The organism is Bradyrhizobium murdochi (genome assembly GCF_000472965.1).
In the GTDB taxonomy this organism is placed as follows: domain Bacteria; phylum Pseudomonadota; class Alphaproteobacteria; order Rhizobiales; family Xanthobacteraceae; genus Bradyrhizobium; species Bradyrhizobium murdochi.
The window spans coordinates 113894-171255 of record NZ_AXAU01000015.1; the positions used below are offsets into that span (position 1 = coordinate 113894).

Consider the following 57362-nt stretch of genomic DNA (forward strand, 5'->3'; position numbering starts at 1 on the left):
ATTAACGGCTTGCGTCGCACGGCTAAAAGGCCCCGCCCGAGTGGGTCGGGCGGGGCTCGGTGGCGAGAACCTCAGTCGCCGTTCTTCCGCGGCCGCGACCAGAGCAGAGTATGACCTTCGTCTTCATCCTCGAACAGGTTCGCGTAGATCGGCGCGTTGAACGAAGGATCATCGAGCTTGAGCGAAAGGTAGTCGCGGCCCTCCTCTGACCGCTTCGACCAGGCTGCCCCGATCTCGGCCCGGCCGACATAGACGCGATGGCTGGGCGCGTTCTCGTTGGTGCGATTGGGCTCGGCGACGATGCGGACGCCCTTCGCTTGCACGCTCAGCGTGACGATCTCGCCCTGAAAATCGTTGCCGACCTTCTTAAAGGAACCGATGTTAGCCATGTCACTTCTCCTTGAGTTTTCGAGCCCGCGACCACCGCGGCCTCGATGGTGATCGAGAGGCCGAATGACGATCGGCGACGCACCCGCTCGCGGGCCGGAGCGTAGCGGAGGACGCTAGCCGGAAGACTTTCTTGGCTCGCGAGGAATGGGCGTCAGCCCAGGGGAAGAAAGTCTTAACGGCGGCGTTGCGGCTCAGACGATCGAGGCGGAGCCGGTCTTCGGCCAGATCAAGCCATCAAGAGGCAAGGTGCGTCCGTGCGCTGAACAGCCTTAAGGAGACGAGGCGGCGGACGTCGGCCGTCCTGTACAAGAGGTCGAGAGGTTCAGGCGAAGAAAGGAAACAACGTGCGGGAAAAGTCGGGCGTCGGCCGCCCCGAAACAGCCGTTAGAGAACGCCCGCCCCGACACTAACAGAGTTGCCGATGATTGGCATAATGGCTGTGTAGTGCTCTGAGGAGACCGCCTCTCCCTGCGATGCCGATCATTGGCGATCTCGACGCGCCTAATGTTGAGGAGAACCCTGGGCGCCGAGCCGAAGGGCTATAGCCGTCTTGGCCGCGAGAACTGGTTGACGTTCGGTTCGCCCTACCCTGACTGACTGAAGCGGGGCAAGCTCGGCCAAGACAGTCATGCGCGCCCGCCCCGTGTCACCGATGAAGATCGAACCGATGCAGCCAAAGATCTCGTGTGCCAGAGCGGGGATGGCACCCCAACATACGATATCCGAGAATCACATAATAACGGCAACGGCGGCCGAAATGGCAAAGACTGCCGCGATGGTTGCGCGCAAGACAAATGACCGCGCGGTGGCAAAGGTGATCTGACCGATGAGGAGCATCATCGCGGCGGGAGCAATGCCGACGAGCAACGCGCCGATGGCGCCCGCACTATGAAATACCATCACGCCGGCAGTGAAACTAACCAGGAATGAAAGGGAGTCTACAGCGAGAGCAAAGATGTGAGCAGAATAGACCGATGCGAAGTATTGAGGAAGTCCGAGAGCAATTCGCGCCTTCCACGATCACCTGGACGCGAGGTTACTCAAGCCGGAACTAGTTAGAAGTGCGGCTCACTGTCTAACCACATTCGAGGTCGCGAATGTGCTCGGGGGCGCAATTGCGTCGGTTACGACGCCTGCCCTATGCAGGGAGATTTCGAAATCGGCATGGACGGCGCTCACGCGCCGCCATCCCCAAACTTCCAGACCGGGATACCGAGTCGTTTCGCCTTGTCGGCGAGATTGCTCTGGATGCCAGTGCCGGGGAAGACCATGACGCCGATCGGCAAGATCTCAAGCATCGCGTCATTGCGCTTGAACGGTGCGGCCTTTGCGTGCTTGGTCCAGTCGGGCTTGAAAGCAATCTGGGGCACCTTGCGATTGGTCGCCCATTTGGCGGCTATCAGTTCGGCGCCTTTCGGCGAGCCGCCATGCAGCAGCACCATGTCAGGATGCTTAGCGTGGACCTTGTCAAGTCGATCCCAGACCAGATGATGGTCATTGAAGTCGAGGCCACCGGTTAGGGCAATTTTAGGGCCGGCCGGCAGCAACAGTTCGGTCTCCGCCCGGTGTTTGGCGGCGATGAAATCCCTGGAGTCGATCATCGCCGCAGTAAGCTTGCGATGATTGACCAGCGATCCAGAGCGAGGACGCCAGTGCGAGCCGGTATGGACCTGGAAGCGCTCGATGGATTGATCGCGGAAGAGCTCCATGCAGTTGCGACGTTCGACCAGCGTGATGCCTTCGGCCGTGAGCCGCTCGAGTTCGACCGATCTGATTTCCGAGCCGTCCTGCTCACGCTGGCTCTTCCGCTGCGCTTGCTCGTTGGCGTCGAGCTCGCGCTCGATGCGCTCTGTTGCACGGTGGAACAGGTTGACCGTCGACCAGAGCAGGTCATCGATATCCGGCTCGAGGCGAGTGTCGCTTAGGGTTGCGACGAGGGCGTCGAAGATATCGGCGACCGCACCCGCGATCATCTTGCCTTCGGGAAGCGGCCTCGGGTCTGGCTCGTCGTTCAAAGGACGGTAGCCAAAGAGCTGAAGTTCGCTAATGACGTGATCAATCGGGGATGAGCCGTGCGTTGCTTCGAAATCTAGGTCGTTGCGATCGGATGTCATGGTCGAGGTCCTTTGCCCGGATCGGCCGCGCCCATCGCGGCCTTCGTGGCGATCACCTGACAGCGGGCGGAACGGACCAGAACCCGAAGCGAAGCGAAGGGCCGCAGCGACAGCGGAGGATGGCGAAGTCCGGCTATTTTGTTTCGCGATGCAAAGGCGCGTGGCCGGGCCCCCGCAAAGCTTTCTTCGCGGGGTGAACACCGCCGGCGGAAAATAGCCGGGCGCAGCCATTGCCGGTCCGGTCCGAATGCTGTCCGATCGCCCTCTAGAAGGCCAGGGCGCGGCCTCTCCTCGGCACTATGGGCCTCCCATCGACCTCCCGTGACGATGTCGCTGGTTACGCCGGCTCTTATCCCTTCTCCGCCATAACCAAGAAGCGGGTAACGTCCTGCGGCGCGAGTTGAATGCGCATGGCCGCTCGAAGATCGTGAATGCCGAATGTGCGGAGATCGTCATTAAAATCTCCCAACCGAGGAGACAAAGCGGTCGCCACGATACCAGCAGCCTCCGAGCGCTGCCTGAGGGCCGCCGTCGCCGCGTCTCCCGCCGCATCCGCATCCCGGACGATGTAGAGGCGACGCAGCGTCGGCGGTAGCAGCATGGCAGCTAGGTGATTGGCCGATAGTGCGGCGGCCATTGGCAAGGTAGGCAGTGCGTAGCGCAGCGACAGGATGGTTTCGATCCCTTCGCCCGCGACAAGCACATCATCCGCCGTACCGAAACGAACTGCGTTGCCGAGCAGATCGCCCATTGCCCTTCGTGGTGTGTCGATCGGCGCCTTGCCGAGCCGGATCGGGTCAAAACCCTCAGGATTAAGCCAGGTCCGGTGCGCGCCTGTTATCCGGCCGCCGAGATCGGTGACGCGGGCAATCATTGCAGGCCAAATCTCGGTCCGCGCGTCCTCATCCGGCCGATAGTAGCAGCGTGGGTGGAAGCGCAGGCTCGCTCCGTAGTGCAGCCCGAAAATGGCGCGTCCGCGCAAATATGCCTCCACGAGGGTCCCCTCGATCGGCCGAGATATCGCGAACAGCCGCCGCGACGCTTCCGGTGATCCTGCCTTTACTGTAGCGCGGACGGGCTTCGTTCGGAGATCCGGGTGCGGCCGAGGCAGCTTAAGGAAGCGCGTTGCTTCGTCCACGACATCGCGGAATTCTATGAAGCCGCAGGTTTCGCGGATGATGTCGAGGAGATCACCATGTTCGCCCGTGGCGGCGTCGGTCCATTTGCCCGCAGGTCCCTTCTGTGATTTCTGTAACCGCACGAACATCGAGCGACCTGGCGTGTTGCGGACGTCGCCGACCAGCCAGTAGCGCCCCACGCGCCGACCATTGGAGAGATAGTGGTGGCACACCGCCTCGGTCTCGCGCGCGAGGCGGTGTGCCAGTTCGGAAGCATCGAACGGCATCAGGCGGCCTCGCAGTGGGCAGGCTCTTCCGCCGGGCTCAAGGCGAGATCAGGCAAGAACGCGAGCAGATAATCCGCGACTTTGCTGGCCTGCGAAGCTGCGCGGACGATTGCGCGATTGTCTTCGCGGAGCACCTCAAGCCACGAACCGATGTAGTCCGCATGCCGCACGGTCGGCACGATGCCGAGCGAAGCACAGCAGAATGCAGCGGATATCTCCGCGACGATTTCCTCGAAGGCGTATTTCTTGGTGCCGTAATTTCCGGTTAGATCCCGGTTGAGCCGTGAGGAATGGCCGGTGGCATGAGCCAACTCGTGCAGAGCCGTGCGGTGCCAATTGATCGGCTCAAAGTAGGCAGCCGGAAATGGCACCTGAACGTAGTCCTCAGAAGGACAATAGAAGGCTCGGTTACCGCCGATTCGAAGATCGATGCCGCTGGCCCTAATCAGCGCTTCGACTTGCGGCTCGATCATGTGAGGTAACGGGAGAGGCGCCATAGTCGACACCTCGGCTGGCAGCCCGTCACATTGGTCGGTATTGAAGACCGTAAAACGTTTCAGAAAGGGAATCGCTTGGGCGTCGTCGGCCGCCTCAATCGCCCGCTTCCTCTCCTCTTCGGGCACGAAGCGGTCAGCATAGACGACGGTCGTTCCTCGCTCTCCTTTGCGGACGTGGCCACCCAGCGACAATGCCTGCCGGAAGGTGAGCCAGCTCTGGCCGGAGAAGCCCCGCTCGACCACAGCGCCCCAGAGGATCAGGATGTTAATGCCGCTATATCGCCGATGTGTTGCTCCATTGTGAGGCATGGCAAGCGGCGCCTTCGCCGCGGCCGTTCCCCACGGTTGCACCCAGGGCACACACCCCGCCTCTAGCTCGGCAATGAGTCTATTCGTGATCTCGTCATAAAGATTGGTCCGGCTGGGGCTGCTCTGCGAAACTTGGTTGTGCCTGGACATCGCGGTTCTCCGCGACGGGCACCGCGAGCCTCTCTCGCGGCTACAAACCCGTCACGGCAATCCAGGCCGCCACTCTTGGCTCTCTGGAGATCTCCACGTCTCGGCCATCTGGGTGCGTCTCGACCGCGAATGCGATCCAGAGTCCCATCCTTCTCAAAGCCCAGGTCGTGGAAACCGGTGTGGCCTCCGTCCATGCCCGGCGAGTGGCTTACTCGATAAGGGGACGAAGCTTATGTTGCTGACATCGAAATCGTGCGCGAGTATCGCGGCGTTCTGACTCTAAGTGCGAATTTTCGATCCGATCAAAATGCGTCGCATGGGCGCACGTCGGTCACGCGCGGGCGTTGCCCGATTGCGGGCGCAGGGTCAAGTTCTTGTGGCTCTCAGCGCGCGAGACCATAGACCTCAGCACCATGGACGGGCGACCTCAGTTAGTTTGCTATAAGCGCGGCATGGATCGTGAAAACCTCTTACAGCAGTCGGCGGTAGCCCACCGCAGGTCGCCCAGGACGCCGCGCGCATTGCCAAAAAAGGAAGTGCCTTCAACCTGGACTAAGTCCGTGGGGCAAGGTCCGGATGCAGCAGCCCCTCGATCATTGTCCGCTTTCTGACAGCGACACACAACCTGTGAGATTCAAAACACCGTGCGCCGTTTGCGCATCGCGAACTGTTTCAAAGCACAATCAGGCGCTTAATGCGCGCGAGAAGCGCTGGCACGGCCGTTGCTCTATCTCACCGTAGGGCAATAGGCCAATGAACATGAACGGCACGACAGGATCTTGGATTTACGGAGAAAAGCGCTGATGCCGAGGAAAGAACAGACCAAGGTCAAAGAAGTTCGCGACAGTTCGATGCAGGGCCGTTTTGGGAGCATATCACAGGACGCGATAGTTGCGGCTAGAACGGCCAGGTAAGACATGACGGCCAATGCCGTTGACGTATGCGTCGTCGGGAGTGGTGCCAGTGGCTCGATAGTCGCCCACGAGATCGCTCGAAACGGATTCCGAGTGCTCGTCCTCGAAGAAGGCCGGACGCTTTCCCCCGGCGCCTCACTGGCGACTGTCCAAAGTGGTTTCGATAACGCCTTGGTGCCCTCTCCTGCCGGAACGTTGACGCCGTTCGGGCGCCCCTGGACCGTGTCGGCGCTCGGCGGTGGAATGACGCTGTACGCCGGGATCGCCTTCCGTTTTCGGACCATCGATTTTGACGCGCGAGCGCATGTGGCCGCGGACGCGCTCGACCCAGTCTGGCCGATCGACTACGCCGAACTACGCCCCTATTACGAGGAGCTCGAACAGCGGATGGGGGTGGCCCGGCTCCCTGGCGCGGACCCGCTCGAACCGCCCAGCGATCCCGCCGTGCTGCCGCCGCACGAGTACAGCCCACAGGGCCTGTTGATCGCCAAGGCGGGCGGACGCCTAGGCCGGCTGCCGTTCCCCACCCCGCTGGCTATCAACTCGTTGCCCTATGGCGGCCGCCCGGCGTGTCACGGCTGCGGGCCTTGCAACGAACACGTGTGTCCGACCGGTGCGAGGGCCGATGCGCGGTCCCCATTCTCTGACGTGCCCCTGCCGCCCGGTGCACTGACAGTCGCCCTAGGCAGCAAGGCCGTGCGTATCGAGTTGGGCAACGTGAGCCGCGCGGACTCGGTGGAATGGCTGGACACCGTGACCAGTCAACGCGCTCGGGTCCGCGCCCGCTGCGTGGTGCTCACCGGCAACGCGGTGCAGTCTGCCGCCCTGCTGCTACGGTCGGCGCAGTCCGCGGCGCCCAACGGCATCGGCAATGCCACTGGCATGGTCGGCAGCGGGATCTCGTTCAAAATCAGTGGCTACGTGTCCGGCAACACCACGCTGGACCGGCTGCCCGCGCGGTCGCCGGGCGGCCCGTTCTCCACGGTCGCAATGTCGGATCACTACCTCGACGACGAGGCGCCCTCCGGGCTGGGCGGAATGATCTACGAAGCCAGTCGTGCCGAGCAGGCGATTTGTGACGGCAATATAGCGCTACGGCTTCATTTCCTGGCGGCCGATCAGCCCATGCGCAAAAACACGGTCCGACTGGCCAACAGTCGAGATCGGTTAGGTCTGCAGAAAATTATTCTTGAGTACTGGACCCATCCGCTGGACAAACGCCGATTAGGCTATTTGTCCCGACGCGCGTCGGAATTGCTCGCCGAAGCCGGCGTGAAAAAAGTCGCTTACCAGGATTCCAACTATCAGTCCGGTAGCGGGCATCTGCATGGCGGCTGTCGAGCAGGTGTCGATCCAACAGAGTCTGTAGTCGACCGCTGGGGTCGGGTGCACGACATCGACAATCTCTATGTCGCGGACGGCGGGTTCTTTCCGTATTCCGGAGGCGTCAACCCGACCTTCACTATTCAGGCGAACGCGCTGCGGATCGCTCGAAGAATAGCCACGCAGCTCGCCTGACCGACCATGGGCGGAGAATCAACCGGAGATCATTCATGCCCATGAGCACGCCCAGTGCCACCGTCGCCGCGACCGACGCGCAAAAAACTGCGCTCCGCCGCGCGCTGCGGATCACCGCGTCGGAGAAATGGGATCTCAACCGGCGTTTTCCAGTGGTGATGAGCCGCGCGTCCGGCGCGCATGTCTGGGATGTTAATGGAAAACAATACGTGGATTTCACCTCATGCAGCGGGGCCGCGCCGTTGGGAGCCGGATACGAACCTGTGCTCGCGCACGTCGCCACGGAAATGCGCCGCACCGGCGGCATCCTACCGGGGCCGTTGTCCGTACACCGGGTCGAGGTGGCCGAACGGCTCGCGGAAATCTTTCCGGTCGCGCAACGCTCCGTGTTCTTCCGCACCGGCTCATGCGCCACCACCGCCGCAGTCCGCCTCGCTCGCGCGCACACCGGCGTCAACCTGGTGCTTACTAGCGGATATCACGGCTGGCACGACTGGCACTTACAGGACCGGCCAGCGATGGGGCTGCCCAGGCGGGACCCGGACAGCGTGGAGTTCCGCTACGACCTGGACCTGCTTGAGAAACTGCTCAGCCTCCAGCGCGTCGCCGCGGTGATCATCACTCCCGAGGTCAACTTCTTCCCTGCCGAATACCACCGGCGATTGCAGACGCTGGTGCACCAGCACGGTGCCCTGTTGATCCTGGACGAGGTTATGACCGGTTTCCGCTACGCCCTCGGCGGATATCACACTGCAGTCGGCCTCACGCCCGACCTGATCACACTGAGCAAAGGACTGGCGAACGGCATGGCGCTATCTGCGGTGGCCGGTCGGGCTGACGTGCTCAACGCCACCGAAAAGACCTACCTGGGCAACACCTATCAGCGCGAGGTTACCCCGTTCGCGGCCGCGCTGAGCACCCTAGACGCGCTGCGCGACGGGACCGCACTGGCGCGGATGCGTCAGGTTGGCGAGCAACTCATCAACGGGCTCAACGAGGTCTTCGTCGGCCAGCAGGTCGAGGCGTGGGCGTTCGCCTGGCCTACCATGTTCGACGTCATGTTTGCCGACGCCGAACTCGGCCACGCGTTCTTCCAGGAGATGTGGTCGCGAGGCTTCCTCATGCAGTACGGCGGCCGGTTCATGCCATCCGCGGCATTGTCCGACGCTGACGTACGGGCCGCGATCGAAGCCGCCGGGCAGGCTTTGCCGGTGGCACTGGCGCGAGTGGATAGCACTGGCGACGACCCGGATCCGGTGGCCGCCGCCGTGCGGTTCGCCGGTGATCACTTCGTGGCCACCCCGGATTCTGTCCGGCGCTGGTTCACTGCGCCCACCTACCCATGAACACCAGCTGTCAAACAGGGAACACCGCTATGCCCGAGGCCGACCCATTTCCCACTTCGCCGGTTCTGCTCGGCGGCGACAACAGGTCCGGCACGACCTTGCTGAGCGTCGTGCTGGACTCGCATCCCGATCTGGTGATCGGGCCGGAGATCGACTTCCTGGAGCCGCCTAATCTTGGTCCGCACATCCTGCGCGCGATTGACCTGCTGGATGCCAGCGACCCCAAGGTCACCGGCACCACAAAGAGCACGATCGATCCATTCTGGTACGACGGCGTACACTTCGCGGTGCAGTGCCGACGCTTTGGCCTGGACTTCGACGACGTGCGCGAACTGGTCAGCAAAGTAATGGTCGAAGTGGCCAATGACATTGTGTCGTTCGCCGACCGGTGCCGGCTGATCAACGAGATCGGTGAGTTCCGCAGGGCTCACACCGGAGCCCAGCGGTGGGGACTAAAACTACAGCGCAAGATCGCTCAGGTCGATTCTTACGCCCGGCTGTGGCCGAGGGCGCATTTTGTGCACATTGTGCGCGACGGTCGGGACCTGGCCGCCTCGCACCTGAAAACCGTGCCGGATTGGGGTTACCGGACCGCCGCCGAAGCCGCGCGGGGCTGGCTTGAAGTGGTCACCCGGCCGCATCGGGTCGCGCCGCCAGACCGCTACCTCGAGCTGCGCTACGAGGATCTGGTAAGTCGTCCTCGACCCACCCTGACCCAAATCCTGGACCACCTCGGCTTGCCTTGGAACGAGGCCGTGCTGCGGCACGCCGAGTATCAGCACGCGCTCTTCGACCATCCGTACGGCCACCCGGCGGCCGAATCCGCCGGCAAACCGCTGCACTCGGGGCGGCTCGGTCGCTACGCGGAGGATCTGACGCGCGCTCAGATCGCGGAGTTCGAGCGGATCGCCGGCAGTGAACTGGCCCGGCTGGGCTATCTATCGGCCCCGACCTCGATCGTCGAAGCGTGAGCCGCGTCCACTGTTCCGCCGCCCTGCTCCGACTGCCGCGTGGCTACCTGGCGCTACTCGTTGGCCAGACCGTGTCGTTGCTGGGCTCCCAAGTGACCATGCTAGCGCTGCCGCTTACCGCGATTACTCTGCTGGGCGCGGGACCCGTGCAGACCGGGCTGCTGCTGGCTTGCGGTCGGGCGCCGTACCTGGTGGCGGGCCCGTTCGCCGGCGTCATCGTGGACCGCCTCCCGCACCGGTGGATCCTGTTGATCGCCAACTTGGTAATGGCGGCAACGCTGGCCACGATTCCCCTGCTGGCCGGCCTCGGACACCTCGGAATGGTCCAGCTGTGTACGGCAACGGCGCTGGTCGGGGTGGCGGCGGTGAACGCCGAGGTGGCCTATCTGGCGTGCGTACCCACGGTGGTGGACCGGACTCGGCTGATCCAGGCGCAGAGTTTGTTAGAGCTCAGCCAGGCAAGCGCGGTGGCAGTCGGTCCGTTCCTGGCCGGCTGGCTGGTGAGCACGTTCTCCGCGCCGACCGCGATCCTGGCCGACTCGGCCTCTTTCCTGCTCGCCGCCGCGTTGCTGTCGCTCGTGCCGATGCGCGCGGCCGCCGGCTCAGCGGCCGGGCCGACCCAGCTATTTGGCCAAATGGCCGAAGGGCTAACCACCGTGTTCGGCACCCCGATTCTGCGGGCAGTCACGTTGGCCACTGGCACCTTCATCTTTTGGTACAACGCATATTCGGCGGTCTTCCTGCTGCACCTGACGAAAGATCTGGGTTTGGAGGGCGGGACTGTCGGCATGGTGCTCGGCATCGGTGCACTCGGTGGCGTCGTCGGCGCGGTCACCGCACCGTGGGCGGGACGCGCGATCGGCCTCGGGCCGGTGCTGATGGTCGCGCTGGCGCTCAGCGCTGGAGGCATGAGCTTGGCGGCGCTTCTCACCCGGCCGTGGTGGGCCGCGTTAATGTGCGTGGCACTGTCTCAGTTCCTGCTGTCGGTTGGTCAAGGGATTTACAACGTGCAGCAGGTCCCTATTCGATATGCGCTGGCCCCGCACCGGCTGCAGGGCCGGGTGAACGCGAGCATCCGGAGCGTCGTGTGGGGACTGGCGCCACTGGGCGCGCTGGTCGGCGGCGCGGCGGGTGCCGCATTGGGCCTGCGTGCCACGTTGCTGGCTAGTAGCGTGCTGGGCGCGGCGTCGGTTCTGTGGATCTGGTGGTCGCCGCTGCGCCACACGCACAGTTTGCATCTCTAACTAGCAGACAGGACCGCTTATGGAAATCAAAACACTGGACGAGCTTGGCCTTCACCCGCGCCGGCTGACTGTGTGGCGGATCGACGTGCCCGGACCCTGGCCTGGCGCCCCAACTCGCGGGCGACGGTCTCACGTTGCTTCCACTTCGCGATATCTTCTGCCCTCGCCTCCGTTCAGATGCCTCGGGACAACAAAGATGCCGGAGAGTAATCTAGTGTCCTGAACCAGAAGTTCGCAACATTGCGCCGTGTTCTGCCGGAGCATTGTAACGGCAGAAGCGCTCGATGGAAGCAAGGATGTCATCGGCGGATTTGGTCCATCGGAAGGGTTTCGGGTCGGCGTTGTGTCGGTCGATGAACGAAGCGATGTCCGCCCGGAGGGCGGCGACGCTGCGATAGATGCCGCGTCGGATTTTCTTATCGGTGAGAAGCGCGAAGAAGCGCTCAACCTGATTGAGCCACGACGAGCTTGTCGGGGTCAGGTGTACGTGCCAACGCGGCCTTTTGGCCAACCATTTTCGGATCAGCGGGGTTTTGTGTGTGGCGTAGTTGTCCATGACGAGATGGACGTCGAGTTCGCGCGGCGCGGCGGCCTCGATCTCGTCGAGGAACTTGCGGAACTTAGCGGCTCGGTGGCGTCCGTAGCACTTGCCGATCACCCGTCCGGTCGCAATGTCGAGCGCGGCGAACAGCGATGTGGTGCCGTGCCTTTTGTAGTCATGGCTCCTTCGGGCCGGCTGGCCAGGACGCATTGGCAGCATCGGCTGGCTGCGGTCCAGCGCCTGAATTTGGGACTTCTCATCTACACATAGAACGATGGCGTGCTCCGGCGGCGAGACGTAAAGACCCACGACGTCGCGCACCTTGGCCACGAAGTTCGGATCGGTCGAGAGCTTGAACGTCTGCATCCGGTGCGGCTGGAGCCCGAAGGCCCGCCAGATGCGTTGCACCGTCGACACTGACAGCCCGCTGGCTTTCGCCATGTCGCGGGAGCTCCAATGGGTGGCGTTCTCGGGGCAGCTCTCCAGCGTCCTGATGATCACCGCTTCGATCCGGGCGTCGTCAATGGTGCGCGGCGCCCCGGAGCGCGGCTCGTCATGCAGCCCGTCCACGCGCCGCTCCACAAAGCGCCCCCGCCACTTGCCTACGGTCTGCCGGTCCAGCCCCAGCTTGGCCGCCACCTCCGTGTTCTGACCGCCTTCCGCGCAGGTCAGCACGATCCGCGCTCTCAGAGCCAGCGCCTGCGCCGTCTTCCGCCGCATCGTCAGCGACTGCAGTTCGGCACGCTCGCCATCGCTCAATATCAGGGGCGCAAGTTGCTGGGCTGCCATCAGATCCTCCGTCGCTGTTGCAACCGCCATCTCTGGCACAGCGACGCGAATCTACTGCGAACCTATGATTGCGAACTTGTGACTCAGGACACTAGCTGCCCATCGACTTCATCTCATAGACGATCGGTCTAAGCCCCGATCATCTAAGGCGGAATCGATGGGATCGCTTGCGCTTTAAGGAGCCCGCCCTTCCTCGCCGTATTGCACGTCGCCAGGATGGGCAGGACAGCAGATCCTCAGTGCCGATGGACTCTAGCAGTTCGCACTGATCAGTGAAGTTAGCCCAACGTTCGACTTTACCTCAGCAACTCCGATTCGTCTGAGACCCGCTCCTGAAAGCGAATCCCGAAGCGGGACGAATGTGATGCATCAAGTTGTAGACGCGGGCGGCGGCGAACTGAACCGACGCCAGCTGTGCAAGCGGGCCACCGCCACGCGAGACTCCGATCCGTACCCTTCTTCGCAGAAGGCGCAATGATGACGCGCAGAACAACCTGAGAGCTCCGCTCCAAAATCGACTGCCGCTCAATGGCTTGGACAGCTCTTCACGGACGACCGCCGGGGACCAAGCCATAGGGGCCGACACTTGTGCGGGTCGGAGTTAGTTCCTGCCGCACGCACACCAAAAAACCCTTTCGATGAGCACCTAAGCTGGTGGAAGCGATACCTCTTCTCGAGTCATCGTCTGCGCATCGTAAATTCTGATCTGAAGCATTGGAAAGCGCTTCTTCAGATCTTCTGCCCCTGTCTTTGCTCCGACCTTGGTCATAAATTCGGCTTTCAATCGACCATCCACTTCGAGCGCGTAGCCTGACGTGGGCAGTTTGTGGGCGGCAGCAACCATTTCGTGTCTCGTCTCGCATTGCGATTGTGGAGGAGAATAGCCTAGCGTGAGTCGCTCAAATCGCGCCAGCGGCACTGTGTGAATCGTCGCGAAGCGGTAGTTTATGAGCAAATTGGCCTTCCGACCTTCGGTAGTTCGGGGAATCCCCTTATTTCTTCGTAGAGACAAGAACGAATGGATGCCGCACCTTCAATTCGCGGCCTTGCCATAGGAATTGCACACCGTGGATACTGATGATGCACACCGCGGATATCGAACATGGCCGCCGACGATGGGAAAGCGCTTGCAGCCAGCGATGGAGCGGTCGGGCCCACACTAAAAGCGCCAAGGTCACGAAGCTTGCCGCAACGAACATGAGTAAGAGCTCACGAGGCCGAATTTGCGGAGGGACCTGGATGGCTATCTCGTCGAATTCGCCGCGCTGCCCGCCGGATCAGCAGCGCCCGGCTGTGGTGGTGTAGCCGACTAATTCAAGCGGACCTTCAGTTACCGATGCACGGCAGACAAAGTTCCTATAGATCGCCATCCGTGAATCCCGGTCCGGGAGCTGAACTTCAGTTGTACTTTTGAGGTCATTATCGCATTTCGAGGTGCGAACCCTTCATGTCCGGAAGGCGATATGGACGCACGCAACAACGACGATCGGCAAAGATGGATAGGAGAGAAATCGAAGATCTGCTCGGTTTTGGCTTCCACAGAACGGATACAACCAAACACGAAGGCCTATTCGCTGGAGGCTCACGACCACCGCGACTTTCGCCCTGCCCGCCTATTCTACGGTCACCGATTTCGCGAGATTGCGTGGCTGATCGACGTCCGCTCCCATTACGACAGCGGTATAGTAGGCCAAGAGCTGCACCGGAACGGCATAGACCATGGGTGTAAAGGTTGCCGCCATGTCTGGCAGCACAAGGGTCACGAGCGAATCCACCGTCGCTTCCGAAGCCCCTGTCGCATCGGTCATCAGGATGATGTTGCCACCACGAGCGGCGACTTCCTGCATGTTTGAGACGGTTTTTTCGAAAACCCGGTCGTAAGGAGCGATCACCACCACCGGCATGCTCTCGTCAATCAGCGCAATCGGGCCATGCTTGAGCTCGCCGGCGGCATAGCCCTCGGCGTGGATATAGGAGACTTCCTTCAGCTTGAGCGCGCCCTCCAGCGCCAAGGGGAACGACGTGCCGCGGCCGAGATAGAGCACAGCGCTCGATTTGGCGATATCGCGCGCGAGCTTCTCGATCTGCGGTTCGATCGCGAACGCCGCAGCGATCAGCCGCGGAACTTCGATCAGCTCACCCACGAGCTTCAATTCATCGATGTCGGACAATTCTCCGCGCCCTTTGCCTGCGGCGACCGCAAGGGCGGCCATCACCATCAGCTGACAAGTGAAAGCTTTGGTCGAGGCGACGCCGATTTCCGGACCCGCCAGTGTCGGCAGCACGGTTTCGCTCTCGCGCGCAATCGTCGACGTCGGCACGTTGACCACAGAAACCGTGTGCAGCCCCTGCGCCTTGGCATAGCGCAACGCGGCCAGCGTGTCGGCGGTCTCGCCAGACTGCGAGATGACGATCGCAAGATCCCCCTTGCGCAAAGGCGCTTCGCGGTATCGGAGTTCAGAGGCGACATCGATCTCGACCGGTATACGCGCCAGCCGCTCGAACCAATACTTGGCGACGTGACCGGCATAGCTTGCGGTACCGCAAGCCGTGATCGAGATGCGCCTAATGTCATTGAAGTCGAATGGCAGTTCGAACGGCAGCGCGATTCGCTTTGCGGTCATATCAACATAACGCGCGAGCGTCTGCCCGACCACTTCCCGCTGTTCGTGAATTTCCTTAGCCATGAAGTGGCGATAATTCGCTTTGTCTACCAGGAGCGATGACGCGCCGGACTTCAGCTTGTCCCGGTGGACGACGGCGCCTTTCGAATCATAGATGACGCAGATCGTGCGGGTAAGCACGGCGCAGTCGCCGTCTTCAAGATAGGTGATTTTATCGGTGAAGGGCGCGAGCGCGATAGCATCCGATCCCAAATACATTTCGCCGTCGCCATGTCCGATCGCGAGCGGCGACCCCCTGCGCGCGCCGATCATGAGATCGTTATGACCTTTGAACAGGAATGCCAGCGCGAACGCGCCGCGCAGCCGCGGCAGCAACGCTTTCACTGCGTCCTGCGGCGAGTAGCCATGCTTTAGATAGGATTCGACGAGATGCACCACCACCTCGGTATCGGTCTCCGAGGCGAAGTTAGCGCCATTCTGCTCTAGCTCAGCGCGCAGCTCGCGGAAATTCTCGATGATCCCGTTATGGACGACGGCGACATTGTCCGTCATATGCGGATGGGCGTTGCGCTCAGTCGGCTTGCCATGGGTGGCCCAGCGCGTATGACCGATACCGGCATGACCCGACAGCAGATCGCCGCGTAGCCGCGCCTCGAGTTTTTTCAGCTTGCCCTGGGCACGCCGGCGCTCGAGATGGTCGCCTTCAAGCGTCGCGACGCCTGCGGAGTCGTAGCCACGATATTCCAGTCGTTTGAGTGACTCGACCAGCTGCCCCGCCACTGGGCCGCGCCCGAGGATGCCGACAATCCCGCACATGCCGATCAATGCCCTCCAGCCTCAAGGAAATCATCTTCAAAACCGCAGAAATTTCTTAACCAAATTCACTGGTCTGAAGGTACTCAATAGTCATTGCGGATGGCGACGCCGTTAGCGGTTCAACTCTGGAATTCGCTGTCGGAGCAGTTTAGCCTCGCCGCATGCACACGCGTGCTAGGTCTTAGAAGTTTCAACCAACATCGGTTCGCCCAGCGCCGCCTTGGCGAGCACAATCAAATACCAGTAGGAAGCGGAGCAAGCGCAGCAAACGAACTGAGGGTTTCGAGGTGAGCCAAATACTCAGGCGCCAGTCCATGGTCCCGTGCGACAGCGAGCGATGGCGCAAACAGACTCTTTGTCCGGTAGCGAAGATAGCAATCGTAGTCGCAATAAGGCTCATTGGTGGAGATATCTCGCTGGTAGCGTGATCCCAGCGATCGACGACACTCGGTGCAAATCGACGGACCGCGTGCCGTCCTGCGATAGAACTTCATAATCGTCGGTGACCTCGTCTTGCTTCCGTGCGCGAGAGCCATTCAGGACGCTCGGGCCCGATTCTCGACGAGACTAAAACGATTGCGTTTGATGGCTCAATTCTACGTACGTAAACCTTCGATATTGAAACGGTTTGGAAAGCTATACGAAGGTTTGTAATCCGCCCCTCCTCCGTTAGTACTGATGTCAGCGGTCCGCCTTGCGCGGCCAGCTTGCGCGATCGCGGTTAGCGGAAAACAGTTTGTCATGAACAGCCTCGCGCACCTGCCGTGCCGCCTAGGCACGCGTGGTCTATTCCAGAGTTAGACGCCAAGTTGTTCATGGGTCGCTCAGTGCCTCGACACAAAGGTTTTTATGATTGTTGGCATTTCCAAGAGGGCTGGCTGCTCAGGAGGGACCGCACTTCGATGCTGCGCGGCGCGCCAGGCTGGTGCCTAAATGAGGCCGCATGTTGAGAGTCAACACCGCCGCGAAGTACCGTTGCATTGATTTAATCGAAGATACTTGCCGGAGCGCCCGCCAGCAGTTGACGTGAGCGGTTTGTGAAAAAAGCCATGCGACGCTGTCCTCAACAGTACACTCGGATTCGTATTGGTGATCGAGTTGGTTGAGATCAATGACAGCCGCGCTGGGCTTCTAATGAGCCAGTTAAGGCGACGCTTCTGGCTAGTCTGAAGTGGTGCGGCCTGGAATTGCATCCCACCAAAACAAGCAGGCGACAGCATCTGTGTGTAGCTAATATGCTTTGCGAGCGTTCGGGAGGAAAAAATGCGTCTGCCAGACCGCTCGTAGCGTTCGTGATTCGGAGGAGTCGGATGATCACGCCGGTTCGACGGAATTGGAGTCCCAAAGAATTGTTCAATGCTCTGACGCCGGTGATGTTCACCGCCGAGCCATCAGTTCTGCGCGCGCGTTGGAGAAAGTTGTGGCCAGAACTGTATACTGAATATGACGCGAGGCATCTGAAAAAGGAGCTGTCCGTCCGCAACTTGATCGCTACCGAGGAAGCGGCGGCATTCTTTGATGCCTGGGCCATGGACGAGGAGCGTCACGCCGAGGGCTTTATACAGATCATGGAGCTCGTCGCTGATGGATCCGAAAAGGATCTTTGGGAAAGATTGGACGCTCGATCGCACAATTTTAGTGCAATCAATGAATACCTGAAAGACGAATTCTCCGTGATGGTTATGATAGCCTTTGATGAAATGTGCACCTGCCATGCCTATGCTGCGGATAAGGGTTTTTATGCAGGACTTGGGAGCGATAGATTCGTTCGTTGGCTAAGGGAAGTGACTGCCGACGAGGCAGTTCACTCGGTGAACGCGGTTAACGTTATCCGCGCCCGATACTCCGATCGCATCCGCGAAGTCGGCACAATCCTCGACGGCCTCACCACCGGTGTCGTCGATGAGTCGGACTATGGCGGGACCTTCGTTCTGGATTACTTCGGCGAGAAGTACACGAAGGAGATGCTAGCCAACTGCCGCGCCACAATCCTGAGAAATGTTGCCAAGCCGCTCACGACCCAGAGCGAGACGGACGGAGCGGTCGGCCAAGTTGAACTCAACGCCTTCGCACCCGCCGCAGAGTGATTCCCGCGCCCAGCTTGCTCCTTCGGCTCGTACATGAGCGTCTGCCGCACAGCGGAACAACGAACGTCAAAAGAACGCGGTCGCTTCAGTAGTCGATGGATTGATCGTTATGCTGTTTCGGCCTTCCACCTCGCTGAGTTCTCTAGACCAAAATTCCGCCAGACCTTGGATCAGCGACCGTTGGCCTCTAGGTCGTGTGGTCCTGTAGTCCAGCATTTTTTGTTCGGCTAGCGGTCGAATAAAATCGTCGAAATCAATAATCTAAGAAAATTCGCTGAGTGGAGCAGAGGTCCGACGTCAGGGCCCCCAATAGGCCCTAGACCATTCATCCTTTCACGGATGCTGACATTGCAGCGATTGATGACACAAACGCCTCGGCTACATCTACGCGCGAGCATTGAATGCGCTCGTTCAATCGACCGGCTGGGCGGAGATCGATCTCGCCATAGAGACAGATGGGCAACCGCCTGTTGTTCTTAAACCGCCGGTCTGGACCTCCCTTGCGGTTCACGTAACGCCAGATCTGGTCCACGACAGTTGCGTCCATGGGCGGCGCTTCCTCCTCAATAAAACGAGTATGTCGGAAAGTGACTTCAACATCGCTGTAGCTAAATCCAGCGACAGCATTACCAGCGGTGACCAGAATTACGTCGGGCGTCAAATATATCGTTTCTTTCCCGGCTGGGAGCTTGAGAAAGTTCATGTTGGTGGTGACAAGCGGCGGATTACCGGTGGCCAAGTGGATTTGCTTTCGTTCTATTAACTTCGATGCGCCCGCGTTTCCTTCCCAGTCGGCTTCCTGTTTCTCTAATGGAACATTCCAAATGCGACCGCAACGCGCCATCTCACTAATCGCGTGGGTCAAAGCCTCAAACCGCTCGGATTGATCCGCAGATAGCTCGTAGTCGAGCAACAAAGTGCTTGACTGGCGTCCGTGAAGGACGAGCGATCCAAGAACGAGTACCGATCCGGCAGCCATCGTGAATGCGGCTATTGGTGGAATGGCCGCCCCCGAACCGCCGATCATGGTGGCAGCGACGACAAACAGCGACGAGACGATGGCGATCCATACCTTGTACGTTCGCCATCGCGATTCGCAGGCTGCCAGTGTCTGCGCAATCTCAACTGTCGAATTTGCAACCAATTGATCGATAGGCGCGCTATCGATGACAGTAGTGCCGGGATCATCGAAGGGCGTTGGCTGTCGCGCAGCTGTATTGTTGATATCCGGTAGTGGAGGAGGCGGTCCGCCTGTGGAGTAAGGCTGATAGGTGGACCACGAAATTCCTGATCCGGGCACACCGACTGTTGTTCTCGTGCGGTGCTGTCCAACGGTGTAATGGGGCCCACGCGGGCCGAGCGAGGCGCTTGCCCCGCTCCCGCTCAAATTCAGTCGGACGCCGGGAATGATCTTGAAACTGAAACCTAAATGCCAGCAACTAAGTAGACGCAGCTCGGGCGACTCGGCGCCGCGTATTTAGGGCCAAATGGAGGCGCTGTCCCTACCGCCCGCGCTGCTAGCTCAATATAACACCTGATCGTTGATTCTACCATCGTCCGAGCCCACAAGCAGCTGCCGAGGCTAAAAAAGGGGCCTGAAGATCAAGCTATCGGCCATTCTAGCGATGACCTGACCACCAAGATCTAGATGGCGTTCGAGGCTTGGCATGTCCCGTGCGGTTCACACCGACTGCCCGGTCAGAGGTGATGCGCAAGCTTAGCCTTGTCCCCTAAACGAATTCCATGGTTCTGTCGAGAGGATCTGACGAGCACGACGCGGCGCTCGCTTGCGATAAGCTTCGAGCCGCATGGTTCTTCAGTGATGAATGATGATTCGGGAAGCGTTCGCGAAAAATACGAAAGGATGATCTGATCGGCTTCAAGGTTCGCGACTGTTCACTGGCGAACATCGTCCTTGTGTTGACCGGAGGCCCGGATATTCATGATCGCATCTCCGGCATCGCAAAAGGACTCGCAATCCTGTCGAGCTCATCCAAAGAAAATTCCTCCTTATCGGACTACGCGGTGTCCTTCCTCTACATTGCTGCCAGCGCGAGCCCTCTCGGATCCCCTCGCACGTGCGATGAAGCTCGTCTTACCTGCTCTCTCACCTGAATCTCAGGCAAACCGCAGGTGCTGAATGCAGCGCTAGACTTTGTCTCGCTCTTGGATGCCCAGCGCCTCTCCATGCTGCGCATCTGCGCCCGCAAGACCAGTACCACAAGAACGGGTGCCCCGCTTGGGGGGTGGGATGGCCCCCAGATCATAATAGAAGCTGCTGAACTTTTTGCGTCAAAAGCGGATCATGCAGACATACCGCCCATTCCAGCAGCATCTGGCGCACCGTGGTCGCCAAGATGCCATGAAGCGCCATCCGATCCAAAGCGAGTGATCGATCCGCGTCGACACGCGTTGCAATAAGGTCCGAGAGGAGGCGTACGTCATATCCACGCTCGACCGCCTGCAGTGCGGCAATGAAGATATCTTCTTCGAGCCAACCTCCCCCAAAGAAAATGATACCGGTTTCGCGTGAAGCCAGATTGTCCGTAAACCGCCGATCGTGCCAAATGGAAAGAGCGTCAACGTCCGGCTGCACCATCGAGTGCACGAGTTGCTGACCCTTTATCCCGAACGGCTGGCATTCGCCGATGAGGGTCGACGCGACGGCGAACATCTCCAGGCCCGTCTGCAGCAATGAGAAACTGACATGCCGCGGGGCAAGTCCGGCCGAAGCCGGCGTCTCGCCGCGCGTCATATTGATCAAAACCACCCGACTATGTCGTGGGTCCGCGAGCATTTACGTATCAAATTACTTTTGCTGGATGCTGCTCGCGGGGCATCAGGCGGCCGCGTCAACAAGATCCGCTGGCACAAGCACGGGGCCATTGACGTCGGCTTGTTCGTACATCCTGTGAAGCGTTTGTTCTGACATGTCGAGAAAGCCGGCGACCGCCATGGTCGATCCGACCTGCTGCGGAGCAGCGATCCGTCTCAATGGCCAGCGCGCACGGCGGAGAATGCGCTCCATACGTGTATCAGTGACTGTCACGATGCTGTCTGCGCGCGCGCCGCGTGCTGCCTCCATCATGGCGGCAAAAAGGATAAACGTTGCGCGATTGAGACTATTGGCCGCCTGCTCCGCAACAAGACTGGTGTCGACGCAAAAGCGTGAGCTTTCGAGAATTCTTTCGTCAGCCGGCGCTGGCGTCCCGCCGAGCAGAACGGGAAAGGTATCGGCCAACATGGTTGGTCCGGTCGTCGGAAGCAGACGAACCGAACCAACCGGCTCCCCCGCGTCGGCCATCAGAACGAGATAAGTCGGCCCGAGAGTGTCATACACATCGAGCTCAAATTCACCCGAGACCGACACTGACCAGTCGAGCCTGTCCTTGAAGACACGGCGCCGCAGCCGATACATCGCCGCAAGTAACTCCAGATGACGACCAAATTGAGAGGTGTGAATTGCGATGGCATGCATAGCGACCTCCTGAAATTGTCGGGAGGCCTCAAAACCAGAAAGAGAGGTGCTAATCGCCTGTCAAATTTTACAGGTACCTCTTGTTCAATTTGATTACGTTAGACTTTTTTGGACAGAACGCAATACAACATGCCCGGCGCGACGAGCACCAGGTCTGTTGTGCATCTCGCGAAATGGGAGGGTGTGGATGATTAGGACAACAAACCGCGCCGCAGCGCCTCGGCGACGCATTGAGCAATAGATGCTGCACCTAGTTTGCGGCGCGCGTTCTCAAGATGAAACACGACAGTTCGCGGTGCAATCTGGACGAGAACCGCGATATCGGCGACAGTTTTTCCGCGCGCGGTCCATGCAAGGCATTGGCGCTCGCGCTGAGTGAGTTCGCTTGCGGCGAGTTTACTGGCAGAGAGTACGTCAAGTCTGGCGGCGACATAACAATGAAAGTGCAACCCGACGAGGTGTACGAGATCCTTCCCGTCGGCCACGAGCCGCTCGGGGTGAAGATCGCGGTCGCCCGTCGCGAGCGTAAATGCAGCCATCCGGCCAAATCCACCCCTGATGGGCACAGTGATGCCTGATCTAATCCCGAAGGTCGTCGCTTCATCGAAGAACCGGCGCTGCTCGCGATTTCCGGCCAGCGCTGACGCCTCGCCTCCCCAGCTGAACAGCGCGTGCTCGGCACGCGCGCGGCGTACCACAGGATCGAGCTGCTGATATCCAAGTTGGAAGTACCGGCTGGTCCAGGATTTGGGATATGACGAGATCAACATCGGCGTCTCGCCGGTCAATCGCAGGTAGGCAAATCGCTGGAAGCCAAGCCTCTGTGTTAGCCGCGTTGCGACGCGCTCAAATTCATCCTCGCTGGTTGCGGTTTGGATGGCATCAATAAATTCCTGGAAGATGCATTCGACCGGGCTCATTCCGGCTCTACCATTTTAGCATAGTCAAACGTGCTTCCTAATGACCCCACCACCGCCTTTGGCGAAGAAGCTGCTCGGCTTACCAGGTCGCGCGAGCTCCCGCCAGAACACCCACGGGGTCGAGACCGGCTGGCCGAGGTGGAGGCGAACGTAAAGGCCCTGCCCGCGGATGTACCGGCATCATTCTATGCAACCCATTCGGACAGGATCTCGGCGAACTCGGAAAAGCCGTGCGAAATTGTGAGCCCCGCCAACAGACTAAATTGCAACGCAGCCTTACAACAGCTGAAGAATCTCCTACAATCAATCTTGTTGTGGTTTTCGTCGAAAAATCTTCAATCGCGCGAGATAACCGCGCTTTCGTCATCTGGAAAGTATCATTTATGGGATAAATGTTAGAGAATCTAACGCCTGTGCATGCGCAAAATTCCACCTTTCACCGCTCTTCGTGCCTTTGAGGCATTGTCACGACATGAAAGCTTCTCGCAAGCTGCCGCTGAACTGAATGTCAGCCACAGCGCTGTCAGCCAACAGTTGCGGCTGTTGGAAGGATATTTCTCTTGTAAATTGGTGCGGAAGGCTGGCAACCGCATTGAATTGACGCCTGCAGCACGTTCTTACGCTTATGATGTACGCAAGAGCCTCGATCTGTTGGCCGTTGCTTCGGAGGACTTTGCCAGCTCCGGCTCTGCACACTGCATCCGCATCAACGCGACGCCATCGTTTGCGATACGATGGCTGATCCCCCGTATCGCGGCCTTTCAGCGACGGAATCCGCGTATCGAAATCCGGCTTGAAACCTCTCACACCGATGAGTTCGAGTCGAGCGTCGACCAGAGTGATCTTGTCATCCGGTGCTATCCTATGAAAAAGGCCGGATTAGCTTGCCGTCATCTTCTCCATGACGAAGCCGTGGCGGTCGGCTCGCCAGCGCTGCTGTCGGATTGAAAGTGCGAAGGATTTGAGGCGGAGCCGCTGCTGCACATGAAGAGCCGTATCTCGGCTTGGCCGGACTGGTTCCGTAAGGCTGGTATAGATGTCAGTCAGACGCCGCGTGGCCGAGTCTTTGACTACTTCTTCCTCTGCATAGAGGTGGCAATCAATGGCTATGGTATTGCTCTTGTGCCGGAGGCTCTCGTTTCGCTCGACATTGCAGAACGGCGCCTTGGAATTCTTTTTCCTCAATCACGCATCATTGGCTTTGGGTTCTACGGCCTATTTAACCCCTCAGCGCGCTAAGCCAAAACTGTTGAGCAGTTTATCACATGGCTGACGCAAGAAGACTAGCTCCACTTGAAGACGTTGGCTGAAGTTGAGTGGCCCTGGCTGTCCCCTCCTCGCAATAGTACTTCGCAGCAACCGGGAACGTCAGGTTGAGGATCGCCCACACGGACCGCGGATATCAGTGTCGCCGCTTTCGTCCACATCTTGCAGAGCTACTACAGCGGTCGCTTGCTCCCGGCACCACTGCCTCGTAGAGGCACCGGGATAATAAACCAGAACCATGCTGCGAGCTGAACTACAAGGTTGACTGCAAAGGCTATCTGGTAGCTAACTTCTGGATAATGGCCCTGTTGAGGTGTCCAGTACTGAATCAAGAAACCCACCAGGTACTGGATCAGAAAGGCGCAACCGATGTGAAAGACGTTGAGCGCCGCGGTGGCACGTCCAGCAAGCTCTTTTGGGAAGAAATCGGCCAAAATCGCGTAGCTAAGGACGGTCGCCGCCCCGCAGGCAGCGACAATCATCCACGGAACAGATGATGACAAGGGTACTCGCAGGATTACTGCCAATTGGGCTATGAAGAACAGAACTGCGACCAAGCCCAAGAGCGGTCGTGGACCTATCCCGTGCCGACGAAGCTTTTGAGCCGCAACACCTAGAACCAGGGCGCCCGCACTCGATGCGATTGCCATGAAAAAAAGATTGCGCAGCAATTCCGATCGGTCCAGGCCCTCGACATCGGCGAACCACTGGGCAGCCCACAACCCCTGTAACGCCCAGGCCGTACCAATGCAGGTCGCAGAGAGCGGCGCCAAACGCCAGAAGCGCGGGTCTGAATAAATCATTCGTAGTCCAATGGTAGTCCCCTTCGCGGCGAATGACCACGTGCCCGTTGGCACAAGAAGGAAAATTGCAAGGGCGCATCCAACCGATGCAATGGCTAGGAGCTCAAACAATCCCCGCCAGCCGATCGACCCGAGCAGGTGTTCGGCCGGCAACGTTGCCGTCACGGCCCCAAAGGACCCCAGCATGATCATTAGGCCATTGAGCAGTGGCACCTGCTCGGCGGGAAACCAGAGAACGACGGCCTTCAATCCGGCCGTCAATGCTGCAGAAGCGCCAAAGCCGATTAACGCCCGGCCTAGAAGAAGAAGCCAAAAGTTGTCGGAGACGGCAAACAGCGCTGCCCCGGCGGCTGCGGCCATCAGCACGACACTCTGGACTTTCCGCGGACCGTATCGGTCCACTAATATCCCGATAGGAATTTGGGCGGCCGCGAAGGTCAGGAAGTAGATGGACGTCAGGAGACCGAGGTCGTCGGCACCCAGACCAAACTCATAGGTCAATGGTGCAGCTATGGTCGCGTTGATGGTGCGAAAGAGAAAAGAAAGATAGTAAGCTGCGACGAAGGGTAAGAAGACGCGTAAAACTAAAAGCCAATCTGTGGGGAAGGCTCGTGACCGCTGCGGCCCCGTAGCACGCCATGGCGCCAGAAACGGCCGCCATATCGCGCCAGCCATTGTTTGTTCTGCTCTTGTATCGGGCTCGCGATCGAAGGCTGCGCTTCGAGCAACAGGCGGAGATTGTGGTTTGTTGCCGGGGACAGACGCCGCAACGCCGTTTGGTTCCTGGTGTGTGGAGCGGGCCGACCCTTCTTGCCTCACCGGTTGTGTTGCAAGATGCGTCGGATCAGTCGAATTCACCCGCTCAATTGTTTCCTTGATAAGCGACGTTCCTAGATGAACCCGCCTTGTCACCTGTGCAGCAAATTCGTCGAAGCGCGCCAGTCCCAGGGTACAGGCGGCAGGTTGGTCGGCGGCTGCAAGCGGAGGCGTGACGGCGAGAAGAAATCGAGCCTGAAGCGCAACAGCCTCACTCACAATCCGCAACTCTTGATGAAGCTGCTCGAGGTTCTGGTTGATGGCGTTCAGCCGGCGATCAACCGAGGGGTCATCGACGTCATGATCTGGCCCGAAGAAATCAGTGAGGGCAGCCTCAATGATCTCCGATTTGGTGGCCCCGGGACGTTGCGCTGCGACTGCTAGCCGCGCGGCGACGGGCTCGGAAAGGTAGATAGCGATCCATGACTTCATGGAAGCGCTCCGTCGAAATTCAATCGAGCGGCCGTTGAGTTCTCATGTCCCCAGCCGGACTGTGTCCGCAGGCCGGTATGACCCCAGCTTCCTCGCTCGACCGCGCTGAAGAACGCTTCTATTTGCGCGTTGAAGGCCGCAGGTTCTTCGAGATTGATGGCATGGCCCGTATTGGGGCACACCCAAATGCCGGCGGCGGGAATTGTGGATTTGAGCATCAGGCCGGTTTCTAGACATGGCTTGTCTTCGTCACCCACGGTGAGCAGCACCGGGACCGTCATACGTGAAAATTCATCGCGGAAGTTGTGCAAAGACGGTCGCACGGCTTGGCACTGGAGCAAGGTATTGGCCATACCCTGCGCCGAATGCTGCTTGAGCCGGTCTACAAACTCCTGCCAGCCCTTCGGATCCTTGTGTTTCAGTTGGATTCGAGTGAAGTGGCGCGCCATTTTCTCTGCCATGGCATCCATACCTCGCGCCGCCAATGCGCGCGCGAGGACAGACGTGTTCTTCAACCACCTTTCACGATCCGAGGCTGGAGATCCCGCCCCTGCTCCGGCTGCGACGATCGCGCTGCTCTTTTCGCGGTACCGCAACCCAAACAGCAGAGCAGCATAGGCGCCCATGCTAGATCCAACTATGTGGGCGCGCCCGATCGAGAGATCGCGCATGACGATGCCGATGTCTTCCACGGCGACCTCCCAGCCGTATATGGCAGACTCGTCAGGAACGTCGCTCGGTGGATATCCACGCGCGTTGTAGGCGATGCACCTGTAGCCACGCGAAAAATAACGGATCTGCGCTTCCCAGCTGTGCAGGTCGGATTCGAATTCATGAACGAAAATGATTGGATAGCCCCGCCCATATTCCTCGAAATACAGCCTTATTCCACCTGAATCGATATAAGGCATCGACACCCCTTTTCTTGGAGCGCCGGCAAGACGTTGCCGCGCATCGAGTGCCGTTGTGGATGAGCAGGGATAAGAATGGAGGTGTCGATTACCGGCGAATCGGATTTCGACACACTTCTCTTGTCTGACGCGCGAGCGTGCCGCCGACCCGGCCCGATTCGGACTACGAAGCCTTCCAGCGAGACATCCTGCAACAGATCGCCGAGGCAACCGCGCTATCCTACGAGCAGCTCGAGCCCAGACTGATCGCGCCGGCACCGGTGCCGACCTGGCAGAAATGGTATCGCGGCGTGCAAATGCTGATCGATCAGGCTTCCGACGGCATCGTCAGTGGCCTGTCTCGTTGTCCCACATGACCCATCGGCGTACGTGTTCGCCTTTGGTGTTGAACTCGACGTTTTTCCATCGCCTGCCAGCAGAGGAATAGGTTCTGAACGGATTATCATAGATCGCGTTGGAGTAGCCGATCGGAACGCCCCGCTCGTAAATGATCACTCGCTTGACATGGACAGGAAGCCATAAGCAGGCGAAGAACGAGCCGGGCGTCTCCGTCGGCAAAATTAGATAGATGGGAGCGATATCGTCGCGGTTGGGGACTTCTTCGACGTAGGTAGCCTTGAAATAGTATGCCAGCGAAAAATAGGAGCCCGTCGCCAGGGCGACGGCAAGCGCAATCTTAAACTTCATCATTTGCGATCCGGGGGGAACGCATATCGGCGATGTAGACAGCCACCACGCCGATTGCGAACAGGACACGTCGCGCAAAACCCGCGGCGCGTCCGATCGCTGCCGATTGCACCAAGGCGCGACATAGTCGCAGCCCGGCGCATGGTTGCCAGAACCCCAGATCAGTCCGCATAGCGCCAACGCGAGCAACGCCAATGCGGCTACCGATACGATCGATCGCCGACCCGCGCGCTCGGAAGGTAATTGTCCATCATTGGAAGTTGCCCCAGCAGGTCATTTCGCCCCGATTGATCCCGGAGAAACCGGCTTGGGATGCCGAGGGGACAGGGCGGGGACAAATCGTCTCTACCCCGATGTCCCCGCTGATTTGCGGCGAATGACGGCGGGTTCGCGCCGAAATTCACAGGCGGAACGGGGACAAACGCGAATGTCCCGCTAAAACTCTCGGGGGACCGCGACCAGCGCGGCCTCGATGGCGATCTCTGAGCGCCGCAACGACCGACCCGCAGCCTCTGGCCCGCAGCGTCAGGGGAGGATGGCAGGCTGAGCGATCTTTACCTCGCGAGGAATGCCGCCGCTTGGCGGCAGGGCGCGAACGAGCCATGGCGGGTAAGAGCCGGCGAACTTTTTGTGGCGCGTGATCCGTCAGCAAGAGGCCGCTATGGACGTGGGCGCAAACAGCAGCGGCTTACAGGAACTCATCACCGCCATGATGACAACACCACTCTGCAACAGTAGCTTAAGGCAGGGCGGCCTTTCTGCGCCGCCCCCGATTCAAAGTAAAAAAACCTCGATCGGACGCGCGTAAAGGCGGGCTTTGGTATTCCAATTGAGCCTCCGCCCGAGGATTGACCATCAGTGCGAAGCGTTCGGGCCGGCGCTACAATTGAGAGGCGTCGACCTCCTCGTCCGGGAAGTTCTCGCCTCCGTCGTCTGGATCCAGCTCCTTTTCCTGAATCCCCCAGATCTTTGCGTTTTCCGGGTAAGCGTCGATCTCGCCGGAGGTGCGCAAAACGAACGGCGCGTCCGGCCAGGAGAGCAAGAGCGCCAATTCAGCGCGGGGGCGGCCATGCTCGATCTCGATTACCCTCCAATGCGCTTGGCCAGTGCCGGACTGGTGGAGCTTGAGACGTTTGCGTCTGTCGCGAATGGTGGCGCCGATGTCGGCTGGGCTTTGTATGAGCACGGCGATCCAAACGTCAGCGTTCGCCTACATCGTCGTATGTCACCACTCGCTGACAATTGAAATGTAGACGTCCACGTACAATTCCATACGTCCGGACTCGTTGGATCTAGCCGGAAAATCAAGCCGGATCAGACCCTTATGGAATTAAGTTAAACCTGTGGCGCTCCCCGCGAGCTTTCGCTGCATCAGTGGGGAAACAGGCCCATAGGAGATTTTTTTCAGACAATCTGAACCAGCTCAGGCGAATACGGCAAAGGGCGGTGATCGATGGTTATCTCACTGCGGGCTACCTAGCATCTCACTATCTGTCCGAGCGTCCAATGTTCTTCGTAGCCTAAATCGATCGTCGATGGCATGCCAGTGGGACATAGCCGGACGTGCCATGGTCCGGGTGCGCCCACGCGACGACGCCAACACAGACAAGCGAAAACGAACAGCAGAATCCTTTTATCCTACGTTTTTGTTTCATCAATGCTCGCGGTCAACGTGAACCGAATGGATCGGCACATGCTCGTGGCTGGCGCCGAGTTCGTGAAGCCTGTGATGAAGGCGATGATGTGCAAGCTCCAGGACAGCCCGCAGCCTTGAGTGCCGCGCTTCATCGGTCTTGGGTGCGATCGTATCCACGTAGGCGATTGATCCCTCAATCTGCGCGAGGACCGAGACCGCGTCCGCGGTCGCAAAGACGGGTTTGTCACCGACGTCGACATACACGGCACTGGTGTGGGCCGCAATGTCGGCCTCGCGCCCGGCGACACTGCCTCGAACACGGATAGCGACCCAACAGGACTCGGTGACGCCCAGCTCGAGGTGGCCGTTGCACGACAAGTCGCCGCATCGCACTTCATCGACGACAGTGCCGTTGCGGATCAACTCCACACGCGTCGGGCGAACGCTGACCGATTCGATCCGCCAGTCGATACTGACAGTGCCGCCTGAAGGGGGAATCGCGATCTTGCTCCCGGGACGCCGCCCTTCTACCGTCATGTCCACGAGCGGCCCGACTGTGATGAACGTGTCGCCGCTGCGCACAGCATCCATCCAGTTGCGGTACGTAAAATCGCGCGCGCCCAGCTGCGCATAGGTCCGCGAGCCGCCGAGAAGCGCGGACGCGTCCATCTTGTCGGAACCTGCCACCAGCGGAAGGTGGTAGCCAATGTTGAGGTACCGGTACCAGTCGGCCAGACCGAAGGCGCTGATCTGCGCGGTTAGCGGGTTGAACGACATCATCTCCATCGCGTCGATTAAGCCGAGCACGATATCGGCCGCCCGCTCGGCCTGCGGGTTGGGCGAGTGCGGCATCACGACCAGTCCCCCTTGCTGCCGGCAACGCTCCGCCCAGTCAGCCATGATCGCTTCCAGCGGATCGCCGATCGCCGCTTCGTTCGGTCCGGCGCAAGAGAGCGGATTGATGATCTCGCCTTCGTAGCCGAGAAGCGAGATGTGCCCTAGAACCTGCATCCGGTTCTCCGTGCCGACGCGGACGAGGAACTCTCCGTCGCCGCCGAAATCCTTCGCCCCGATCGTCGTGCGTCCGTCGAAATCGGCGACGTTGGTGAACAACTCGCCCCACTGCGCCGCGAGCAGGTTGACGACGTTGACACCCTCCGCCTTGCCCTCTAGCAGGGCTGTCTGCGGGCTCAGGAAATGGACGTGCGTATCGGAGCTGACCCAGCCCTGTTCGCGCCAGCGCAGCACTCTGTCCAGCTCGAAGGTAAGGCTTTCCGTATCCGTGGTGACTTCGACGATGCGACGCACAGGCCGCACCTCGAAGCCCCTGCTGATCTCGACGTACACGGGCCCAATCGGCAGGTCTGCGTCGCAGCTGCCATCCACATAGGCGTACTGGTTTAGGCCGTTCGCCAGCTCGCCGGCGAAGTTCTCGAACCTGCCGGTGTTCACCTTGCGGTGGTGTCCCTTGGGCGGCAGATACTCCCCGTGCGCGCCGTGGAGATGCAGGCGTGCGGCGACACGCACACCGCTGACCTTCTCAACGATGCGGATCTTGACGGGTCGCGTCGCCTGCTCGATGGGCACCGCGTCCAGCGATGTGCCTGCTGCGTTACCGATGGCGCCCAGCGATTGAAGGTCCTGAACATGCAAGCGGCCGTCGTCGGAGCGCAGGTAGAGCCTTGCGTCGGGGTGCGCGGAGTACTCGACGATGATCTCGTCATTGGAGCGCACAGGCTGCACGTCAGGCTTGTCACCGAGCCAATCCGTTCTGGAGTACTCAAGTACGGCGCGGGCGGAGATGACCGAGCCCAGGTCCATGCCGATTTGCTCGCCGCGATGGTCGACATCTAGTTCGCCGAGCTTGTTCAGATGCACCCCGGGCGGCAGCCGCATCCTCAGCTTGCGACGGCCCTGCAGGCGCAGCGGATGCCTCGACAGCTGTGTCGTGCTCACCGCATAGACGAGCGAAGCCTCTTGCTCCGGACGCAGGCTCAGGCCCACGAGCTCCTTCTCTGGATGCGGATTTGGCAGCGCATAAAGCCACAAGTTCTCGCCTTCACGATCCATGCGTCCCGATTCGGTGCGAGCCTCGCTGTTGATGAAGCTAGTGCCCGCCGCTCGCCCGAGCGCGAAGTTTTCTCCGGTGCTCGCGTGCACGATGGGCCCACGCAACGGCACGGCCCCGAATGCACTCGCACTCCATACGATGTGTTTCTGCTGGATTGCGAACCGCCGCAGCACGGGCACGTCCGCGACGCTGTCGTCGGCATATCGGAGCGCATACGTCGACACCCGATTGCCGAGCGGGTTGCCGTCCGCAGAGTGCGCGGCTGGCCCGATCTCGCCAAACCCTTCAGGCCTCACGGGTTGATGGTCCGTGACCACATGCACAAAGAGCACGTAGCTGGCCAATGTGGGTAACAGTGAGATTTCGGTAGGACCCTCCCCAGTCCGCAAGGCCAGCACATCGGGCCCTGCATCGTCGCCGAATAGAAACGGGATGCCGCGATGCGTCTGCGGCCCCCGCAATGAGTCGATCCAGCCGGTGTCGCCCGCGCGCTTGCCGAGCCGCTCGTCCAGCTCCCGGCGCCTGGCATTGAAATATGGCTTCAGATCCACGGGCGTGAAGTGCGGCGATGAGGGTGTTTTCATTCGATGGACTCCAGTTCTGGGAAGTCGTCGCCGAGTCCTATTGATTTGGCAGCAAAGCGTTGAACTTTTTCGACTGGATGAAGTCGCATGACGTATGGACAAAATAGACGAGAGGTCACTGGCGATCGGAATTCCGATTGAGCGTCGAGGGCAAGCAAATGGATGATGGTACTGTCATAGTGGCGTGTGCGCGGGACCCTGAATGCAAGGAGAACACGGGTGTTCGCAACACTTCTGGCGGAGACGATAGCTCGTGTACTTCCGTCAGCTGAGGTAACGCTGTAGACCACGCCTACAGTGGACACGAAGCATCTCAGTTCGACGTAACGTAAAAGCATTTCTTTGGGACCTCGGTGACGTCGGCGACATTCCTACCTGAGAGCAACCCGCCGGTTTTCCGCAGTCGCTCCCGAGACAGCTCCCGGACTTTGCGGCCTCGGCGCATATTCAGTAGATCCGGCCAGCCGGCGCTAGCCCCGTCAGAATGCAAGACTTCGAAGAAGTAGCTATCGAAGATCAACTCGACTTTCTCTGCAGTGTCGATATCGCGCACGACTGCTCTTTGGGTAACGCATCCATTTGTAAGAATTCCAGGCGGTCGCTCGTATGCCGGAGCCGACGCTGTGCGCGATCAACTCGTCACGGTACGCTCCGCGAAATATCGGTACTTGGCGCCTCGTGAGCCCAAGTGCTAGGCCAGACAGCCATAATGCCAATACCGCGGCGATGGCCGTGGCCGCGGTATCTCGGCTGGTGTTCGGGATTGCCGGATCGTCGAAGTCCCAAACCAGATCCACGGAAACATGGTCGATCCGCCAGTCCAGCACGCGGCCACAGGGGCTCCGTCGGGCGAACCATGGCGGCATAGCCGGTGTACAGCATAGCCCATACCTACGCACGTCCCATGCTGACGTCGATGTAGCCTTTGCGTGTGTGTGTGTGTGCGTTCTGCCCACCTTACCGGTGGGAGGGTCGAGCGTGGATGATGGGGTGACCAAATCATCCGGACGCACATGGATTTCGAGCAGCCGCCGCATGTAAGCGTTGGCGACCGCCTCCACCTGAGAGTTGCCCAGCTGGGCCAAGGCTCAGTAAACCAGGCTTGTCGCCTAGGGCGAGTGGCTGCTGCTCTCCGCAGCCCCAACAGCACTGGCCTCTTCGACCTTGCCGCCTGGAGGGCAAGTTCGCGCCCGGCTTTATTTCTGAGGAATGATGCTTCCGAGTGCGGCACGGTGATAGAAGCCAAAGCCCTAGAAGACTGTCCATTGCAAGGAGCGCCGCAGCATCCGGCGCAGCGCTGAATTCCCGTCGGCATTTGGGGACCGCTCTGCTTCAGCAATAGCCGCGAGCCAAAGCTCGCCGACGAACGCCCCTCCTGTCCAAGCGCCATCGGGCGTGAACGTCCATTCTCCGTGCCCAATGCGCGCCCAGTGCGGCAGCCCTGAGTTGTCGCGCCTCGGGTCTGCGCAATATGCGCCAGCATACTCGTGCGCTCGGAGAGATATCCGTTTCTCGACAAGGTTTGGCTCCAACAGAATTCCTCCGCTCGCCTTGCCGCGGCGCGCGGAGTAGGCAGACAGACGGGTTCAGTTGCCGATGTAGACGCGGCCGCGGTTCTTGGCGATGCGATAGACCACTACACTCAGCAGCGCTATCAATGATCCGTAGACGGGAAATATCCAGGTCATGTGCTCGCGTTGCAACCACACCATGAGATAAGGTGAAGTCCCGCCAAACAACGAGACGCCCAAAGCATAGCCGAGCGCTACCCCCGTCGTCCGAACGGCACGCGGCATCAGCGTGGTGGCGATGAAGTTGTAAAGCCCCATGTTGAAGCCTACGATAGCTCCGCCGAACACCATCACGATGAAAAAAGTGGAGATGCTCTTCTCCGAATAGACCAATGTAAGAAAGAAGCACGGGATGAGCAGCAGGCGCAGCAGCGTGAACGCGCGGGAGGGTCGCATCTTGTCTGCGAAGGCGCCCACGTACGGGGCGGTGACCATCCAGGTTAGCCCCATCAGCGTCAGGATTCCGAACACCCAGGTGCTGTTCTCCTTGAACACCGTATTGGCCATATTGGGCAGACCCGCAATCCATGCGTAGTTAGCGATCTGCACCGATCCGATGACCAGAATGACCGCGAGCAACGAGAGCCGAACGCTCCAGAGCGTTTTCCATATGCCGCTGGTCGTTTCCTGAATGCGCGACAACTCATCTTGGCGATGCATCGCGCGATTGACCAAAGTCTCCGGCATGGCTGTCCGCAGATAAATGATAAACAAGCCGAGCACGCCGCCAAACGCGATGGGTATACGCCACGCCCACTCGCGCATCACCTCAGGTGCCACCGAGGCACTCACCAGAAAGGCGACCATGCTGGCCCCGATTGCGCCCAGCTGAATGAACGTACCACCGATCAGGCCAAGGTAACGCCCTTCCTTGCCCGGTGGCGCTAGTTCGATCGCGATCGCGTTCGCGACACCCGACTCGGCGCCAAGGGAAAGTCCTTGAACGATTCGAATAAGAAGCAGCGCCACAGCTGCCGTGACGCCGATATCGTCATAGGTCGGCAAGATGGAGATCAGCAATGAGGACAGCGCCATCGCCGTCACCGAGATCATCATTACTCGCTTATGGCTGATCCGATCTGCGACTGGACCAAGCAAGGCAGCCCCGAGCGGCCGCGCGAGGAATCCCGCTCCAAACACCGCGAGCGCCGCGAGCAGAGAGGTGATCGGATCACCGGAAGGAAAGAAGTGCGGCGACAGAAACGCGGCCATCACGCCGTAGATGTTCCAGTCATACGCCTCCAGGGCTACGCCTCCACCGAGACCGACCGTCATTCTCCTAGTGACAACTAGCTTCTCTGGCTGGATCGGGGCAGCAGTGGGGTGAGTGATATCGTGCATTTGTCCGGTTCGCTCGGCTGGTGAAAATCGGTTACGAATATCGATGGGGACACTTCAGGATAGGATCGCGTCTGGCGCAGTCGCGTCATATTTGGCAATCAAGTAAGCGGCGCCTTGGCAAATTGGCCAGTGACGATCCAACGCTCTGGCATATTCCGCCCATCGGCTTCTGTCTGTTCACGGCCGCATCAATCGACGGCGGTTCGGTCGAGCGTGCAACACGCGCGATCATGCCTGCAGCTCTTGCATCATCTGCACTTCGCCGCGGGGTTGCGACCGCGGACCAATCTGGATCCCTATCCCGCCGCTCGTCTCAGCCTTGGCGAATTCCAGCGCCGTAAGCTGATAATGATTGTCCGCAGCCAGCGTGTGGCCGAGCATCATGACGATCTTGTCGGCCGATTGCGCACCGGCAACGACCGCAAGCGCGCAGACAAAGATGCAGACTGAGAACGATCCAACAATACTGTGCAATGCGCTGCTCACGGTGTCTCCCCCCATGGTATTTTTATGAAGCGGCGATTGACGCCGATTGGGGGAAGTATGGCGATCTGCCAATTTCCGCGTTAGGACGCTTTTCCATATTTCTTGTACTTTTTGACGAGATGTACTTGGAAGCGGGAGTCAGAAACGAGCAACACGACGTTCACCGCACAAATATTTCGGTGCTTTACCAGGCGCATCAAATGGGATGACTTCGCGGAAACGCTATATGGCTGTTTTATTATCCTCACGGCGTCGGTGACGAATACTTGCAGCGCAACAACAAATCCATGCGACAGCCATCGATGAGGCTTCTTAGGAATCCAAGGATTTCGACAAAGCGTCTTGACGTCGGCGAAACGCCCTTTCTACCCTTCCGTTGCGCGAACCGCCGCTCGCGATGTGGTGCCTGCATCTTTGACAGCTTTCTCTCGCGTCATATTCATGCCAATAGCCGAGACGCTCCTGATCTTTCAGGGGCCATGCCGAGAAACGAGACAGTCGAACGATCGGTCGATGCCGAGGTTACTGAAAAGCAAAACCAGATTCCTTCCCCTGTTTGGCGTCTACGCGATAGCTCTCGAAGATCGGTGCATGGAAGGTCGGGTGTTGCGGCACCTCAACTCCTGACCTGACAAATCGGATAAATCGCCCGAGACGGAAAATCCGGCTCGCGGCCTACTTCGGAGAACGCTTCACGGTTGATGGGCGTCACGCATGCTCCTGTCCGAAAACACACGTGCCAATGTTGGGAACCCGCCAAGCTGATTGCGAACGCGAGTTTGAGCCGGGAACGGCGTTGGATTCCTCTGAATCCCGGTGGCCCAAATCATGCAATGCGGTAGCGAAGTGTCTTGTAATCGGATCTCGCGCTGGGAGACGACCTTAGACATCTGGAACGAAAGATTGATTGAGCTCGACGCGAGCAGCGCCAGGAAGACTCGTTCACCGGCTGCTTACTTGCATGCTTTCAGCGTCTGGTTCACTCGATACGAATCGAATTCGTCAGCGTTAGCTATGGAGAAACTATGCGCATCTGCGGTATCAAGCTGACGCATGACGGAGCGATCGCTCTTGTCGAGGATGGACGGCTTGTCTTCTGTGTCGAGCAGGAAAAGCGGAGCAACAATCCGCGGTATCAACGCATCGACAATCTCGATGCAGTTGTTCTCGCTTTGGCGGAGCACGGTCTGGACGTGGGGGATGTCGATCAGTTCGTCATCGACGGCTGGTGGGGGAAGGTAGATTCGCAGTTCCACGTCCTCAGTGGGGCGGCGCCTATCACTCTAAAAGGGGCGACGTATTTTGAGCGCCATACCGAAGGCTTTCTCACTTCGCGCGACGGCTTTGGCCTGATGCTCGGCGACACGGTCTTCCCTTATAAAAGTTATCCTCACGTCACAGGGCATGTGGCATCAGCATACTGCACTAGTCCCTTTGCCAAAGCCGGACAACCCGCGTTCTGCCTGGTGTGGGACGGCGGCACTTTTCCACGTCTCTATTATGTAGAACGCCGCGCAGCCCGGTTTCTCGGATGCCTATTCCCGATGATTGGCCAAGTCTATGCTGCCGCGGGCCATCACTTCGGACCGTTTAAGCAGGCGAACCGCACCGACTGGGACCTCGGTGTTGCCGGCAAGCTGATGGCCTACATCGCGCTCGGGTCTGTTGATGAAGAAATCGTCACGGTATTTCAGAAGCTCTATGAGGAGCGCTTTGCGGCCAACACTGAGCTTGTCCATCGTTACAGCGCGGAGGCCTCGCGTGGCGTGGGCTCCCCACTTGGGGCTGTGCATGACTTTTTCGAGGCCAGCGCGCTCCTGTTGAAGGCCAAGGCACCCGAAGATGTGCTCGCATCGTTTCATTGTTTTCTTGAGCGTCTGCTCCTCCGCGAAATGGCGACTGCTTTGCAGCGGCATTCGTGTTTGCCGCCGCGCAATTTGTGTATAGCCGGAGGCTGCGGTCTCAATATCAAATGGAACAGTGCACTACGTGCCAGCGGCCTGTTCGATGCCGTCTGGGTGCCGCCCTTTCCGAATGACAGTGGCTCGGCAATTGGCGCCGCTTGCTCCGCACTAGCGGCGGACAAGGGCTTCGTGCCGTTGGAATGGTCGGTCTATAGTGGTCCAGCCCTGCAAGCTCGCGATGTCCCGCCAGAATGGGAGGGCGCGCCGTGTAGCATGCGTGAACTTGCGACGATTCTCGCCAACAACAAGCCCGTAATTTTCCTTGCCGGCCGCGCCGAGCTTGGACCACGGGCATTGGGTAGCAGAAGCATTCTCGCAGCCGCAGCTTCGCCGCGAATGAAGGATTATCTCAATGATATCAAACTTCGCGAACACTTCCGGCCGGTGGCGCCGATATGCCTGGAGGATCGTGCGCCGGATATTTTCAGTCCTGGAACGCCGGACCCTTACATGCTTTTCGATCACCAGACACGAGCAGAATGGCGCGAAAAGATCCCAGCTGTTGTACATCTCGACCAATCTGCGCGATTGCAGACCGTTTGCAGAACCTCTCAGCACAAAATCGCCGAACTTCTCGTGGAATACGAAAAACTCACGGGCATTCCGCTGCTTTGCAATACAAGTGCTAACCTCCATGGACGTGGGTTTTTCCCGGATGCCGCAGCCGCCTGCGAATGGGGACAGGTTGAGCACGTATGGTGCGATGGCATGCTATGGACGAAAACTCCGTAAGCGCAGTGTCCTACCGATATGGCGTCACTTTCGATGCCCCGGTCTATTTTGGGAACACCGTCACCGCAAAGCTGGTGGTGCGTGAGAAGGACGAGGAGCGCAACACCTGCATCTTTACTGCCACGCGGTCACCAACCAGAACGGCTCTGTCGTGGCGTCAGGCAGCACTTCCTGAAGGACTTTTGATGCAAACAGCTGACTGTGGCGGCCTGGTAAAGTTTTGTCATACCGAAACCAATGCGGATCGGCAGCCGGCGTGCCAGGCCGCCCTCGATCAACCTGGCAAGCAAGCGCTGGTGCGTGCGGCCGGCCGAAGCCAGTCTCCTTAGTCGAATTCCCCGTTAAACAGGACAATTTGCGGGGATCCTCGGAATACGGGAACCGAACTAACCGATCTATTCGGTTGTCCGCTTCAGATAGTGCAATTCGAAAAAAATTCGCCGGAGAGGCCCCCCGGCGAGTCGTCCCTGTCGGGTGCTTGTGACTGGGGCTTACGTCTTCATCGCGCTCTTCACGGCTTCCGCCGTGATCGGCAGCGAGCGAATGCGCGCGCCGCAGGCGTTGAAGATGGCGTTGCCGAGCGCGGGCGCCACAACCGTCACCGCCGGCTCGCCGACGCCGGTCGGCTTGTCGCCATTGGCGATGACGTTGACGGCGACTTCCGGCGTCTGGCTCATCCGCAGCGGCGTATAAGTATCGAAATTGGTCTGTTCGATACCGCCGTCCTTCAGCGTCGCTTTCTCGTACATGGCGATCGAAAGGCCCCACAGCGCCGCGCCCTCGACCTGGGCGCGGATGTTGTCAGGGTGCACCTGCATGCCGACATCGGTGGCGACCGTCAGCTTCTTGACCTTGACCTCGCCCGAAGGCGCCACCGCGACATGGGCGACGCAGGCGGTCCAGCTTGCCGTGTTACGCTCCTGCGACGAGACGCAGGCGATGCCCATGCCCTCGCCCTTCGGCAGCTTGGTGGTGCCGTAGCCGGCCATGCCCATTGCCGCAAGCAGCGTGTTGCGCAGCCGCTGCGCGCCACCGTCGTTCTTGCCTTTGCCGTCCAGTAGCGCAATGCGATACTGGGCGGGGTCTTGTCCGGCTGCATGGGCGAGTTCGTCGATCATGCTTTCGACCGCCCAGAAGGTCCAGCCCGGCGCCACCGAGCGCAGCTGACCTGACGGCGTGGCGGTGTGCGCCAGCTCGTTCTTGATCGCGCGGACATTGTGATTGGGCACGGAATAGAAGAAGTCCGCGCCATTCACGGTGAACGAGTCGAGCGGTCCCTTCTTGTCGACCGAAGGCGTCAGGAAATCCGGGATTCCCCAGCGCGCGGTCGGCCAGGCCGAGACCACATCGTGATTGAGCGCGATCAGCTTGCCGTCAGCGTCCAACCCGGCTTTCACCTTCTGGTAGGTCAGCGGGCGCGAATAGTCCATGGTCATATCGTTTTCGCGCGAGTAGATGACCTTGACCGGCTTGCCGACAACCTTCGCCGCCTGCACCGCGGGCACCATCATGTCGGCATCGAGCCGCCGGCCGAAGCCGCCGCCGAGCCACATCTGGTGCATCACGACGAACTTCGGATCGATCCCGGCCGCTGCGGCCGCGATCGCCCCGGTGCGCGTCGCAAACTGGTTGCCGGAATAGATGTGCAGGATGTCGCCCTTGAACTCGGCGGTCGCGGTCATTGGCTCGAGCGGCGCATGGATGTTGATGCTGGTGGTGTATTCGGACTCCAGCACCTTGGCCGCGGTCCCGAAGGCCACCGCCGTATCGCCGTCCTTGACGAAGAACTGCCCGGAATCGTCGAGCGCCTGCAGCCGCTTGGCCTCGTCGAGCAACGACTGGCTTGCCAGCTGGGCGTTCGGCCCATTGTCATAAGTGATCTTCAGCGCGTCCGCCGCCTTGCGGGCGTTGGCATAGGTATTGGCCACCGCCACCACCCAGCCGGTCGTGCTGCCGGTCTTGTCGTCGAGCGTCACCGCCTTGATGAAGCCCGGCACCTTCTTTGCAGCGGAATCGTCGACCGACTTCACGGTCGCGCCATAGCGTATCGGCGGAGTGACGATCTTGCCGTAGACCATGCCCGGCAGCATGACGTCGATGCCATATTTGGCCGTGCCGTTGACCTTCGGAGGGATGTCGAGCTGCGGCACCGACACGCCGACCATGGTGTACTGATCGGGCGTCTTCAGCTTGATCGCCTTGAGCTCATCCGGCGTGAAGGTCTTGGTGATCTTGCCGCTCTTGACGATCTCGGCAAAGCTCATCGACTTCTTCGACTTCGGATGCGAGACGGTGGAGCTACGCACCACCAGTTCGCCGGCCGGCACGCCCATGATGCCGCTTGCTGCTTCCGTCAGTGCGATCCGCCCCGCGGCGCCCGCGCGACTCATCGCATCGAAATTCATCATCGTGCTCCAGCTTCCGCCCGTGATCTGCGCCCCCAGCACCGGGTCGTTGAACTTCGGATCGTTGGACGCAAGTTGCACCCGCATGTCCTTCCAGTTCGAGCCGAGCTCTTCGGCAACGATCTGTGCCATGGTGGATGCGATGTGCTGGCCCATGTCGGCCTTGCCGCAGGTGACGGTGACGATGCCGTCGGGCGCGATCGAATACCAGACCGAGGGTTCGAAATTGGAGGGCGCGGCGAGTGCCTGATCGATGCCGGGCACGGCGGCATAGCCGAGCACGAGGCCGGTGGCGGCCGAGCCAACCAGGAACGAGCGGCGGCTGAGATCGGTGGGCGCGCGCTCGATGACGTTCACGTGCTTATTCATGTGGCCCTCCGTTCGGTACGGGCGTTGGAGGCGGTACGCATTTCGGATGCGGCGCGCATGATCGCCTTCTGAATGCGCGAATAGGTCATGCAACGGCACAGATTGCCGTCCATATGCGCGATCACTTCATCCTTGGTGGGGTTGGAATTCTTGGAGAGCAGGGCTGCCGCCTGCATGATCTGGCCGGACTGGCAGTAGCCGCATTGCGGCACCTGTTCGGCGATCCACGCCTTCTGCAACGGATGATCGCCCTTGGCGGAAAGCCCTTCGATGGTGGTGATCTTTTTCCCGACGGCGTCGCTGACCATGGTCTGGCAGGAACGGACGGCTTCGCCGTTGACGTGAACCGTGCAGGCGCCGCAGAGACCCGCGCCGCAGCCGAACTTCGTACCCGTCATCTGCAATTGCTCGCGGATGACCCAGAGCAGCGGCGTATCGTGTGCCGCATCCACGGAGAGATCTCTGCCGTTGATGTTTAACTTTGCCATTTGCCAAAAACCTTCTTACGTGACGAATTCGAGGCGATTGAACTGACTGCATTCCGGTGAAAACGAGTGGCAGCATCGCAAAGCTGCGCTAACTCCCACAGTTACGGCACCCGCCCGCCGCTGACCTGCACCGGGCCGATCGGGCAACAAGCGAAATACCTCAAACGAAGCCTACCGACCGCGCTGGCACAGGCGTACATGTTGATTTCCATGCCCACCGGCAGTTCTACGATCTTCGGCGCGTTCCACTTCATCTCTTGTTTCCTGGAGAGGCTGAGCTTGGCCTGCGCATCGAGCACACGCCCTCTTGCATCCTCGGCAACTCTCCAAGCCCGATGACGCAAGTTGAAGAAGTGGAAACCACAAGGTACCGGCTCGGCAGAGAAGCCCTATTGCATCTCCCGGGTAATCCGAACATACGTCCGATCAACGAAGTCCCTCAGGTCTCGGCCGGCTCGTCTGAACAAGTTGCGCTCGACGGTGAGCAACCGGTCCGGCAGTGACTTTCTGCATGTGTCGCGGATGAAAACACCGCCGACCGGTTGCTCGTCGGCTTGCGCCTTCCCTTCGGTACATGTCCACCCTTCGCCGCCGTAACGAGACCTGACCTGCGCAGCGAGTAGAAAGGCCTTCTTCCGAGCATACAGTCTTGCATTCGGATCGGTTTCGATATCGAGGCCCGATACGATGCCCTTGCCGTCAATGAAGACGGTCAAAAGCACCGGATGACCCGCAATTAGCGTGCCTTCTCGGCTTGTCTCAGGATCGAACTCGAAGTGAATTGCTCGCAACCCATCGCGCTCGGTCGGGCACTCATCCCACGCGGACCAAGCTGGCAGCTTGGCCTTTGGATCCCTGGCGCAGTACAGATTCGCGTAGCCGGCGTCCGATACTATATGGACGGGCCTGCCAACGGTGATATCGCGAATGTCATATTCGGGCTCGACCTGCGCGACAGCGGCTTGCATCCCAACGGCAAGAAAGACCCCAACCGACATCACGGCGCGACGTGCCGATTTCATTTCGAGCCCTCAGTCCCCGTCTTGCTGGATGATTCCGCACCCGCCTTGTAGATGTCACATACGCGCGACGTGTTGCCAAAGAAGGTCGTACATTGAGCGTAGGTCGGCTCGCCCGCGCCCTTGACGTGGGCGATCACATAGTCAGCAACCGCTGCGATATCGTTCGGTCGCAGAAACGTGCCGCCCTCGGGCGGCATGCGTTCACCGACATCCTGCCGCGTCATATCGTAGCAGCTGGTTGTGTCATAGGCGCCTCGCACGAAGAACGGCATGCCCGTCCCGGGCCGGCCGCAAGCCACGGTCTCGATGATCTGCTCCTTGGTCAGCTCGGTCTTGCGCAGCGACAGCGCATCACCGCCGTAGCCGCCGCCGCCATCGCCGTGCCATTTGTGGCAGCCCACACAATTGGCCCTGCTGAATACGGCCTTGCCGGCATTGGTCGGGTCCGACACTGCTGCTTGCGCCGCCTGACCATAGGCGAGGCCTGACATCGAAAGATTCAGCGCGACGACGCTCACGAGCAGGACACTCGTCGCCGCCGGGGATGCGTTGAAAGCCATCATACCGTCTCTTTTCGAAAAGGTTGGAGGGTCCGGATTAACGGACCCTCCTTTGCGAGCAGGTCAGAGCGCGAACACGTAGAGCATCGACCCCGGCTGAATCTTCTTCAGCTCGCGCGTCGAATCGATGAACCATTTGTCCCAGGCGCCGCCCAGGCCGACCAGGATCGCGAAATACTGCTTGCCTTCCACGGTGAAGGTCATGGGCGGCGCGTTAACGCCGCCGCCGGTATTAAACTCCCAAAGCTTCTGCAGCGACTTGGCGTCAAGGGCCATCACTTCGCCGGACGGCTGACCGGTGAAGACGAGGTCGGGAGTGGCCAACATGCCACCCAGATTGGGGAACGGCGTTTCCATTTTTTGGGCGATCTTGCCGGTCGTCACATCGATCGCGGTCACGCTGCCGGTGATCTTGAACGGTTGGCTCGTGCCGCCGCCGGTCCAGAACTCACGCGGCTTCAGTTTCTCCGGCGTCATCACCTCGACCTTGACGCGATTGCAGCTCTCGATCACTGGGATGTACCAAAGCTTCAGGTCGGGATTATAGGCCGTCGGCGGCCAGTTCTTGCCGCCCATGTTGCCGGGGCAGATGTCGGTTTCCATGTTGGTGCGGCTCGGCGTCACCGATGCGATGTAGGTCTGCACGGGCTTGTTCGGATCGTACTCGATCGGCTTGCCGGTCTCCGGGTCGAGCCCCTTGGTCCAAGTGACCTTTTTAACGAACGGCACCCCCCACACGAACTTGCCGGTGGTGCGATCGATCGCGTAGGCGAAGCCGTTGCGGTCCGCTTCGAGCGCGAGCTTGCGCGGGCCACTCGGTCCGGGTATGTCGACCAGCACGTTCTCTGCCACGCTGTCGTAGTCATAGGGATCGTTCGGCGTGTGCTGGTAGTGCCACTTGATCTTGCCGGTCGTGGCATCAAGGGCGAGCGAGCTGTCGGTGTAGAGGTTGTCGCCCGGCCGATAGGCGCTGTCCCAGTCAGGCCCGGGATTACCGACGCCCCAGATGATCGTGTCCGTGGCGGGATCGTAGCTGCCGGTAACCCAAGTCGAACCGCCGCCGGAGGCGGCCGCGTTGTTGCTGTCTTTCCAGGTCTCGCTACCGGGCTCGCCCTTGCCCGGGATTGTGTAGGTGCGCCAGACCTCCTTCTGGGTGGCGAGGTCGGTGGCGGCGAGCCAGCCTCGAATGCCGTACTCCGCGCCGGCAACTCCCGTGATCGCCATGTTCTTGACGATCAGTGGCGCGCCGGTGATGACCTCGCCCTTGTCCGGATCGGCCACAGTCCGTTGCCACGCAACCTGGCCGGTTTCCTTGTTGGTCGCGATCAGCCGACCATCGAGCGTATGCGAAATGACGAGATCACCCCACAGCGCGACGCCGCGATTGTCGACGCCGCAGCACGCCACAGCACCAGCCCAGTCACGGTCCGTCTTGGGATCCATCTTCCAGACCAGCACGCCACGGCCACCATGAGCATCGATCTTGTAGACCGAGCCCCAGCCATCAGTCACGTACAGGAATCCGTTCTCGGCAATGGGAGTGCCTTCCAGCCCGCCATGGCTCCAGATCCCACCGCCTTCGACCCCGCCGAGGTGCATGGTCCACGCGACCTTCAGGTTCTTCACGTTATCGCGGTTGATCTCCTTTAGAGTAGAGAACCGGTGAGCCGAATAATTCTGATGATGATGAAGCCAATTGCCCGGCTCCTTGCCGACATTGAGCAGCCGTTCCTGAGTGACCTCATCCGCGGCACAGACCTGCGCTGCAGCCAGCATGCCTCCCGCGGCGATTGCAACCGCAACCAGCCGCGCTCGCGTCGATATTCTTGCGTGATCTGACAATCGCTCCATGAGTAGTGCCCTCCGTTGATATAATATGTTGATCGAACGTCCGGCACGCGTCCGGGCATTCGGCTGAGAAGCCTTATCAGCGGGCTCGACGGTCCACTGAGATCAAGGCGTTCGTGAAACCTGCACCTCCGTTTCTTTTGTTCCGGCTTTCTGGAAAACGACGGCGCATGTGAACGTCTCGCCGTCGACAAGTTTGTGGCGAGTCTGTAGCAGCATGACGTGGTATCCATCCTGCCTGAGCTCGAGCGTCCCGTTCTCCGGAATCGGAATTGACTTAATCGCACGCATGGCGGGCGCCCCTTCGCCGCGATCAACAGTGTGCTTTTCCGAAAAATTCGCGAATGGACAGCGGACGCGCAAGATAGCGTCAGCTTCGGCTGCATCGTTCTTGATTGTCAGCAAAAGCGGCAGATCGATACCGATCTGATCGGATGCGGAAACCCGGGCATTCGTCACCTTCAGCGCGTCGCTTGCGGCGGCGAATCCGGGCATCAGCGTCAGCCCAAGTCCGACAATCAAAAGTCGCATCGCAAAGAGCCGCAATCCGCCACCACCGCGCACAATCCGCCTGCCGCGATCGATGTCGGTGCGGCCGCGAAGTTCGTAGCGATTGTCATCCATGAAAAACGGAACCGCCAGCGGGCCGACATTATACAGGTTGGCAAAGAGCTGCAGTGGAATGACCAGCAGTGGCGCGCCAGTCGACCCGACGGCACGCGCGCTCGCAATTGCAATGGAGATCGCAACCGGCGCACCGAGCCCAAGAAGGACGTTGCCAACATGAAGACCCCACACGATCGCGCCTCCCCAACTGTTAGATGCGGCTCGATATTCCGACGCACCGACGGGTGTCTCTACTTACCGGGCGACAGGCGCGACACAACCATCTGCACCAGCGCATGCAAAATGAGCAGTGCACCGCCGACCGGAACGGCAAAACTAGGGTAGACCATCGAGGTCGGCACCGACCACGCGTTCTCCGTCCTGATTAGCGAGAGCACTTCGCCGCCATAGAGGGCGAAGACAATGCCAGCCCGATCATCGCGAGGTCGGTAATGTCCTGCACCGCGCCATGTGTAATCACGGGCAGACGGTCCGCTGGCGCCTTGACCCAGGATGGACCCAAAGCGTCACGCCAAATGTTTCACGCTGCCGCTCCCTCTTCGCGCTTTTTTTGATATACGACGATAGACTTCAATTGAGCGAAAGTATTGGCGAACAGAGCGCAACGCGTTAGGACGCATTTCCGAATTTCTTGTACTTTTTTACGTGACATCGGCATCTGGATAGCGCGCCGATCATCGCCGCGACGCACAATCGCTTCTGCGGTGACAAGTGCGCACCCCTTCGAGCCCCCCTCTGCACGCGATTGCCGAAAAATCCAAGCATTCGCACAAACTGTCCTAACGCCGGTACAGGGTCGCTTCTAACATTTGGAAGAGTAAGCCCACACGTCCACGGCAGCCGAAGCTTACTTCCAGGTTCGCAGATGTCGGGACGATCAGGAAGTGGCAGCTCTAAAGATCAGATCCAACATCATGGCCAAGCGACCTATCATGAACTGTTATGTGATCGGCGATAGCGCCGACGTCGCGAAGACCGTGGCCGAATATGACGTATATGCATTCGCAGACATTGTTGGCGACTTCTGCGGCGTACACCTCACTGAGGAGTACCCCAAAAATACGCGCCTCAAGAAGCGGATCGCGCAGGGAACGGTCTCGGTCGGCCTTCCCTCCACCGTGACGGGATATATGGTAGCAAAGGCTCCGGAAGCGCAGTGCCTACCGATATGGCGTCACCTTCGATGCCCCGGGCTATTTCGGGGACACCGTCACCGCAAAGCTGGTGGTGCGTGAGAATGATGAGGAGCGCGACACCTGCATATTTACTACGAGGTCACGAATCAGAGAGCGGCACTACCGCGGCCTCGGGCAACAACTACCTGAAGGTCCTTTGATGCAAACAGCTGACCGCGACAGCCTGGTGCTGATGGAGCAGCTCGGCGCCGTTCGCTTGCTCACCATCAATCGCGCCGACAAGATGAATGCGTTCACGCCGGCGCTGATGCACGAGCTGGACCACATGCTTGACGATGCTGCGCGGGATAGCGCGACCCGTGTCGTCATGATCACGGGGGCGGGTCAAAAGGCCTTTGTGGCTGGCAACGACATCGGTGGCCTTATCGAGATGAATGGTGTCGAGGCCTATCGCGACATGCAAAGTGGTCAGCGCGTCCTGTTCAGGCTATATGAATTCGCAAAGCCGACTATCGCCATGGTGAATGGCTATGCATTGGGCGGCGGCTTCGAGCTCGCGCTGGCGTGCGACTTCATCGTCGCGTCCGATACGGCGCGGTTTGGCTTTCCGGAGATTACACTCAATACCATCCCTGGTTGGGGCGGAACGCAGCTCGCGGTCAGAAAGATGGGGTTGGGGCGCGCCAAGGAAATGGTGTTGACCGGGCGCCACTATACGACCGCGGAATGCCGGGAGTTTGGGTTCATTCATGTTTTCGCTTCCGCGCCAGAGCTGAAGTCGGCGGCGCTGGCCTTTGCCGAACAGTTAGCGACGCACGATTCGTTCGCCATGGAAATGGCCAAGCGCAGCGTCAACCGCGCCGCCGAGATCCCGCTGAATGCGGGACTGGATCTGGAGGCCGCGAACTACGCCGTCAACTTCGGCACCACTGCCGCCCGCACGGGTTTGCGCGCCTTTGCCGCGCGCCGCAAGCCCAAAAAAGCGCTCACCGACAATTCGCCTTCCGAGAAATCCAAGTGATCCCATGAGCATGCCCCATTCGCTGAACGATCAGCACGCGATGATCCGCAATTCCGTTCGGCGTTTCGCGGAAAGCCAGATCGCGCCCTGGTCCCAGCAGTTGTGGAAAGAAGAAGTATCTTTGTACGAAATAAGGCTTGCAGGCTCGGCCTTGCCGGCCTGCCCTACCCTGCGTGTATGGCGGTGGCGGCGGCGAATGGCTGTCCTTCATTATCGTGCTCGAGGAGCTATCGCGTGTCGATTGCGGTCGCCAATTCGCCGCTGATGGCAAATTTCGATGCCAAGGTGCTGAAAATCGTGGAAGGCACATCCGAAATGCAGCGCACGATCATCTCGCGCGAATGAAAGCAAAGCGTGAGCGCTGACGTTTGAGAACAACTGCTGGGTCCAGCCATGAGGTTTCCATGCTCGAGGGCATTAAGGTTTTGAGTTTCACGCACTTTCTGCAGGGGCCTGCGGCCGTGCAGATGCTGGCTGACGCCGGGGCGGACGTAATCAAGATCGAGCCTCCTGGAGGCGCATTTGAGCGCGGCTGGTCCGGATTCGATGCCTTCAAGGAAGGCGTGAGCATTTTCTTTCTGCTCGGCAACCGCAATCAGCGGAGCCTCTCGCTAGATCTTCGCAATGAAAAGGCGAAAGAGATCGTGTTGCACATGGTGCGCGAAGCCGACGTGCTGGTTGAAAACTACCGCCCGGGCGTCCTGGAGCGGCTTGGCTTCGGCTATGAAGACATGAAGGCCGTCAACCCCCGCCTCGTATACTGCTCCTGCTCGGGTTATGGATCGTCCGGCCCCTACTTGAAACGGCCTGGCCAGGACATGTTGCTGCAGGCGATGAGCGGCATGACCATGCTCTCGGGCGGGGCCGACGCGCCGCCGACCCCGGTTGGCTCCGCAATTGTCGATCAGCACGCCGCCGCGCTTGCAGCGTTCGGCGTCGTTTCGGCCCTGCTTTCGCGTCAGCGCACCGGACGCGGCGCGCTGGTGGAGAGCAACCTTCTCAATGCAGCCCTCGATCTGCAGATTGAGCCGTTTACCTATTACCTCAACAAGGGCCGGCTCTGGGCGCGCACGGACCCGCCGCTGGGCAGCCGCTTCCACCCCGCTCCGTACGGGATCTATCGCACCGCGGACGGCTGGATCGCGATCTCGCTAACACCTATATCGCAGATGGCAGCGGCGCTCGACCATCCGAAGCTAGCAGCTTTCAACGACCCTAAGGATCCGATGCGTCGGCGCGACGAGATCCATCACATCGTCTATGAGCGCGTGCAGAGCCGTAAGACGGCGGAGTGGATGGAGATCTTCGATGCGCACAACATCTGGTACGCGCCGGTGAATGACTATGAGGAGGTCGAAACCGATCCGCAGGTCGCACATAACAACATGATCATGACGATCGAGCACCCTCAAGCGGGCGAGGTGCGGCTCTTGGCGCATCCGGTCCGCTACGATGGCGAAGCGCCACCGCTACGTCGATTGCCACCGCGGCAAGGCGAACATACCAGGGAAATCTTGGCCGAGCTTGGCTATGCAGCGGACGAGATCGACGCATTGTCTGACGGCGGGATAGCCATTACCAATAAGGCCGCCTCGTGATCATCACAACCAAGCCGGAAACCTGGCGGCTACCGAGCTTCAGCAAGTTCGAGATTGGCCGAACGCATGCGGTGACCCGCACTTTCACCGAAACGGAAGTGGACGCTTTCGGCTATCTCTCAGCGGATCCTGATCCTGGATACGATGGTCCGCAAACAGACGGGCGAGGCAGTCCTCAGCGGACTTTCGGCTTACAAGTATCTGCGTTTCAGACAGGGCCTTCGTTCCACTGCAGCAGAAATTCGCCAGACGGCGAATCCTCAAGAAAACGGGGCTGGCATATTAACGCGACTGATGCTATAAAAATGACTGAAATCGTTTTCAGAACTCAACGATTACCAACCATGGCGTCCTCAGAGCCGATGGATGACGTAGAAGGATCACCGGCGAGACTGGGCCGACGACCGGCGGCAGTCCGCTCCTTCGTTTCACGAGGCGAGCCAGCGCACCGGAAACCGTGTTGTTCACTGCCGGTCGTGAAGATAGAGCACTACGATTACGGCTCCGAGATCAAGTCGCTCAACATCCATTTTGCACCGCTGGAGAAGATGAAATCGACGCTGCCCTACCCGCATCGGCACGACTTCTATCATATCGTCTGGGTGACCCGCGGCACCGGCTGCCACATCATCGACTCCGTCAAATATGAAGTCCGGCCGAACAGCCTGTTCTTCATGGCCCCAGGGCAGATCCATGATTTCACGCTCTCGGAAGACGCGATCGGGCACACCATCAGCTTCAGCCCGGAATTCTTCGCTTTCAGAGTCCACAACCGGCATTCGCTCACCGACATTCCGATCTACAGTTTCGAAAATCTCAACAATGCGCTTTATTTGGACGATATGCAGGCCGAGAGCCTCCGCCAAATCACGGACGCCATGATCGAAGAATACACGGCGGAGAAGACCGGGCATGAGGATGTGATCTGGTCCTATTTGCGGATCTTCCTCATGAAGACGTCGCGTATAGCCGTACCTTCCGCCATCGCCGACCTGTCGTCCCGAAACCTGCTCCTGTCACGCCGCTTTAAGAGCGCGCTGGAGAAGAATTTCGGCACCATCAACGAGACGGCGGAATATGCCAGGCTTCTGAAGGTAACCGAGCGCGCGCTCAACGAAGCCACTCGCCAAGCGCTTGGTTCAACTGCGGCCCAGCTCATTCGCGAGCGGATCATGTTAGAGGCCAAGCGGCTGCTGCTGCACTCCGATATCAGCGTGGCCGAGATCGCCGATCGTCTCGGCTTTGAGGACCCCGCCTATTTCAGCCGCTGTTTCAAGAAGCACACCACCCGATCGCCGATCGAATTCCGCCAAAGCCTCGCCACGCTAAACCTCTGATCCGATCGCCGAGCAACCAAAATGGCTGCCCTCCAACCCATTTGGCGGTCCGCCACGAAGATCTCACCTAACCTATGTTTTCTCGGAAAGAAGCATGCCCGACACCACCAACAATTCGATCGAGCTCACTGCCGCACAGCGGCGACTGTTCACCGAGGTCCTGGACGTCATGGCTCGCAAAGTGGCCGAAGACGAGCCGACGTTGGGCGTCGAATTTCCGCATGTCACGGCACCGGACGGCTCCTGGATTAAGCTGCCGGCTTCGCTGTCTGCTGGCTATAAGGGCGAAGCCTGGAGCCACGGCAACTGGCTGTGCGGCTTCTGGGTGGGCCTGTTGTTGACCTGCTATCTGCATACCAAGGAGACGAAATACCTGATCTGGGCGCGCGAACGCATGCGGCTAGTGGCTCAGCGCGCGGACGACCCCAACACCCACGATATCGGCTTCATATTTGACAGCAGCGCTATCCCCGCGCACGTGATCACTGACGATCACTGGTATGCGGATCTCGCGATGAGGGCGGCTGACAAGCTTCGGGCACGGATTATCACCACGCGAAGCGGCGCGTATCTCGCCTCCTGGGGTCCGCTGGACGACCCCCGCGGGCAATGCAGTTCAGCGATCGACACCATGGCTAATCTCTCGCTGCTGTATTGGGCAACCAATTACAGTGGCGATCGCAGCTATCGCCTGGCCGCCGAAGCGCATGCCGACATGACCGCAAAGGCTTTCATTCGCCCCGATCATTCCACCTATCATGCGGTGGAGTACGACGTGGTGAGCGGCACGCGGAAGCGCGGCTATACGTTCCAGGGAGCGGGCAACGAATCCGCCTGGACCCGCGGTCAGAGCTGGGCCATCTACGGCTATGTCAACTCCGCGCGAGAGACCGGGCAGCGCCGATATCTGGACCTCGCGGAACAACTTGCAAATTACCATATGAAGCGGCTCGCTGGACGTCAGGTCCCGCCGTGGGACTTCGATGCGGCGGAGGCCGACGCCGACATTAAGGACACGGCAGCAGCGGCCGTGATCTCATCCGCGTTGCTCGAACTGGGGCGGCTGCATCCCGATGGCACCGCAGCTTCAGCGTGGACTGAGAAGGGATTGGCGATGCTGGAAGCGCTGTGCCGCGATGAGTTCGCGCGAGAGGGGTCGCATCGCGGCTTATTAAAGAATTCCTGCTACTCGAAGCCGCACAATGAGGGGGTGCGCAGCGCGACCATGTTCGGCGACTTCTTCTTCACCGAGGCCCTGTGCCGCGTCATGCTGCCCGGTAAGTTCCGACCGCTGACGGCTGTCCCGACACTCGCGTGAGATGAACTGGCTTTTCGCGAGCTGATCTGCCCAGCACGCGCCACTTCCAGGAATATCCAAACCCGCTCCCAATCCATCGACTACACTTTCTGAACGATCGCAACATTCAGCCGTCGTTGCACACGCGCTTTATTACAGCCGCACGGCTTGAGCTCGGCCGCCAGCTGGCCTCTCCGGCTGGACCTCAAACCGCTGCGCTCTAGCCTAGCTTGGTCACCAGCATGCGATAGAAGCCATTGGTAAAGTGAATCCGGCTTTGACTCTGTCCAAAACGACCATACTTTCAAAGCGCTTTATGTCTGGGTTTTCATCTACTAAGAGCCGAGTAAACTGCTCGTACTCTTCCATACTATTTGCTGTTACTAGGAGAACGAAGTCAGTCTGTCCAGTAACGTAGAATCCGCTCATCACCTCTGGCATTTTGCGGATTGTCTGCTTAAAGCGATCGACGATATCGGTCCGATCGCGCTCAAACGAAATGAGAACCAACAGGCTCACGTTCCGTCCGATTGCTTTTGGCGAGACGATTGAAACGTCTCCTTCTATGACGCGTTGTGATCGTAGGCGCTTCAGTCGGCGCTGAACTCCGGATGCAGACAAACCGACCTTCGCGCCGAGTTCTTCACTGGTCAGGCGATTGTTGCGCTGTACGAGGTCAAGAAGACGAGCATCAATTCTATCGAGTTGCATGGCTGCGCCACGTTCAGAAGATCGAAATTCCGGAAACCTGATGGGCAGTTCGCGCTCGGGGCGAGGCAGCAGAGTAGACGGCGGGAGCGCACATCATGCGCTCTCGGTGCGGCATCAGACTATAGATGTCTCCGAGCAGCCAAATTTTTCATCAATGCGGTTAAGCCGAAAGTCCAGTGCTCGCATTCGTCGCTCGGACGCATCCGGTTGACGAGCGTTCCGAGCTTTGCCGATTTGATGGTGACGATATCGTCGCGCTTGTGGGTAAAGCCTTGGCCAGGAATATCGCGGTCCTTTACCGGCGCGAACATCGTGCCAAGGAACAACACGAAACCGTCCGGGTACTGATGCGCGAGCCCGAGGGTCTGGGCAACCAGATCCTCAGGGTCTCTGCTGATCTTGCCCATCGATGAATGCGCATCGAGAATGAACCCGTCGTTGCCAGTGACGTTCATTGCAATGTCCATCTTGCGGATATCGTCGAGCGAAAAGGTCCGGTCGAACAGCCGCAGCAGCGGTCCAATTGCGCAGGATGCATTGTTGTCCTTGGCCTTGGACAGCAACAGCGCCGAACGCCCCTCGAAATCGCGCAAGTTGACGTCATTGCCAAGTGCAGCGCCGACAATCTTGCCTCGGCTGGAGACCGCGAGAACGACCTCCGGTTCCGGGTTATTCCAGGCCGATTTGGGATGAAGCCCAGCGTCCATTCCCGTTCCGACTGAGGACAGCACCGGCGCCTTGGTGAAAACCTCAGCATCAGGCCCGATTCCGACCTCAAGATACTGGCTCCAGGCCTGCTGTTCGATCAGTACCTCCTTCAAGCGCATCGCCTGTGGTGAGCTTGGCTTGAGTTTGGAAAGATCATCGCCGACCAGGCGGACCATCTCAGCGCGAATTTCCGCGGCCGCCGAGGGATTGCCGACCGCCCGCTCCTCGATCACCCGCTCCAGCATTGAGACTGCGAAAGTCACGCCGGCGGCCTTCAACACCTGAAGATCGATCGGCGGCAGAAGCCAAGGCTTGCCTAGGTCGCGGCTATCCGGAGGCGTGTTGCTCAGGATGCTATCGAGATCAGAGATCCGAGTGACGGGGACCTCGCGAATCGCGCCAACCGGATCAGCCTCCTCGGCCAGCATGCTCACGGTCGGAAACCGCGCGGTTAAGTCGTAGACGCCGTCCTCCCAAACAGCCACCACCGCAGGCCCGCCCCCAGAAGGCAGCCAGACCCGGCCGACCAGTGTCCCGGCGGTGCCGTCATCTGGCAGAACTGATGCAGCGTTCAGCGGTATCATGTGCAATCCTCAGGATCTCGCTCGATCTGCGTCGGCACGTGTCAGCGTCCCCACAGCCCGGCCCATACCATGGCAGGGTGGCATCAGCATCAACAGGCCCGCGCCGCGCTCGGTCGCATAGCGCGCCCGCTCCTCCGCGATCCGGGTGCTGAAATGGCTGCAGGTCACCATCACCGGCTTGCGACCAGCGACGTGCGACAGGCAGAGATCGACCAGCGCATCGCGCTCCTCGTCCGACAACAAGAACTGCTCGGAATAGTTGGCCAGAATGCAAATGCCGTCGACGCCTTGGTCGATCATGCAGTCCAGCAGACGCTTCTGTCCTTCGAGGTCGAGGTCACCGTCCTCCGTGAACGGAGTAGGAGCGACCGGGAACAAGCCGCTGTAGACCGGAGAGTCTGAACTTCTCATAACATGGCTCCACGCATCGGGAGAGGTGAAATCTATCGATATGTTTAGATCTTTTCAGCGTCGATCAAACCATCGAGGACGTTCAGCGACTCCAGCAGATAATAGGAGCCGAAGATCGTCTCAGCATTGGTCGCGGAGTCCCGCGCGCGGGCGTCGCGTCGTTTGTTGAAGCAGGCGCCGACCAGCATGCCCTGGGGACGGTCCTCCCCTGCCCCGACTGGCGTAAGATAGCCGTCGATCAGAGCCCTAGCTGTGCGCTCGCCTGCGTCTCGATATTTCGCGCGGAGGTCGGCGGACGGCGCAAGTCGCCCCAGCTTGAGCAGTGCCGAGCAAACGATTGCAGTGGCCGCCGTATCGGTCTCCGAATGGGGGATCGCAGGATCATCGAAATCCCAGAACGCCACCAGGCCGGGCGGCACATGCGACAGCCACCAGTCGGCGCCCGCGATCAGCTGCTGCATCCAGCGCTTTTCCTGCGGACGATGGGCAAGCGCGACCGCGGCATAGACGAGGCCCCAGGCCTGCGCCCGCGCCCAAACGCTGCTCTCGCTAAAGCCCTTGTGAGTAAAATGGCGGACGACCTTGCCGTTCGCTGGATTGAGCTCGCTCGACTGCACGATCGAACCGTCGGGCCGCATGTGAATATCCAGCACCCGCGTCGTATGTCGCGCGGCGACGTCAGCGAACGATGCTTCCCCCGTCTTCTCCGCCACCCAGAACAGGAGCGGAACCGCCTGCAAGGAATCGATGCTGCTGAAGGAATTGCCTACGTCCTCCGACTCCTCGGCGTCACCACCAAGCGGAATGAGGCCCAGCCTCGGCTCATATTGGCCCTTCAGCGATTGGGCAGCATCCAGCGCCAATGTCGCGGCATCGTTGTTCGCGCACAGGAGGTCGCCAAGTGCAGCGCCGTAGTAGAACCCAAAGCCCTTGAACGCAGTTTGCAGATGCGCCCGCGGCTTGAGCCGGCTGCTCCACAGCCTGGCAGCATCCAGATACCTGGAGCTCCCCGTTCGTCGCGCAAACAACCACAACATGCCCGGCCACGCGCCGCCGGTCCAGTCGCCGTCGACAGTCGTGGTCCATTTTCCCGTCGCGGCCTCGGCCCAGTGCGGGAACTCCGATTGCAGGCTCTCCAGCGTCTGATCGACTCGGCAGCGCATCCGTTCGATTGCCTCTTCCCATCGCGGCTTGGCTTTTCTCACCATTTCCTCCAGTTGCCTTTTCCGGCCACCTCTTCTTTCCACATACACGTGCGATCGCCTTCGGTATCGCCTAGAACGTAGGCCGCTTCGTCGCGTTGCGCGTCCATTTGAGGTGATGCTTACCTACGGCGACGAGTTCGCCATGCTGGTTGGTGACGTCCACATTGGCAAGCGTGCGGCGGCGCTCCTGGTCGATTTCGCTGATGGTATAGGTCACTGTCACCGTATCGTTGATGTAGACGGGCTTCAGAAACCGCACGCCATCGTAGCCGAGCGATACGGGTGTCGTATCAATGCCCTTTCGCAGGCTTTCTTCAATCATTCGGGTCGAGGCCGTTGAAATGAATCCGACCATCAGCGCGCCATGGGCAATGCGCTTGCCGTAAATCGAATGGCTCATGAATTCGTCGTCGACGTGATTTTGCGAAAGATCACCGGTCAGACCTGCAAAGAGATAGATATCGGACTCTCCGACCGTCTTCGAAAATCGAACGCTATCGCCGACGTTCGCCTGCATCACAGTCATTGTTCTTGCCTTTCCGCTGTTCGATATTCAAAGTGCATGACGCGTACAGACGACTATCTAATCGCCATTTCCGTTTTATCATCGAAGAATTGCAGCGCCTTGGCATCCACCCACATCTGCACGCTGGCATGAGGGCTGACCTCCGTCTCTGGCGAAATACGCGATGCCATGATCGTGCTGTCCGCAACGGTGAGAGCGATCACCTGTTCCGAACCAAGTTGCTCGGTGACGGTGACGACGCCGCTGAAGGATGAGCCCGCATTGTCTGAAGGAATGCCAAAACGTATATGCTCGGGCCGGATACCTAGAGTCACCGTCTTGGCGCCATACTTGCGCAGGACCGCCGCCTGTTCGAGCGGCAACTCGACCTTGAACTCCTTCGCCTGCGCAGACATGACACCGAGTTCTTCGACAAGCTCGACAGTTCATTGCAGGCGCCCCGATGAAGCTCGCGACGAACCGGTTGGCCGGTCGATTGTAGATCTGCAGCGGCGTGCCGATCTGCTGAATCCAGCCGTCCTTCATGACCACAACCCTGTCACCAAGCGTCATCGCCTCAACCTGATCATGGGTGACATAGACCGATGTGGTAGGCACGCGCTCGCGCAGCGCCTTGATCTCGATCCGCATCTGCGCACGCAGCTTGGCATCGAGGTTCGAGAGGGGTTCGTCGAACAGGAAGACTTGTGGCCGACGTACGATACACCGTCCAAGAGCCACACGCTGCTGCTGGCCGCCGGAGAGTTGAAACGGCTTGCGTGCCAGGAGCGGCTCCAGACCGAGCATTTGCGTCGCGCGGGTGACTTCGCTCGTAATTTCCGTTTCCGGGACTTTCCGGTTTCGCAACCCGAACGCCAGATTGTCGAACACCGTCATGTGCTGATAGAGCGCATAGTTCTGAAATACCATCGCGATGTCACGATCCTTTGGCGGCACATCATTGACGACTTTGTCTCCGATCCGGATAGTCCCGGCGCTGATGTTCTCGAGACCGGCGATCATGCGAAGCGTCGTCGACTTGCCACATCCAGATGGACCAACTAGAGCATGATGAGATTAGGTTTGTTCATATCCGGCGTTGGCGAAGTAATTGGCGCACTCGGCCGGTGAGACGGTATCGAGGATCGGAGCGATCGCATCGAAGACGGCCTCGGTGGTTCGCTGTGCGGCTTTGCGCAGCCAATGTTTGAACTTGGCGAAGAACTGCTCGATCGGATTGAGATCGGGCGAGTATTTCGGCAGGTAGAAGAGCCGGGCGCCGGCGGCGCGGATGGCAAGGCGAACGGCCTTAGCCTTGTGCGAGCCCAGATTGTCCATGATCACGATGTCACCGTGCCGCAGCGTCGGAACCAGAACCTTCTCGATGTAAAGAAGGAAGGCTTCGCCGTTGATCGGTCCCTCGATGAACCACGGAGCGGTGATGCGATCGTGGCGCAAAGCGGCGATGAAGGTCATGGTGCGCCAGCGGCCGTGCGGCACCTTGGATGTGATGCGTTGACCGCGCGGCGCCCAGCCCCGCAGGGGCGCCATATTGGTTTTGGTCCAGGTCTCATCGATGAACACCAGGCGAGTGGGATCGATCCGATCCCGATACTTGGTCCACTGCGCCCGCCGACGCGCGACATCGGGACGGTCCTGCTCGGCGGCAATCAGCGTCTTTTTTTGTAACTGAGTTTCTCAGCGTGGACGAACTCCCACATCGTGCGGTAATCGACCTTGAGACCACGCTCGGTGAGCTCGGCCACCAGCCCGCGCACGGTAAAATCCGCCTCCCGGCACCTTTGCATCAGCCATTCGCGGTGCGCTCCCGCAATCTTCTTTGGCCTATAGCCACCGATCTGGTCCGGCTTGACGCTGCCAGTCTCGCGGAAGCGCCGTACCCAGTTGATCGCTGTGCTGACACCCACCCCAAATTGGGCGGCCGCCTGATGCCGCGACAAGCCGCCCTTGATGACGGACCTGACCACCCGCTCGCGAAGATCTTCCGAATAGGCTCGCCCCATCCATGCTGGCCTCCTTCCAGCCAGCATGTTGAATCAGAACCAAGCTGATTTGGGAATCCTCAATCGATTCAAACTAGACCCATCCCGCTCTAG

At 59.7% G+C, this 57362-nt stretch carries 47 protein-coding genes and 4 pseudogenes; 15 read left to right on the plus strand and 36 right to left on the minus strand.

Going from position 1 to position 57362, the window contains the following annotated elements; all coding sequences use genetic code 11:
* Positions 1–71: 71 nt before the first annotated feature.
* The 5 genes from YUO_RS0125630 to YUO_RS0125650 form a co-directional block, all read right to left on the minus strand.
* On the minus strand, positions 72–389 hold the full coding sequence (locus YUO_RS0125630; protein ID WP_028349841.1) for a DUF736 domain-containing protein: 318 nt from the start codon (positions 387–389) through the stop codon (positions 72–74).
* A 730-nt stretch (positions 390–1119) separates the two neighbouring features.
* Positions 1120–1257 carry a hypothetical protein gene (locus YUO_RS46495; RefSeq protein ID WP_156908771.1) on the minus strand — a complete coding sequence of 46 codons (138 nt, stop codon included), beginning with the start codon at positions 1255–1257 and terminating at the stop codon, positions 1120–1122.
* Between the two features lie 308 nt (positions 1258–1565).
* Entirely contained in the window at positions 1566–2504 is a 939-nt protein-coding gene (locus tag YUO_RS0125640; RefSeq protein ID WP_028349842.1) for an SLOG family protein, read from the minus strand.
* A gap of 349 nt (positions 2505–2853) precedes the next feature.
* Positions 2854–3909: a DUF7146 domain-containing protein gene (locus YUO_RS0125645; protein ID WP_028349843.1), complete on the minus strand. Its 1056-nt coding sequence runs from the start codon at positions 3907–3909 to the stop codon at positions 2854–2856.
* On the minus strand, positions 3909–4865 hold the full coding sequence (locus tag YUO_RS0125650) for an ArdC family protein (protein ID WP_028349844.1): 957 nt from the start codon (positions 4863–4865) through the stop codon (positions 3909–3911). The genes YUO_RS0125645 and YUO_RS0125650 overlap by 1 nt, the downstream gene beginning before the upstream one ends.
* A 917-nt stretch (positions 4866–5782) precedes the next feature.
* Here YUO_RS0125650 and YUO_RS0125655 point away from each other — a divergent pair.
* From YUO_RS0125655 to YUO_RS0125670, 4 genes are read left to right on the plus strand one after another with little or no spacing between them, the layout of a single operon-like run.
* A complete protein-coding gene (locus YUO_RS0125655) occupies positions 5783–7297 on the plus strand; it encodes a GMC oxidoreductase (RefSeq protein WP_028349845.1) in 1515 nt (504 codons plus the stop codon).
* Between the two features lie 35 nt (positions 7298–7332).
* Positions 7333–8643: an aminotransferase class III-fold pyridoxal phosphate-dependent enzyme gene (locus YUO_RS41720; RefSeq protein ID WP_083754711.1), complete on the plus strand. Its 1311-nt coding sequence runs from the start codon at positions 7333–7335 to the stop codon at positions 8641–8643.
* Between the two features lie 29 nt (positions 8644–8672).
* Positions 8673–9614, plus strand: a complete 942-nt coding sequence (locus YUO_RS0125665; RefSeq protein ID WP_028349846.1) for a sulfotransferase family protein — start codon at positions 8673–8675, stop codon at positions 9612–9614.
* Positions 9611–10858, plus strand: a complete 1248-nt coding sequence (locus tag YUO_RS0125670) for an MFS transporter (RefSeq protein ID WP_283806428.1) — start codon at positions 9611–9613, stop codon at positions 10856–10858. The genes YUO_RS0125665 and YUO_RS0125670 overlap by 4 nt, the downstream gene beginning before the upstream one ends.
* A 211-nt stretch (positions 10859–11069) precedes the next feature.
* Here the strand turns inward: YUO_RS0125670 and YUO_RS0125675 are convergent, their stop codons facing one another.
* The 3 genes from YUO_RS0125675 to glmS all read right to left on the minus strand — a co-directional run bounded on the left by YUO_RS0125675 (position 11070) and on the right by glmS (position 15628).
* Positions 11070–12188 carry an IS630 family transposase gene (locus YUO_RS0125675; RefSeq protein ID WP_028349848.1) on the minus strand — a complete coding sequence of 373 codons (1119 nt, stop codon included), beginning with the start codon at positions 12186–12188 and terminating at the stop codon, positions 11070–11072.
* 646 nt (positions 12189–12834) lie between these two features.
* The gene (locus YUO_RS0125680) at positions 12835–13032 is read right to left on the minus strand and encodes a hypothetical protein (protein ID WP_028349849.1); all 198 of its coding nucleotides are present in this window, start codon (positions 13030–13032) and stop codon (positions 12835–12837) included.
* Positions 13033–13801: 769 nt separating this feature from the next.
* On the minus strand, positions 13802–15628 hold the full coding sequence (gene glmS, locus YUO_RS0125685; RefSeq protein ID WP_028349850.1) for a glutamine--fructose-6-phosphate transaminase (isomerizing): 1827 nt from the start codon (positions 15626–15628) through the stop codon (positions 13802–13804).
* Between the two features lie 1310 nt (positions 15629–16938).
* On the opposite strand from glmS, the gene YUO_RS41725 reads away from it, so the two are divergent.
* Positions 16939–17715, plus strand: coding sequence for a hypothetical protein (locus tag YUO_RS41725; protein ID WP_235782826.1), 777 nt, complete (start codon positions 16939–16941; stop codon positions 17713–17715).
* A 325-nt stretch (positions 17716–18040) separates the two neighbouring features.
* Here the strand turns inward: YUO_RS41725 and YUO_RS45045 are convergent, their stop codons facing one another.
* Positions 18041–18859, minus strand: a complete 819-nt coding sequence (locus tag YUO_RS45045) for a hypothetical protein (protein ID WP_235782827.1) — start codon at positions 18857–18859, stop codon at positions 18041–18043.
* A gap of 141 nt (positions 18860–19000) precedes the next feature.
* Positions 19001–19192, minus strand: a pseudogene (locus YUO_RS48980) (DUF4236 domain-containing protein); the annotation flags it as partial.
* Positions 19193–19246: 54 nt separating this feature from the next.
* Here YUO_RS48980 and YUO_RS47915 point away from each other — a divergent pair.
* A pseudogene (locus tag YUO_RS47915) lies at positions 19247–19410 on the plus strand (IS5/IS1182 family transposase); the annotation flags it as partial.
* A 568-nt stretch (positions 19411–19978) separates the two neighbouring features.
* Here YUO_RS47915 and YUO_RS0125705 read toward each other — a convergent pair.
* From YUO_RS0125705 to YUO_RS0125715, 3 genes are all read right to left on the minus strand, one after another.
* Complete coding sequence (locus tag YUO_RS0125705; RefSeq protein WP_028349852.1) at positions 19979–20485, minus strand: cysteine hydrolase family protein; 507 nt, start codon at positions 20483–20485, stop codon at positions 19979–19981.
* Positions 20486–20554: 69 nt separating this feature from the next.
* Positions 20555–21193, minus strand: coding sequence for an acyl-homoserine-lactone synthase (locus tag YUO_RS0125710; protein ID WP_051379656.1), 639 nt, complete (start codon positions 21191–21193; stop codon positions 20555–20557).
* Between the two features lie 191 nt (positions 21194–21384).
* The gene (locus YUO_RS0125715) at positions 21385–22113 is read right to left on the minus strand and encodes an autoinducer binding domain-containing protein (RefSeq protein WP_028349854.1); all 729 of its coding nucleotides are present in this window, start codon (positions 22111–22113) and stop codon (positions 21385–21387) included.
* A gap of 417 nt (positions 22114–22530) precedes the next feature.
* Between YUO_RS0125715 and YUO_RS41730 the strand changes: the two genes are divergently transcribed.
* Positions 22531–23061 (plus strand): LysR family transcriptional regulator, encoded by a 531-nt coding sequence (locus YUO_RS41730; protein WP_035727621.1) that lies wholly within the window; start codon positions 22531–22533, stop codon positions 23059–23061.
* Positions 23062–23097: 36 nt separating this feature from the next.
* Positions 23098–23352 (plus strand): type 2 periplasmic-binding domain-containing protein, encoded by a 255-nt coding sequence (locus YUO_RS0125725; RefSeq protein WP_028349856.1) that lies wholly within the window; start codon positions 23098–23100, stop codon positions 23350–23352.
* A 200-nt stretch (positions 23353–23552) separates the two neighbouring features.
* On the opposite strand, the gene YUO_RS41735 is transcribed toward YUO_RS0125725, so the two are convergent.
* Both YUO_RS41735 and YUO_RS41740 read right to left on the minus strand, forming a co-directional pair.
* Positions 23553–25430 carry an MFS transporter gene (locus tag YUO_RS41735; RefSeq protein WP_235782828.1) on the minus strand — a complete coding sequence of 626 codons (1878 nt, stop codon included), beginning with the start codon at positions 25428–25430 and terminating at the stop codon, positions 23553–23555.
* A complete protein-coding gene (locus tag YUO_RS41740) occupies positions 25427–26341 on the minus strand; it encodes an alpha/beta fold hydrolase (RefSeq protein WP_051379658.1) in 915 nt (304 codons plus the stop codon). Before YUO_RS41740 ends, YUO_RS41735 begins: the two co-directional genes overlap by 4 nt.
* A 137-nt stretch (positions 26342–26478) precedes the next feature.
* On the opposite strand from YUO_RS41740, the gene YUO_RS0125745 reads away from it, so the two are divergent.
* A complete protein-coding gene (locus tag YUO_RS0125745) occupies positions 26479–26697 on the plus strand; it encodes a hypothetical protein (RefSeq protein ID WP_028349858.1) in 219 nt (72 codons plus the stop codon).
* Here YUO_RS0125745 and YUO_RS0125750 read toward each other — a convergent pair.
* The 5 genes from YUO_RS0125750 to YUO_RS46500 all read right to left on the minus strand — a co-directional run bounded on the left by YUO_RS0125750 (position 26669) and on the right by YUO_RS46500 (position 34717).
* Entirely contained in the window at positions 26669–27031 is a 363-nt protein-coding gene (locus YUO_RS0125750; RefSeq protein WP_028349859.1) for a hypothetical protein, read from the minus strand. The genes YUO_RS0125745 and YUO_RS0125750 overlap by 29 nt on opposite strands.
* Positions 27032–27908: 877 nt before the next feature.
* Positions 27909–28214, minus strand: coding sequence for a helix-turn-helix domain-containing protein (locus YUO_RS43955; RefSeq protein ID WP_051379659.1), 306 nt, complete (start codon positions 28212–28214; stop codon positions 27909–27911).
* A 468-nt stretch (positions 28215–28682) separates the two neighbouring features.
* A complete protein-coding gene (locus YUO_RS0125760) occupies positions 28683–31319 on the minus strand; it encodes a CehA/McbA family metallohydrolase (protein WP_235782829.1) in 2637 nt (878 codons plus the stop codon).
* Between the two features lie 1586 nt (positions 31320–32905).
* Positions 32906–34165, minus strand: a complete 1260-nt coding sequence (locus YUO_RS0125770) for an MFS transporter (RefSeq protein WP_051379660.1) — start codon at positions 34163–34165, stop codon at positions 32906–32908.
* Between the two features lie 294 nt (positions 34166–34459).
* Entirely contained in the window at positions 34460–34717 is a 258-nt protein-coding gene (locus YUO_RS46500; protein ID WP_156908773.1) for a hypothetical protein, read from the minus strand.
* Positions 34718–35742: 1025 nt separating this feature from the next.
* Between YUO_RS46500 and nodU the strand changes: the two genes are divergently transcribed.
* Both nodU and YUO_RS46505 read left to right on the plus strand, forming a co-directional pair.
* Complete coding sequence (gene nodU, locus YUO_RS41750) at positions 35743–37413, plus strand: nodulation protein NodU (RefSeq protein ID WP_035727625.1); 1671 nt, start codon at positions 35743–35745, stop codon at positions 37411–37413.
* Complete coding sequence (locus YUO_RS46505; protein WP_156908774.1) at positions 37395–37742, plus strand: hotdog family protein; 348 nt, start codon at positions 37395–37397, stop codon at positions 37740–37742. Before nodU ends, YUO_RS46505 begins: the two co-directional genes overlap by 19 nt.
* A gap of 162 nt (positions 37743–37904) precedes the next feature.
* On the opposite strand, the gene YUO_RS0125785 is transcribed toward YUO_RS46505, so the two are convergent.
* The 8 genes and pseudogenes from YUO_RS0125785 to YUO_RS46510 form a co-directional block, all read right to left on the minus strand.
* On the minus strand, positions 37905–40187 hold the full coding sequence (locus tag YUO_RS0125785) for a xanthine dehydrogenase family protein molybdopterin-binding subunit (protein ID WP_028349864.1): 2283 nt from the start codon (positions 40185–40187) through the stop codon (positions 37905–37907).
* Positions 40184–40675: a (2Fe-2S)-binding protein gene (locus YUO_RS0125790; RefSeq protein ID WP_028349865.1), complete on the minus strand. Its 492-nt coding sequence runs from the start codon at positions 40673–40675 to the stop codon at positions 40184–40186. The genes YUO_RS0125785 and YUO_RS0125790 overlap by 4 nt, the downstream gene beginning before the upstream one ends.
* A 185-nt stretch (positions 40676–40860) precedes the next feature.
* Positions 40861–40929: pseudogene (gene pqqA, locus YUO_RS48525) on the minus strand (pyrroloquinoline quinone precursor peptide PqqA); the annotation flags it as partial.
* A gap of 135 nt (positions 40930–41064) precedes the next feature.
* A complete protein-coding gene (locus YUO_RS0125800; RefSeq protein ID WP_028349866.1) occupies positions 41065–41697 on the minus strand; it encodes a hypothetical protein in 633 nt (210 codons plus the stop codon).
* Positions 41694–42188 carry a c-type cytochrome gene (locus YUO_RS0125805; protein ID WP_028349867.1) on the minus strand — a complete coding sequence of 165 codons (495 nt, stop codon included), beginning with the start codon at positions 42186–42188 and terminating at the stop codon, positions 41694–41696. Before YUO_RS0125805 ends, YUO_RS0125800 begins: the two co-directional genes overlap by 4 nt.
* A 132-nt stretch (positions 42189–42320) precedes the next feature.
* On the minus strand, positions 42321–44108 hold the full coding sequence (locus tag YUO_RS0125810) for a PQQ-dependent dehydrogenase, methanol/ethanol family (protein ID WP_051379661.1): 1788 nt from the start codon (positions 44106–44108) through the stop codon (positions 42321–42323).
* Between the two features lie 102 nt (positions 44109–44210).
* The gene (locus tag YUO_RS0125815) at positions 44211–44729 is read right to left on the minus strand and encodes a copper chaperone PCu(A)C (RefSeq protein WP_235782830.1); all 519 of its coding nucleotides are present in this window, start codon (positions 44727–44729) and stop codon (positions 44211–44213) included.
* A 233-nt stretch (positions 44730–44962) separates the two neighbouring features.
* Positions 44963–45109: a hypothetical protein gene (locus tag YUO_RS46510; RefSeq protein WP_156908775.1), complete on the minus strand. Its 147-nt coding sequence runs from the start codon at positions 45107–45109 to the stop codon at positions 44963–44965.
* Positions 45110–45959: 850 nt separating this feature from the next.
* On the opposite strand from YUO_RS46510, the gene YUO_RS41770 reads away from it, so the two are divergent.
* The 4 genes from YUO_RS41770 (at position 45960) to YUO_RS0125850 (ending at position 51142) form a co-directional block, all read left to right on the plus strand.
* Positions 45960–46889 carry an enoyl-CoA hydratase/isomerase family protein gene (locus tag YUO_RS41770; RefSeq protein ID WP_198028091.1) on the plus strand — a complete coding sequence of 310 codons (930 nt, stop codon included), beginning with the start codon at positions 45960–45962 and terminating at the stop codon, positions 46887–46889.
* A 404-nt stretch (positions 46890–47293) separates the two neighbouring features.
* On the plus strand, positions 47294–48487 hold the full coding sequence (locus YUO_RS0125840) for a CaiB/BaiF CoA transferase family protein (protein WP_028349870.1): 1194 nt from the start codon (positions 47294–47296) through the stop codon (positions 48485–48487).
* Positions 48484–49824: a helix-turn-helix domain-containing protein gene (locus YUO_RS0125845; protein WP_198028092.1), complete on the plus strand. Its 1341-nt coding sequence runs from the start codon at positions 48484–48486 to the stop codon at positions 49822–49824. Before YUO_RS0125840 ends, YUO_RS0125845 begins: the two co-directional genes overlap by 4 nt.
* Positions 49825–49918: 94 nt before the next feature.
* Positions 49919–51142 carry a glycoside hydrolase family 88 protein gene (locus YUO_RS0125850; protein ID WP_028349872.1) on the plus strand — a complete coding sequence of 408 codons (1224 nt, stop codon included), beginning with the start codon at positions 49919–49921 and terminating at the stop codon, positions 51140–51142.
* A gap of 213 nt (positions 51143–51355) precedes the next feature.
* Here the strand turns inward: YUO_RS0125850 and YUO_RS0125855 are convergent, their stop codons facing one another.
* The 8 genes and pseudogenes from YUO_RS0125855 to YUO_RS45060 form a co-directional block, all read right to left on the minus strand.
* Positions 51356–51832 carry an Lrp/AsnC family transcriptional regulator gene (locus YUO_RS0125855; protein ID WP_028349873.1) on the minus strand — a complete coding sequence of 159 codons (477 nt, stop codon included), beginning with the start codon at positions 51830–51832 and terminating at the stop codon, positions 51356–51358.
* Between the two features lie 119 nt (positions 51833–51951).
* Positions 51952–53124, minus strand: coding sequence for a fumarylacetoacetate hydrolase family protein (locus tag YUO_RS0125860; protein WP_028349874.1), 1173 nt, complete (start codon positions 53122–53124; stop codon positions 51952–51954).
* Between the two features lie 9 nt (positions 53125–53133).
* Positions 53134–53535 (minus strand): dihydrodipicolinate synthase family protein, encoded by a 402-nt coding sequence (locus tag YUO_RS0125865; protein ID WP_028349875.1) that lies wholly within the window; start codon positions 53533–53535, stop codon positions 53134–53136.
* Positions 53536–53579: 44 nt separating this feature from the next.
* Complete coding sequence (locus YUO_RS0125870) at positions 53580–54740, minus strand: glycoside hydrolase family 88 protein (RefSeq protein ID WP_198028093.1); 1161 nt, start codon at positions 54738–54740, stop codon at positions 53580–53582.
* Between the two features lie 70 nt (positions 54741–54810).
* Positions 54811–55266 (minus strand): MaoC family dehydratase, encoded by a 456-nt coding sequence (locus tag YUO_RS0125875; protein WP_028349877.1) that lies wholly within the window; start codon positions 55264–55266, stop codon positions 54811–54813.
* A gap of 53 nt (positions 55267–55319) precedes the next feature.
* On the minus strand, positions 55320–55661 hold the full coding sequence (locus YUO_RS48985; protein ID WP_028349878.1) for a TOBE domain-containing protein: 342 nt from the start codon (positions 55659–55661) through the stop codon (positions 55320–55322).
* Between the two features lie 58 nt (positions 55662–55719).
* Positions 55720–56268, minus strand: a pseudogene (locus YUO_RS48990) (ABC transporter ATP-binding protein); the annotation flags it as partial.
* A gap of 54 nt (positions 56269–56322) precedes the next feature.
* A protein-coding gene (locus YUO_RS45060; RefSeq protein WP_156908776.1) for an IS630 family transposase occupies positions 56323–57269 on the minus strand; the annotation gives its coding sequence in 2 pieces (ribosomal slippage) (positions 56323–56928 and positions 56931–57269; 945 coding nt in all).
* Between the last annotated feature and the right edge of the window lie 93 nt (positions 57270–57362).

What these genes read in the sequence shown, in the direction of transcription:
- YUO_RS0125630 (WP_028349841.1), bottom strand. Translation starts at nt 389, where the DNA reads ATGGCTAACATCGGTTCCTTTAAGAAGGTCGGCAACGATTTTCAGGGC.
- YUO_RS0125640 (WP_028349842.1), bottom strand. Translation starts at nt 2,504, where the DNA reads ATGACATCCGATCGCAACGACCTAGATTTCGAAGCAACGCACGGCTCA.
- YUO_RS0125645 (WP_028349843.1), bottom strand. Translation starts at nt 3,909, where the DNA reads ATGCCGTTCGATGCTTCCGAACTGGCACACCGCCTCGCGCGCGAGACC.
- YUO_RS0125650 (WP_028349844.1), bottom strand. Translation starts at nt 4,865, where the DNA reads ATGTCCAGGCACAACCAAGTTTCGCAGAGCAGCCCCAGCCGGACCAAT.
- YUO_RS0125655 (WP_028349845.1), top strand. Translation starts at nt 5,783, where the DNA reads ATGACGGCCAATGCCGTTGACGTATGCGTCGTCGGGAGTGGTGCCAGT.
- YUO_RS41720 (WP_083754711.1), top strand. Translation starts at nt 7,333, where the DNA reads ATGCCCATGAGCACGCCCAGTGCCACCGTCGCCGCGACCGACGCGCAA.
- YUO_RS0125665 (WP_028349846.1), top strand. Translation starts at nt 8,673, where the DNA reads ATGCCCGAGGCCGACCCATTTCCCACTTCGCCGGTTCTGCTCGGCGGC.
- YUO_RS0125675 (WP_028349848.1), bottom strand. Translation starts at nt 12,188, where the DNA reads ATGGCAGCCCAGCAACTTGCGCCCCTGATATTGAGCGATGGCGAGCGT.
- YUO_RS0125680 (WP_028349849.1), bottom strand. Translation starts at nt 13,032, where the DNA reads ATGGTTGCTGCCGCCCACAAACTGCCCACGTCAGGCTACGCGCTCGAA.
- glmS (WP_028349850.1), bottom strand. Translation starts at nt 15,628, where the DNA reads ATGTGCGGGATTGTCGGCATCCTCGGGCGCGGCCCAGTGGCGGGGCAG.
- YUO_RS41725 (WP_235782826.1), top strand. Translation starts at nt 16,939, where the DNA reads ATGATCACGCCGGTTCGACGGAATTGGAGTCCCAAAGAATTGTTCAAT.
- YUO_RS0125710 (WP_051379656.1), bottom strand. Translation starts at nt 21,193, where the DNA reads ATGCATGCCATCGCAATTCACACCTCTCAATTTGGTCGTCATCTGGAG.
- YUO_RS0125715 (WP_028349854.1), bottom strand. Translation starts at nt 22,113, where the DNA reads ATGAGCCCGGTCGAATGCATCTTCCAGGAATTTATTGATGCCATCCAA.
- YUO_RS41730 (WP_035727621.1), top strand. Translation starts at nt 22,531, where the DNA reads ATGCGCAAAATTCCACCTTTCACCGCTCTTCGTGCCTTTGAGGCATTG.
- YUO_RS0125725 (WP_028349856.1), top strand. Translation starts at nt 23,098, where the DNA reads ATGAAGAGCCGTATCTCGGCTTGGCCGGACTGGTTCCGTAAGGCTGGT.
- YUO_RS41735 (WP_235782828.1), bottom strand. Translation starts at nt 25,430, where the DNA reads ATGAAGTCATGGATCGCTATCTACCTTTCCGAGCCCGTCGCCGCGCGG.
- YUO_RS41740 (WP_051379658.1), bottom strand. Translation starts at nt 26,341, where the DNA reads ATGCCTTATATCGATTCAGGTGGAATAAGGCTGTATTTCGAGGAATAT.
- YUO_RS0125750 (WP_028349859.1), bottom strand. Translation starts at nt 27,031, where the DNA reads ATGATGAAGTTTAAGATTGCGCTTGCCGTCGCCCTGGCGACGGGCTCC.
- YUO_RS0125760 (WP_235782829.1), bottom strand. Translation starts at nt 31,319, where the DNA reads ATGAAAACACCCTCATCGCCGCACTTCACGCCCGTGGATCTGAAGCCA.
- YUO_RS0125770 (WP_051379660.1), bottom strand. Translation starts at nt 34,165, where the DNA reads ATGACGGTCGGTCTCGGTGGAGGCGTAGCCCTGGAGGCGTATGACTGG.
- nodU (WP_035727625.1), top strand. Translation starts at nt 35,743, where the DNA reads ATGCGCATCTGCGGTATCAAGCTGACGCATGACGGAGCGATCGCTCTT.
- YUO_RS46505 (WP_156908774.1), top strand. Translation starts at nt 37,395, where the DNA reads ATGGACGAAAACTCCGTAAGCGCAGTGTCCTACCGATATGGCGTCACT.
- YUO_RS0125785 (WP_028349864.1), bottom strand. Translation starts at nt 40,187, where the DNA reads ATGAATAAGCACGTGAACGTCATCGAGCGCGCGCCCACCGATCTCAGC.
- YUO_RS0125790 (WP_028349865.1), bottom strand. Translation starts at nt 40,675, where the DNA reads ATGGCAAAGTTAAACATCAACGGCAGAGATCTCTCCGTGGATGCGGCA.
- YUO_RS0125800 (WP_028349866.1), bottom strand. Translation starts at nt 41,697, where the DNA reads ATGAAATCGGCACGTCGCGCCGTGATGTCGGTTGGGGTCTTTCTTGCC.
- YUO_RS0125805 (WP_028349867.1), bottom strand. Translation starts at nt 42,188, where the DNA reads ATGTCAGGCCTCGCCTATGGTCAGGCGGCGCAAGCAGCAGTGTCGGAC.
- YUO_RS0125810 (WP_051379661.1), bottom strand. Translation starts at nt 44,108, where the DNA reads ATGGAGCGATTGTCAGATCACGCAAGAATATCGACGCGAGCGCGGCTG.
- YUO_RS0125815 (WP_235782830.1), bottom strand. Translation starts at nt 44,729, where the DNA reads ATGGATGACAATCGCTACGAACTTCGCGGCCGCACCGACATCGATCGC.
- YUO_RS0125840 (WP_028349870.1), top strand. Translation starts at nt 47,294, where the DNA reads ATGCTCGAGGGCATTAAGGTTTTGAGTTTCACGCACTTTCTGCAGGGG.
- YUO_RS0125850 (WP_028349872.1), top strand. Translation starts at nt 49,919, where the DNA reads ATGCCCGACACCACCAACAATTCGATCGAGCTCACTGCCGCACAGCGG.
- YUO_RS0125855 (WP_028349873.1), bottom strand. Translation starts at nt 51,832, where the DNA reads ATGCAACTCGATAGAATTGATGCTCGTCTTCTTGACCTCGTACAGCGC.
- YUO_RS0125860 (WP_028349874.1), bottom strand. Translation starts at nt 53,124, where the DNA reads ATGATACCGCTGAACGCTGCATCAGTTCTGCCAGATGACGGCACCGCC.
- YUO_RS0125865 (WP_028349875.1), bottom strand. Translation starts at nt 53,535, where the DNA reads ATGAGAAGTTCAGACTCTCCGGTCTACAGCGGCTTGTTCCCGGTCGCT.
- YUO_RS0125875 (WP_028349877.1), bottom strand. Translation starts at nt 55,266, where the DNA reads ATGACTGTGATGCAGGCGAACGTCGGCGATAGCGTTCGATTTTCGAAG.
- YUO_RS48985 (WP_028349878.1), bottom strand. Translation starts at nt 55,661, where the DNA reads ATGTCTGCGCAGGCGAAGGAGTTCAAGGTCGAGTTGCCGCTCGAACAG.